At 71.4% G+C, this 56,027-nt stretch carries 52 protein-coding genes and 2 pseudogenes; 31 read left to right on the forward strand and 23 right to left on the reverse strand.

The window, feature by feature from the left end:
- A pseudogene (locus ACWIE7_RS04415) lies at positions 1 to 494 on the reverse strand (M1 family peptidase); the annotation flags it as partial.
- A 57-nt stretch (positions 495 to 551) separates the two neighbouring features.
- A complete protein-coding gene (locus ACWIE7_RS04420) occupies positions 552 to 4,400 on the reverse strand; it encodes a Pls/PosA family non-ribosomal peptide synthetase (RefSeq protein WP_454068660.1) in 3,849 nt (1,282 codons plus the stop codon).
- A 111-nt stretch (positions 4,401 to 4,511) separates the two neighbouring features.
- Between ACWIE7_RS04420 and ACWIE7_RS04425 the strand changes: the two genes are divergently transcribed.
- The 3 genes from ACWIE7_RS04425 to ACWIE7_RS04435 all read left to right on the forward strand — a co-directional run bounded on the left by ACWIE7_RS04425 (position 4,512) and on the right by ACWIE7_RS04435 (position 6,600).
- Entirely contained in the window at positions 4,512 to 5,303 is a 792-nt protein-coding gene (locus ACWIE7_RS04425) for an SDR family oxidoreductase (protein WP_454068661.1), read from the forward strand.
- A 179-nt stretch (positions 5,304 to 5,482) separates the two neighbouring features.
- Positions 5,483 to 5,689 (forward strand): PspC domain-containing protein, encoded by a 207-nt coding sequence (locus tag ACWIE7_RS04430; protein ID WP_230929895.1) that lies wholly within the window; start codon positions 5,483 to 5,485, stop codon positions 5,687 to 5,689.
- Positions 5,690 to 5,739: 50 nt separating this feature from the next.
- Complete coding sequence (locus tag ACWIE7_RS04435) at positions 5,740 to 6,600, forward strand: crotonase/enoyl-CoA hydratase family protein (RefSeq protein WP_454068662.1); 861 nt, start codon at positions 5,740 to 5,742, stop codon at positions 6,598 to 6,600.
- A gap of 452 nt (positions 6,601 to 7,052) precedes the next feature.
- Here ACWIE7_RS04435 and ACWIE7_RS04440 read toward each other — a convergent pair whose 3' ends face one another.
- The 3 genes from ACWIE7_RS04440 to ACWIE7_RS04450 all read right to left on the reverse strand — a co-directional run bounded on the left by ACWIE7_RS04440 (position 7,053) and on the right by ACWIE7_RS04450 (position 10,782).
- Positions 7,053 to 9,452 (reverse strand): MMPL family transporter, encoded by a 2,400-nt coding sequence (locus ACWIE7_RS04440; protein WP_454068663.1) that lies wholly within the window; start codon positions 9,450 to 9,452, stop codon positions 7,053 to 7,055.
- A gap of 15 nt (positions 9,453 to 9,467) precedes the next feature.
- Positions 9,468 to 10,103: a TetR/AcrR family transcriptional regulator gene (locus ACWIE7_RS04445; protein ID WP_454056964.1), complete on the reverse strand. Its 636-nt coding sequence runs from the start codon at positions 10,101 to 10,103 to the stop codon at positions 9,468 to 9,470.
- 166 nt (positions 10,104 to 10,269) lie between these two features.
- Entirely contained in the window at positions 10,270 to 10,782 is a 513-nt protein-coding gene (locus ACWIE7_RS04450; RefSeq protein ID WP_454056965.1) for an inorganic diphosphatase, read from the reverse strand.
- A gap of 188 nt (positions 10,783 to 10,970) precedes the next feature.
- Here ACWIE7_RS04450 and dacB point away from each other — a divergent pair, with 188 nt between their 5' ends.
- The 6 genes from dacB to ACWIE7_RS04480 all read left to right on the forward strand — a co-directional run bounded on the left by dacB (position 10,971) and on the right by ACWIE7_RS04480 (position 17,102).
- Positions 10,971 to 12,362: a D-alanyl-D-alanine carboxypeptidase/D-alanyl-D-alanine endopeptidase gene (gene dacB / locus ACWIE7_RS04455; RefSeq protein WP_454068664.1), complete on the forward strand. Its 1,392-nt coding sequence runs from the start codon at positions 10,971 to 10,973 to the stop codon at positions 12,360 to 12,362.
- Between the two features lie 88 nt (positions 12,363 to 12,450).
- Positions 12,451 to 13,467 carry a tRNA lysidine(34) synthetase TilS gene (tilS, locus tag ACWIE7_RS04460; RefSeq protein ID WP_454068716.1) on the forward strand — a complete coding sequence of 339 codons (1,017 nt, stop codon included), beginning with the start codon at positions 12,451 to 12,453 and terminating at the stop codon, positions 13,465 to 13,467.
- The gene (hpt, locus tag ACWIE7_RS04465) at positions 13,468 to 14,025 is read left to right on the forward strand and encodes a hypoxanthine phosphoribosyltransferase (protein WP_452099700.1); all 558 of its coding nucleotides are present in this window, start codon (positions 13,468 to 13,470) and stop codon (positions 14,023 to 14,025) included.
- A gap of 290 nt (positions 14,026 to 14,315) precedes the next feature.
- The gene (locus tag ACWIE7_RS04470) at positions 14,316 to 15,851 is read left to right on the forward strand and encodes an acyl-CoA synthetase (protein WP_454068665.1); all 1,536 of its coding nucleotides are present in this window, start codon (positions 14,316 to 14,318) and stop codon (positions 15,849 to 15,851) included.
- A gap of 56 nt (positions 15,852 to 15,907) precedes the next feature.
- On the forward strand, positions 15,908 to 16,819 hold the full coding sequence (locus ACWIE7_RS04475; protein WP_452099697.1) for a sigma-70 family RNA polymerase sigma factor: 912 nt from the start codon (positions 15,908 to 15,910) through the stop codon (positions 16,817 to 16,819).
- A gap of 55 nt (positions 16,820 to 16,874) precedes the next feature.
- Entirely contained in the window at positions 16,875 to 17,102 is a 228-nt protein-coding gene (locus ACWIE7_RS04480) for a hypothetical protein (RefSeq protein WP_454056967.1), read from the forward strand.
- A gap of 35 nt (positions 17,103 to 17,137) precedes the next feature.
- Here ACWIE7_RS04480 and ACWIE7_RS04485 read toward each other — a convergent pair whose 3' ends face one another.
- Positions 17,138 to 18,484, reverse strand: a complete 1,347-nt coding sequence (locus ACWIE7_RS04485) for an amidase (protein WP_452099694.1) — start codon at positions 18,482 to 18,484, stop codon at positions 17,138 to 17,140.
- 183 nt (positions 18,485 to 18,667) lie between these two features.
- Between ACWIE7_RS04485 and ftsH the strand changes: the two genes are divergently transcribed.
- The 12 genes from ftsH (at position 18,668) to ACWIE7_RS04545 (ending at position 29,851) form a co-directional block, all read left to right on the forward strand.
- Positions 18,668 to 21,262, forward strand: a complete 2,595-nt coding sequence (ftsH, locus tag ACWIE7_RS04490) for an ATP-dependent zinc metalloprotease FtsH (protein ID WP_454068666.1) — start codon at positions 18,668 to 18,670, stop codon at positions 21,260 to 21,262.
- Positions 21,263 to 21,298: 36 nt separating this feature from the next.
- A complete protein-coding gene (gene folE, locus ACWIE7_RS04495) occupies positions 21,299 to 21,922 on the forward strand; it encodes a GTP cyclohydrolase I FolE (protein WP_452099692.1) in 624 nt (207 codons plus the stop codon).
- Between the two features lie 41 nt (positions 21,923 to 21,963).
- Entirely contained in the window at positions 21,964 to 22,785 is an 822-nt protein-coding gene (gene folP / locus ACWIE7_RS04500) for a dihydropteroate synthase (protein ID WP_452099691.1), read from the forward strand.
- Complete coding sequence (gene folB / locus ACWIE7_RS04505) at positions 22,785 to 23,180, forward strand: dihydroneopterin aldolase (protein ID WP_452099690.1); 396 nt, start codon at positions 22,785 to 22,787, stop codon at positions 23,178 to 23,180. The genes folP and folB overlap by 1 nt, the downstream gene beginning before the upstream one ends.
- Positions 23,177 to 23,701: a 2-amino-4-hydroxy-6-hydroxymethyldihydropteridine diphosphokinase gene (gene folK / locus ACWIE7_RS04510; RefSeq protein WP_452099688.1), complete on the forward strand. Its 525-nt coding sequence runs from the start codon at positions 23,177 to 23,179 to the stop codon at positions 23,699 to 23,701. Before folB ends, folK begins: the two co-directional genes overlap by 4 nt.
- Position 23,702: 1 nt before the next feature.
- Entirely contained in the window at positions 23,703 to 24,179 is a 477-nt protein-coding gene (locus ACWIE7_RS04515) for a DUF3180 domain-containing protein (RefSeq protein WP_452099687.1), read from the forward strand.
- 167 nt (positions 24,180 to 24,346) lie between these two features.
- The gene (locus ACWIE7_RS04520) at positions 24,347 to 25,591 is read left to right on the forward strand and encodes a DUF6779 domain-containing protein (RefSeq protein WP_454068667.1); all 1,245 of its coding nucleotides are present in this window, start codon (positions 24,347 to 24,349) and stop codon (positions 25,589 to 25,591) included.
- A 246-nt stretch (positions 25,592 to 25,837) separates the two neighbouring features.
- On the forward strand, positions 25,838 to 26,791 hold the full coding sequence (locus ACWIE7_RS04525; protein ID WP_452099715.1) for a Rossmann-like and DUF2520 domain-containing protein: 954 nt from the start codon (positions 25,838 to 25,840) through the stop codon (positions 26,789 to 26,791).
- The gene (gene panC, locus ACWIE7_RS04530) at positions 26,788 to 27,798 is read left to right on the forward strand and encodes a pantoate--beta-alanine ligase (RefSeq protein WP_452099684.1); all 1,011 of its coding nucleotides are present in this window, start codon (positions 26,788 to 26,790) and stop codon (positions 27,796 to 27,798) included. Before ACWIE7_RS04525 ends, panC begins: the two co-directional genes overlap by 4 nt.
- A gap of 3 nt (positions 27,799 to 27,801) precedes the next feature.
- Positions 27,802 to 28,227, forward strand: a complete 426-nt coding sequence (panD, locus tag ACWIE7_RS04535; RefSeq protein ID WP_230929913.1) for an aspartate 1-decarboxylase — start codon at positions 27,802 to 27,804, stop codon at positions 28,225 to 28,227.
- Positions 28,228 to 28,242: 15 nt separating this feature from the next.
- Positions 28,243 to 29,013, forward strand: a complete 771-nt coding sequence (locus ACWIE7_RS04540) for a type III pantothenate kinase (protein WP_452099682.1) — start codon at positions 28,243 to 28,245, stop codon at positions 29,011 to 29,013.
- Positions 29,014 to 29,062: 49 nt separating this feature from the next.
- A complete protein-coding gene (locus ACWIE7_RS04545; protein WP_452099681.1) occupies positions 29,063 to 29,851 on the forward strand; it encodes a TMEM175 family protein in 789 nt (262 codons plus the stop codon).
- Here the strand turns inward: ACWIE7_RS04545 and ygiD are convergent.
- Positions 29,833 to 30,624, reverse strand: a complete 792-nt coding sequence (gene ygiD / locus ACWIE7_RS04550; protein ID WP_454068668.1) for a 4,5-DOPA-extradiol-dioxygenase — start codon at positions 30,622 to 30,624, stop codon at positions 29,833 to 29,835. The two genes, ACWIE7_RS04545 and ygiD, sit on opposite strands and share 19 nt — an antisense overlap.
- 220 nt (positions 30,625 to 30,844) lie before the next feature.
- Between ygiD and ACWIE7_RS04555 the strand changes: the two genes are divergently transcribed.
- The 3 genes from ACWIE7_RS04555 (at position 30,845) to ACWIE7_RS04565 (ending at position 33,521) form a co-directional block, all read left to right on the forward strand.
- Positions 30,845 to 31,255, forward strand: a complete 411-nt coding sequence (locus ACWIE7_RS04555) for a rhodanese-like domain-containing protein (RefSeq protein WP_452099679.1) — start codon at positions 30,845 to 30,847, stop codon at positions 31,253 to 31,255.
- A gap of 66 nt (positions 31,256 to 31,321) precedes the next feature.
- Positions 31,322 to 32,953: a lysine--tRNA ligase gene (gene lysS / locus ACWIE7_RS04560; RefSeq protein ID WP_454068669.1), complete on the forward strand. Its 1,632-nt coding sequence runs from the start codon at positions 31,322 to 31,324 to the stop codon at positions 32,951 to 32,953.
- A gap of 1 nt (position 32,954) precedes the next feature.
- On the forward strand, positions 32,955 to 33,521 hold the full coding sequence (locus ACWIE7_RS04565) for a DUF6518 family protein (RefSeq protein WP_454068717.1): 567 nt from the start codon (positions 32,955 to 32,957) through the stop codon (positions 33,519 to 33,521).
- A 13-nt stretch (positions 33,522 to 33,534) separates the two neighbouring features.
- Here the strand turns inward: ACWIE7_RS04565 and ACWIE7_RS04570 are convergent, their stop codons facing one another.
- Positions 33,535 to 34,323 carry a L,D-transpeptidase gene (locus ACWIE7_RS04570; protein WP_452099675.1) on the reverse strand — a complete coding sequence of 263 codons (789 nt, stop codon included), beginning with the start codon at positions 34,321 to 34,323 and terminating at the stop codon, positions 33,535 to 33,537.
- A gap of 62 nt (positions 34,324 to 34,385) precedes the next feature.
- Positions 34,386 to 35,015, reverse strand: a complete 630-nt coding sequence (locus ACWIE7_RS04575; protein ID WP_452099674.1) for a DUF1801 domain-containing protein — start codon at positions 35,013 to 35,015, stop codon at positions 34,386 to 34,388.
- A gap of 115 nt (positions 35,016 to 35,130) precedes the next feature.
- Between ACWIE7_RS04575 and ACWIE7_RS04580 the strand changes: the two genes are divergently transcribed.
- Positions 35,131 to 35,757: a L,D-transpeptidase gene (locus ACWIE7_RS04580; protein ID WP_454068670.1), complete on the forward strand. Its 627-nt coding sequence runs from the start codon at positions 35,131 to 35,133 to the stop codon at positions 35,755 to 35,757.
- Between the two features lie 22 nt (positions 35,758 to 35,779).
- Here ACWIE7_RS04580 and ACWIE7_RS04585 read toward each other — a convergent pair whose 3' ends face one another.
- From ACWIE7_RS04585 to ACWIE7_RS04600, 4 genes are all read right to left on the reverse strand, one after another.
- Positions 35,780 to 36,337, reverse strand: a complete 558-nt coding sequence (locus ACWIE7_RS04585) for a hypothetical protein (RefSeq protein WP_230929922.1) — start codon at positions 36,335 to 36,337, stop codon at positions 35,780 to 35,782.
- A 122-nt stretch (positions 36,338 to 36,459) separates the two neighbouring features.
- On the reverse strand, positions 36,460 to 39,024 hold the full coding sequence (gene hrpB / locus ACWIE7_RS04590) for an ATP-dependent helicase HrpB (protein WP_454056978.1): 2,565 nt from the start codon (positions 39,022 to 39,024) through the stop codon (positions 36,460 to 36,462).
- A complete protein-coding gene (locus ACWIE7_RS04595; RefSeq protein WP_452099671.1) occupies positions 39,021 to 39,293 on the reverse strand; it encodes a hypothetical protein in 273 nt (90 codons plus the stop codon). The genes hrpB and ACWIE7_RS04595 overlap by 4 nt, the downstream gene beginning before the upstream one ends.
- Positions 39,290 to 40,708 carry a glycosyltransferase gene (locus tag ACWIE7_RS04600; protein ID WP_454056979.1) on the reverse strand — a complete coding sequence of 473 codons (1,419 nt, stop codon included), beginning with the start codon at positions 40,706 to 40,708 and terminating at the stop codon, positions 39,290 to 39,292. The genes ACWIE7_RS04595 and ACWIE7_RS04600 overlap by 4 nt, the downstream gene beginning before the upstream one ends.
- A gap of 261 nt (positions 40,709 to 40,969) precedes the next feature.
- Here ACWIE7_RS04600 and ACWIE7_RS04605 point away from each other — a divergent pair, with 261 nt between their 5' ends.
- Together ACWIE7_RS04605 and ACWIE7_RS04610 are read left to right on the forward strand one after the other, a co-directional pair.
- Positions 40,970 to 43,627 carry an ATP-dependent Clp protease ATP-binding subunit gene (locus tag ACWIE7_RS04605; RefSeq protein WP_454068671.1) on the forward strand — a complete coding sequence of 886 codons (2,658 nt, stop codon included), beginning with the start codon at positions 40,970 to 40,972 and terminating at the stop codon, positions 43,625 to 43,627.
- A gap of 356 nt (positions 43,628 to 43,983) precedes the next feature.
- A complete protein-coding gene (locus tag ACWIE7_RS04610) occupies positions 43,984 to 44,739 on the forward strand; it encodes a hypothetical protein (protein WP_454068672.1) in 756 nt (251 codons plus the stop codon).
- Here ACWIE7_RS04610 and ACWIE7_RS04615 read toward each other — a convergent pair.
- Positions 44,736 to 45,260 (reverse strand): flavin reductase family protein, encoded by a 525-nt coding sequence (locus tag ACWIE7_RS04615; protein ID WP_454056981.1) that lies wholly within the window; start codon positions 45,258 to 45,260, stop codon positions 44,736 to 44,738. The two genes, ACWIE7_RS04610 and ACWIE7_RS04615, sit on opposite strands and share 4 nt — an antisense overlap.
- Before the next feature lie 114 nt (positions 45,261 to 45,374).
- Complete coding sequence (locus ACWIE7_RS04620; protein WP_454056982.1) at positions 45,375 to 46,550, reverse strand: ROK family transcriptional regulator; 1,176 nt, start codon at positions 46,548 to 46,550, stop codon at positions 45,375 to 45,377.
- 56 nt (positions 46,551 to 46,606) lie between these two features.
- Here ACWIE7_RS04620 and ACWIE7_RS04625 point away from each other — a divergent pair.
- Together ACWIE7_RS04625 and ACWIE7_RS04630 are read left to right on the forward strand one after the other, a co-directional pair.
- Positions 46,607 to 46,807, forward strand: a pseudogene (locus ACWIE7_RS04625) (ABC transporter ATP-binding protein); the annotation flags it as partial.
- Complete coding sequence (locus ACWIE7_RS04630; protein WP_454056983.1) at positions 46,804 to 47,850, forward strand: ABC transporter substrate-binding protein; 1,047 nt, start codon at positions 46,804 to 46,806, stop codon at positions 47,848 to 47,850. The pseudogene ACWIE7_RS04625 and the gene ACWIE7_RS04630, both read left to right, overlap by 4 nt.
- Before the next feature lie 52 nt (positions 47,851 to 47,902).
- Here ACWIE7_RS04630 and ACWIE7_RS04635 read toward each other — a convergent pair whose 3' ends face one another.
- The 6 genes from ACWIE7_RS04635 to ACWIE7_RS04660 form a co-directional block, all read right to left on the reverse strand.
- Positions 47,903 to 48,295 (reverse strand): DedA family protein, encoded by a 393-nt coding sequence (locus ACWIE7_RS04635; RefSeq protein ID WP_454056984.1) that lies wholly within the window; start codon positions 48,293 to 48,295, stop codon positions 47,903 to 47,905.
- Between the two features lie 40 nt (positions 48,296 to 48,335).
- Entirely contained in the window at positions 48,336 to 48,644 is a 309-nt protein-coding gene (locus ACWIE7_RS04640) for an antibiotic biosynthesis monooxygenase family protein (RefSeq protein ID WP_344988797.1), read from the reverse strand.
- 92 nt (positions 48,645 to 48,736) lie between these two features.
- On the reverse strand, positions 48,737 to 49,594 hold the full coding sequence (locus tag ACWIE7_RS04645; RefSeq protein ID WP_454056985.1) for a mycofactocin-coupled SDR family oxidoreductase: 858 nt from the start codon (positions 49,592 to 49,594) through the stop codon (positions 48,737 to 48,739).
- A 40-nt stretch (positions 49,595 to 49,634) separates the two neighbouring features.
- On the reverse strand, positions 49,635 to 50,084 hold the full coding sequence (locus tag ACWIE7_RS04650; protein ID WP_454056986.1) for a nuclear transport factor 2 family protein: 450 nt from the start codon (positions 50,082 to 50,084) through the stop codon (positions 49,635 to 49,637).
- Between the two features lie 42 nt (positions 50,085 to 50,126).
- On the reverse strand, positions 50,127 to 51,734 hold the full coding sequence (locus ACWIE7_RS04655) for an ABC transporter substrate-binding protein (protein ID WP_454056987.1): 1,608 nt from the start codon (positions 51,732 to 51,734) through the stop codon (positions 50,127 to 50,129).
- Between the two features lie 187 nt (positions 51,735 to 51,921).
- On the reverse strand, positions 51,922 to 52,806 hold the full coding sequence (locus tag ACWIE7_RS04660) for an A/G-specific adenine glycosylase (RefSeq protein ID WP_454068673.1): 885 nt from the start codon (positions 52,804 to 52,806) through the stop codon (positions 51,922 to 51,924).
- A 38-nt stretch (positions 52,807 to 52,844) separates the two neighbouring features.
- Here ACWIE7_RS04660 and ACWIE7_RS04665 point away from each other — a divergent pair, with 38 nt between their 5' ends.
- Positions 52,845 to 53,498: a carbonic anhydrase gene (locus ACWIE7_RS04665; RefSeq protein WP_452099655.1), complete on the forward strand. Its 654-nt coding sequence runs from the start codon at positions 52,845 to 52,847 to the stop codon at positions 53,496 to 53,498.
- A gap of 56 nt (positions 53,499 to 53,554) precedes the next feature.
- The gene (locus ACWIE7_RS04670) at positions 53,555 to 54,223 is read left to right on the forward strand and encodes a hypothetical protein (RefSeq protein ID WP_454068674.1); all 669 of its coding nucleotides are present in this window, start codon (positions 53,555 to 53,557) and stop codon (positions 54,221 to 54,223) included.
- A 33-nt stretch (positions 54,224 to 54,256) separates the two neighbouring features.
- Here the strand turns inward: ACWIE7_RS04670 and disA are convergent, their stop codons facing one another.
- Together disA and ACWIE7_RS04680 are read right to left on the reverse strand one after the other, a co-directional pair.
- Positions 54,257 to 55,372 (reverse strand): DNA integrity scanning diadenylate cyclase DisA, encoded by a 1,116-nt coding sequence (gene disA / locus ACWIE7_RS04675; protein ID WP_452099712.1) that lies wholly within the window; start codon positions 55,370 to 55,372, stop codon positions 54,257 to 54,259.
- Positions 55,373 to 55,382: 10 nt separating this feature from the next.
- A complete protein-coding gene (locus tag ACWIE7_RS04680) occupies positions 55,383 to 55,955 on the reverse strand; it encodes a hypothetical protein (RefSeq protein ID WP_454068675.1) in 573 nt (190 codons plus the stop codon).
- Positions 55,956 to 56,027 lie beyond the last annotated feature (72 nt).

Below are 56,027 nucleotides of genomic sequence, written 5' to 3' on the forward strand. Positions count from 1 at the left end.
GGGTGGTCGTCGCAGGGGAACCAGCTGGCGGCCCCGTTGGGCTGGTTGGCCACCAGGACACCGTCGGTCAGTTCCTCCCAGCCGACCTCGCCCCAGGCGCCGCGGATGGGGCGCGGATTGCCGGCGTAGCGGATGGTCAGCGTGAACGCCGATCCCACCGCGAGCGGCTCGGAAGGGGTGACGGCGAGCTTGCCGCGGGGCCGGCTGTAGCGGGCGACCCGACCGCGGTCGAGCGTCACCTTGGAGACGTTCAGGTGCGGCGACAGGTCGAGGAGGAGGGAATCGAGGGGTTCGGTGGCGGTGGCGGTGATGACCGCCTCGCCGCGCAGGTTGTTGGAGCTCATCTTGTATGTGAGGTCCAGTTCATAGCGGGTCACCCTGTACCCGTGGTTGCCGGCGGACGGTAGGTAGGGGTCGACCGGGTCCGCCCGCGACGGGTTGCGGGGTGCCGCGATCTTGGCGACGAGGTCCTTCTTGACTGCCCTGAGTTCCATGACCTGCGCGAGTCTAGTGGACCCCGTGGCCGGGTCCCCGTCGCCGTTTCTGAGCCCTCAGCCCCGCCACGGTGAGATGGGGTTTCCCTGCCAGCGGGTGCCTGCTGGGATGCGGTCGCCGCGCATCACCAGCGAGGCCGGGCCCACGGTGGAGCCGGCCCCGATGGAGGAGGCGGGCAGGGTCACGCAGTGGGCGCCGAGGGTGGCGCCGGCCTCCAGGTCGACGGTGTCGATCTGCATGATCCGGTCGTGGAACAGGTGGGTCTGGACGACGCAGCCGCGGTTGACGGTGGCGCCGTCGCCGAGGGTGATCAGGTCGGCCTCGGGAAGCCAGTACGACTCACACCAGACGCCACGACCGAGGCGCGAGCCGAGGAGACGCAGCATCGCGCCCAGCACCGGCGTGCCGGAGGCGGGGCGCGCCATCCACGGTGCGGCGAGAAGCTCGACGAAGGAATCGGCGACCTCGTTGCGCCAGACGAACGACGACCACAACGGTTGCTCACCGGCGCGGATACGGCCCACGAACAGCCATTTGGCCAACACCGCGAGCAGCATCGCGACCAGGCCCGCGTAGGCGAGCACGAGCCCGGAGGACACCGCGGCCACGGCGAAGCCCCACTGCTGGTGGGCGGCCTGCATCAGGACGAGGACACTGCACAGCAGCAGGAACGACATCCAGACGGGGATCAGGCGCAGCGTCTCCCACGCCCCGCGGGCGGCCTTGAGGCGGCGCGGTGGCTGGTAGGTGCGGGCGTCGTCGGTGTCGGTGACGGCACGGGGCAGCTTCTGCGGGGGCGATCCCAGCCACGACGTGCCCTTCTTCGCCTTCTGCGGGGCGGATGAGAGTACGGCGACCAGGCCGCGGGCGGGCACCTTGCGGCCGGCGGAGGCGATGCCGGAGTTACCCAGGAACGCCCGTTTGCCGACCTGCGCGTGCTCGAGGCGCATCCAGCCGGACCCGAGCTCGTAGGGGGCGACCATGGTGTCGTCGGCGAGGAACGCCCCGTCACGCACCGTGGTCAGTGACGGGATGAGCAACACCGTGGACGCCTCGACGTCCTTGCCGATCTTCGCGCCCAGCATCCGCAACCAGATCGGGGTGAGCATGGATGCGTACAGCGGGTACAGCCAGTTGCGGGCGGCGTCCATGATCCGCTCGCTGCACCAGGCCTGCCACGCGGTGCGTGAATGCACAGGGTGGAAGCCCGGCCCCAGCCGGATCGACAGGAGACGGATCGTCACGAGCGTGAACGCGGTGAGGACCGCGAACGCGAGCAGCGCTCCGGGGATCGACCAGAGCGTCGTCTGCAGCGCCAGCCGGGCGAGGCCCTCGGCGTCGCGTGCTCCCCACGCCACCAGGGCCAACCCGGCGGTCAGCGCGACGAGCGGCATCCCGCCCAGCACCAGTGCGGAGACCTGGTAGATCAGGCTCCACCCACGACTGTGCGGGGCGGGCTCGGACGGCCAGCTGGAGCCGCGCTTGCCGCGCTTGAGGGCGGGGGATCCGGCGTAGCGTTTGCCGGCCTTGACGGCGCCGACCACGGCGGACCCGATCTCCACGTGGGCACCGCGGCCGATCGTCGCGCCCGGCAGCAGGGTCGAACGGGCGCCCACCACGGCGTTCTCGCCGATCTCGATCGCGCCGATGTGCACCACGTCGCCGTCGACCCAGTGACCGGCGAGATCGACCTCGGGCTCGATCGAGGCGCCGTCGCCCACGGTGAGCAGGCCCGTGACCGGCGGCAGGGTGTGCATGTCGACGCCGCGGCCGATCGTCGCACCGAGCAGGCGGGCGAAGGTGGTCAGCCAGCCGGCGCCGGCGAGCGAGGCCGCGCCCGAGGCCTCCACGAGCCGCTCGGCCGCCCACAGTCGGATGTGTACCGAGCCGCCGCGCGGGTGCGCCCCCGGTCGGACCCCGGCCATGAGCACCCGGCACAGGCCGGCGGTCACGACCATCCGGCCGACGGGCAACAGCAGGAGCACAGCCATGACCGCCAGCACCCACCACGACACGGGGCGCGCCCAGCTCGCGCCGAGTTCCGCTCCGATGTTGTTCGCCACGCCGAGCCAGGTCAGCCACTGCAGGCCGGTCACGGTGAGCAGTGGGATGGTTGCGAGGACCTGCACGAGCTGCGCCCCACGGCCGACCGGCCGGACGTCGCGGGGCTCGACCTCGGCCTCCGGTTCGAGGCAGTCGAGGAACTCGGCGAAGTCGCCCAGTCGCGAGCGGTCGTAGATGTCACCGACGGTGACGGCCGGGAAGCGCTCACGGACCTTCACCACCACGTGCGCTGCGGCCAGCGAGCCGCCCCCGAGGGCGAAGAAGTCCTCGTCGACGCCGGAGACGTCGGCCCCCAGGGCGGACGACCACAGCTCGGCGACCCACGCCTCGGTGCCGTCGAGCTCCGATTCGGCGGCGGAGGTCGCCGCCAGCGGCCAGGGCAGGGCAACGCGATCGACCTTGCCGGAGGTGCGGGTCGGCAGTTCGTCGACCAGGGTCAGTCGCGGCACCACGCCGGCCGGCAGGTGCTCGCGCAGGATGCCGGCGGCCTCGGCCAGATCGAAACCCGCCGGGTCCCGGGCCACGAGGTAGGCCACGAGCACGGGCTGGCCGGCGTCGGTCTTCTTCACCGCCGCGGCGCCGGCGCTCACCCCGGGAAGCGCCGAGACGGCGGTATCCACCTCGCCCAACTCCAGTCGACGCCCGCCGATCTTCACCTGGTCGTCGACCCGCCCGTTGAAGTACAGGCCGTCCTCCTCGAGCCGGACCACGTCACCCGAGCGGTAGGCGCGCTCCCAGCCCAGGGTCTCCATGGGCGCGTACTTCTCGGCGTCCTTCTCGGGGTCGAGGTAGCGTGCGAGCCCCACTCCGCCGATCACCAGTTCGCCGGACTCGCCGAAGCCCACCGGGTGGCCGTCGTCGTCGACTACGGCCAGGTCCCAGCCGTCCAGCGGCAGGCCGATCGACACCTCGCCGAGCCCGTCCAGCGGCGCGGCGCACGCCACGACGGTGGCCTCGGTGGGGCCGTAGGTGTTCCACACCTCGCGTCCGTCACCGGACAGTCGCGCCGCCAACTCGGGCGGGCAGGCCTCGCCGCCGAGGATGACCATGCGGATGTCGGCGAGCATCGAGTTCGGCCACATCGACGCGAGCGTCGGGACGGTGGAGATGACGGTGATGCCGCGGTCGCGGAGCCACGGGCCCAGGTCGAGACCGGATTTGACGATCGACCGCGGCGCGGGCACCAGACAGGCGCCGTGCGCCCAGGCCAGCCACATCTCCTCGCACGAGGCGTCGAACGCCACGGACAGCCCGGCCAGGACGCGGTCCCCGGGCCCCAGCGGGGCGTCCTGCAGGAAGATCCGGGACTCGGCGTCGACGAACGCGGCCGCGCTGCGGTGCGTCACGGCCACGCCCTTGGGCAGGCCTGTGGTGCCGGAGGTGAAGATGATCCAGCAGTCGTCGTCCCCTGTCGGCGCCCGGCGCAGTGAGGTGTCGACGCGGCGACCCGGGTCGGTGACGACCATGCCCTCGGCCCGGTAGATGGCCGCCACCTGCGCCTGGCCGAACACGAGCTCGGCACGCTCCGGCGGATCCTCCACGTCCACGGGCACGTACGCGGCTCCGGCGGCGAGTGTCGACAGGACCGCCAGATACAGCTCGGCGGTGCCGGACGGCATGTGGATGCCGACCCGGTCCCCGGCCCCCACGCCCTGCTCGTGCATCCACCGCGCGGAGGCGTGGATCTGCTCCCACACCTGCCCGTAGCTCAGGATCCGGTCGCCGTCGTCGAGGCACGGCGCGTCGGGATGCCGCTCGGCGGCGGCACCGAGGACGTCGAGCAGCGTCCGGGGATCCGGGGCATGTGAGCTGCGGAGATACTGTTCGGGGATCGATCGCACCGGTGGATGGTATCCCGGGTAAGTGAACGCCGAGAGTCCACCGACACCCGTGGAGGGGAGGCCGTTGAATCCGCACCGAACCGTCCCCTATGCGGCCGCCCGGCTGGTTTGATGGCCTGCATGACAGGGCTATTCGCGGACAAGGTCATCGTGATCATCGGCGCCGGTCCCGGCTTCGGCCGGACGCTGGCGCTCGAGGCCGCGCGCGAGGGCGCGACGGTCGTTGTGGCGGCGCGGACGCAGGAGCGTCTGGACCAGCTGGCCGACGAGATCACGCAGGTGGGTGGCCGGGCGATCGCGGCCGCGGTCGACGCCACCGATCCGGACTCGGTGCGCGCCCTGCGAGAGACGGTCGAGCAGCACACCGACGCGGTGCACGGCCTGGTCAACAGCGCCTTCGCGGTGCCCAGCATGAAGCCGCTGGCGGAGACCGAGCACGATCAGATCACCCGCGGCATCGACCTGTCCGTGATGGGCGCCCTGCGCGCCACGCAGGAGTTCACCCCGCTCCTCGAGGCCGGGGACGGCTCCGTGGTGATGATGGCCTCGGCCGTCATCCACCACTCCCGCGAGCGCTACGCGGGCTACAAGATCGCCAAGACCGCGCTGGTCGCGCTGGGTCACTCGCTGGCCACGGAACTCGGCCCGCGCGGCATCCGCGTCAACACGGTCGCGCCGGGCTACATCTACGGCGACACCCTCAAGGCCTATTTCGAGCACCTGGCCGGCAAGTACGGTGGCTCGGTCGAGGACGTCTACCAGCACACGGCCGCCAAGATGGACCTGCGCCGCCTGCCGACCGAGCGCGAGATCGTGGACCCGGTCCTGTTCCTGCTCTCCGACCGGGCCTCGGCGGTCACCGGCCAGACCCTCACCGTCGACTGCGGCGAGTTCCACACCTGACGAACTCCGGGCCGGGAACCGGGCGACCCCGAGCCGGGATCAGGGTCGGAAATCCGGGTTCGTCCCCGATGTGGTGCGGGCGCGACGGGAGGACAGTGGGAGTCACCGGGGGAGAGATCCCCGGCCCACCATCCCCACGAGGACGACGACGACACCGCCGTCCACAAGGAGTTCCAGTCATGACCAGCTTTCCCACCTCCCAGCCGAAGCGTCTGGCCCGGTCCGAGGACCGTTGGATCGGCGGTGTGGCCGGCGGCCTGGCGAACTACTTCGGGCTCGATCCGGCACTGGTCCGCGTCCTGTTCGTGGCATCGCTGCTGCTTCCCGGGCCGCAGGTGCTCATTTACGTGATCCTCTGGTTCGTCATGCCGAATTCCGGAGCCTGATCCGGTACTGCCGGGGGCCGGGGCGGCAGGGGCATGGCAGTCTCTAGGCCATGAGCGATTCCGACACCACCACCCCCGGCGAGTACGCCTCGGTCCGCATCGAAAAGGGGACCCGGCACCCGCACGTCGCCCAGATCACCCTGATCGGCCCGGGACGCAACAACGGCATGGGCCCGGACTTCTGGGCCGAGATGCCCCGCGTGATGGCCGAGCTCGACGCGGACCCCGAGATCCGCGCCGCCGTCATCGCGGGCGACGGCCGGAACTTCTCCTACGGCCTCGACCTCATGGCGATGATGCCGCAGTTCATGGAGTTCCTGCCCCGGGACAAGGCCCCGGACGCCTCGCGCAACGAGCGGATCCTCGACTTCGTGGAGACGATGCGTCAGGCCATCGACTCGGTGGCCGCGGCCCGGACGCCGACCATCGCGGCGGTCCAGGGTCGCTGCATCGGCGGCGCGATGGACCTCATCTCGGCGTGCGATGTGCGGCACGGCTCGGCGGACTCGTCGTACTCGGTTCGCGAGGTCAAGGTCGGCATCGTCGCCGACATGGGTTCGCTCGGCCGCCTGCCCTACATCATCGGTTCGGGCCTGACCCGTGAGCTGGCGTTGACCGGCCGCGATATCGACGCCGAGACCGCGCTGCGATACGGACTCATCACCAACCTGGCGGACGACGCCGCGGGCGTGCTGGACTCGGCCCACGCGACCGCCGCCGAGATCGCGGACAACCCGCCGCTGGTCGTGCGCGGCACCCGTGAGGTGTTGAACCGCGCGACCGAGGGCCCGATCCGCGAGTCCAACCGCTACGTCGCCACCTGGAATGCGGGCTTCCTGGCCTCCGCGGACATGATGGAGGCCGTCAGCGCCGCGCTCGAGAAGCGCGACGCCACCTACACCGGCCGCTGAGCCGCCCGCCCCGTCCGCACGCCGCGCACCCGCCCACCCGCCGCCCGCCCGGGCATCGAAAAGAGCGTTTCGCACACTGCCTCTCGGGCGGGATGTGCGGAACGCTCTTCTCGTGTGCGCCCAGAGCCCGAACTTCGTCGAGTGGTCGCAGATGTCGTGTTTCCGAAGCGGGCACCTCGGAGTATGTGATCGGGTGTGACCCCTCGACGGTGAGTCGGTCGACGGAGCCGCGCTCGAGAAGCGCGACGCCAGCTACACCGGCCGCTGAGCTGCCCGCCCCGTCCGCACGCCGCGCACCCGCCCGCCCCCGCCGCCCGCCCGGGCATCGAAAAGAGCGTTCCGCACACGTTTCCCGAGGGCGGGATGTGCGGAACGCTCTTCTCGTTCGTGGAGGGGGGCCGGTGTGAGCCGGGTCCGGCCGCGGCGGGCGGGGCCCACCCCGGCCGGCGCGGTCAGCCGACGCTGACCTTCTCCCGCTCGTCCGCGGCGGCCCCGGCGGCCCCCGGCGCCGCGACGGCGAGGTTCTCGCCCTCGATGTCCACCTTCGGCAGGATCTTCTCCAGCCAGCCGGGCAGCCACCACGCCTTGTCGCCGATGAGGTACATCAGCGACGGCATGATCACCATGCGCACCACGAAGGCGTCGAAGAACACGGCCGCGGCGAGCGCGAAGCCCATGGTCTTGATGAAGGCCATGTCCATGAGGATGAACCCGCCGAACACGCTGATCATGATCACCGCGGCGGCACTGACCACGCGGGCGCCGTACTTGTAGCCGTGCACCACGGCGTCGCTGGCGGATTCGCCGTGGGTGTACGACTCGCGCATCCGGGAGACCAGGAACACCTGGTAGTCCATGGCCAGACCGAAGACCAGGCCGATGAGGATGATCGGCAGGAAGCTGATGATCGGGGTGCCCTCGACCAGCCCGAGCCAGCCCCACTGGAAGATCGCGACGGTCGCGCCGAGCGTGGCCAGCACGGACAGCAGGAAGCCCAGCGCGGCGGTCAACGGCACGACGATCGAGCGGAACACCCCCATGAGCAGCAGGAATGCCAGGGTCACGACGATCGCGAGGTACGGGATGAGCGCGTCGAACAGCCGCTCGGACACGTCCGCCTGGATGGCGGTGATGCCGGTGATGCCGTAGTTCGCTCCCGTCTCGGCCGTGTAGGCGTCGGCGTGGTCGCGCATGGCGTGGAGGAGGTTCTCGGTGGCCTCGTCGGTGGGGCCGGTCGAGGGGGTCACCAGGAGCTGCGCGGTGTCGGCGCTCAGCGGGTCGGCGGGGTCGCCGTTGGTCATGACGACCTGGGCGTTGACCACACCCTCCATGTCGCGGAAGTCGGCGGCGGCCGTCTGGAACGCGGGCATCCGCTCCTCGGCGGGGATGTCGGTGGCGTCGACGATCGCGAGCAGCGGCGCGTTGGCGCCGGGGCCGAAGCCGCGCTCGAGGAGGTCGGAGGCGTCACGGGCCGGGGTGCCCTGCTCCATGGTGGTGTCCGACGGCAGGGCCAGACGCATCGAGCCGACCGGGATGGCGAGCAGCGCGAGGATCACCACGCCACCGGCCAGGCCGATCCACGGCTTGCCGCGCATGGCCTTGGCGAAGCGCTCACCGGTGGTGTTGACGCCCTCGTCCTCCGGATCCGGCGCGGTGATCCTCGGCAGGCGTCCGGCGAAGACCTTGCCCTGGAGCGCGCCGAACAGCGCGGGCAGGAGGGTCAGGGCGATCAGGACGGAGACGACGACGGCGCCGGCAGCGGCCAGGGCCATCACGGACAGGAAGGGGATGCCCACCACCGTGAGGGCGACGAGCGCGATGAACACGGTGAGTCCGGCGAACACGACCGCGGAGCCAGCGGTGCCGACCGCGCGGCCGGCGGCGTGTGCCCGGTCGTCGGTGAGTCGGATCTCGTGCTTGTACCGGCTGGCGATGAACAGGGAGTAGTCGATCGCCACGGCCAGGCCGAGCATGGTGGCCAGGATCGGCGTCATGTCGTTGACCTCGACCGTGCCCGACAGGGCGTGGACCGAGAGCACGGCGATTCCGACGCCGACGATCGCGGTGACGATGGGCAGGCCGGCGGCGACGATCGAGCCGAAGGTGATGGCCAGGACGATGAGGGCGACGACGATGCCGATGATCTCGGAGGTGAACCCGATGGCGCCCATGTCCTGGGCGGCGGGGCCGTTGTAGGCGACCTCGAGGCCGAGCGCTTCACCGGCGTCGGTGACGTCGGCCAGCGACTGGCGCTGCTCGTCGGTCATGTCGACGGCGCTGGGGGTGATCTCGGTGTCGAAGCCGGCCTGGACCTTGTAGACGGACTCGTCCGCGGACAGGGGCGAAACCGTGGCGGCGTCCGTCTCGGCCTGCGCCGGGTCGCCACCGGCGGCGGTGGTCTGCTCGATCAGGCCCGCGGACTGCGCCTGCACGGCGGTGAGCCATGGCTGGTCGCCGGGCGCGCCGGCCTCGAGCGCCCCGGAGGGCAGGCCCAGGGTGCCGACGGCCTCGGGTGCGGCGAGCCCCGGGATGTCGCGGATGGAGTCGAGGACCTCCGCGACCTTCTCCTGGTTCTCCGGGGTGGTCAGCGGGCTCGAGTCCGCCGTCGCGATGACCATGGTGAAGGTCGGCGCCGTCTGCGGGTCCTCGCCGGAGTCGCTGGCGAAGCGTTCGGTGAGCAGCGTCTGCGCCCGCTCGGACGGGATGCCGGGGATGGTGAACGAGCTGGATGCGGGGGCGGAGAACGCCGCCGCGAGCCCGCCGACCACGGCGAGGAGGCCGATCCAGGAGGCCAGGACGATGTACCAGCGCCGGTACGAGGCCCGCCCGATGCGGTAGAGGAAGGAAGCCATGTGTTCTGGTTTCTCCTAGTCGGTGTGGTGTGGGTCGGTGGGGACTGCGACGAGTAGGGGCAGCGCCGAGAACACCTCGTCGAGAAGGTCGTCCTGGGTGCGTCCGGCGAAGTCGGGGGAGGCGTGCATCCGGATCACCGTGACGGCCAGCGTGAAGGTGATCTCGGCGACGACGTGCGGGACAGCCGAGACGGCGGGGTCCAGACCGAGCCGCCGGGCCACCTCCTCGACGCCGGTGACCAGCACCTCGGGATGGTTGTCCTGCAGGTGTCTGCGCAGGTCCGGGTTGGATTCGACCGCATCGATAAGCACGCTGAGAACCGCCACATCGGCGCGATACCTGTCCAGCATCTCGCGCCACGCATCGCGGAGGGCGTCCGCGCAGCTCACCTCGTCGGGCTGGGCCCGGAGCTCGGCGTGGTACTCCCCGACCAGGTTCGCCGCCAGGTTCGCCAGCGCCGCGGCCTTGCCGGGGAAGTAGTTGTGGAACGTCCGCACCGAGACGCCTGCGGCCTGCGCGATCGCCTCGACGGTCGTGGCCTCGTATCCCCTGGTGCTGACGAGGTTGAGGGCGGCGGCGGACAGTGCGGAACGCGTCTGTGCCTTCTTCGCTTCACGCAGCCCGCGGGGCTTGAGACAGTCGGGGGTCACCCGGCCCACCGTACGGATCCTGCATGGCCATGCAAAGTTGCAGGCGGCTGAAAGTTACGTGATTATCATCACCGTGATCGAGGGCACGCCGTCGCGCCCACGACCCGCCGGATACGGGTCAGGCCCGGCACCACGTGGGTGCCGGGCCTGACGAGAGGCGCCTGGATCAGCCGCGGAAGGGCTCGGACTTCTCCTCGGGGTGCTTCTTGAAGTTCTCGACGCCCTCCACGACGAGCTTCTCGCCCCAGGCCTTGTCCTTCCACTCGCCGGGCGTGACGTGCTTGCCGGGCTCGAGGTCCTTGTAATGGAGGAAGAAGTGCTCGATGGCCTTGAGTTCGAAATCCGGCACGTCGTCGACGTCCTGGATGTGCTCCCAGCGCGGGTCCAGCGCGGGGACGCAGAGCAGCTTGTCGTCGCCACCGGCCTCGTCCGACATGGTGTAGACGGCCACCACGCGGGAGTTGACGATCACGCCGGGGAAGACGGACTCGTCGAGCAGCACCAGGGCGTCGCACGGGTCACCGTCGTCGGCGAGGGTCTCGTCGATGTAGCCGTAGTCGGCCGGGTATCCCATCGAGGTGAACAGGAAGCGATCGAGGTAGATCTTCCCGGTCTCGTGGTGGATCTCGTACTTGTTGCGCGAGCCCTTGGGGATCTCGATGGTCACTTCGACGGTCACTGTCGTACCTCGCTGAATCGGCGTTCGTTACCTTCCGGGACCGGCGCCCGGGGAATCCGGGGTGATTCTAGTAGGCGGCCCGGCGCCGGGGGTGGTCGGCGTCACGAGGGCCGCTAGCGTAGGTGGTTGCAGACGACGCCGCGGTCGACGGCGTCGCTGACGGAAACAATTCGTCCTGGGGGTGGTCCGTGACCGAGCGGGGTGTGTGGCGCGGGCGCTCGACCGCGTGGCGGATCGGTGTATCCGTGCTGGTTCTGGCGGTTCTCGTGGCCACCGTGGTGGTCGCGGCACTGTTGACGGACGTCGACGACGGCGACGCCGCGGCCCACGAACCGGCGGCCTCTGCCGCCGGACCGTCCCCGGGCCTGCTCCCGGCGGGCGACTCGGCCCCGATGCCCGATCCGGCGGTGCTCGCCCGGGTGCTGGCCCCGTTGGCGGACTCCCCGGCCGTGGGCGACCTCACGGGCAGTGTCGTCGACGACGTGACCGGGCAGGTGCTGTGGGAGCGCGACCCGGACGCGCCCAGGGTCCCGGCCTCCACGACCAAGCTGCTCACCGCCCTGGCCGCCCTCACGCAGCTGCCCGCCGACGCGCGCGTGGACACCGTGCTGGCGAGCGGGACCGAGCCGGGCACGCTCGTGGTGATCCCCGGCGGCGACCCGACGATGTCCCGGGGCGCCGAAGCGGGCCCGCTGTTCCCGGGTTCGGCCACGGTCACCCAGGCCGCGGACATCGTGCGGGCCTCGGATCTCGCTCCCGCCCGCATCATCGTGGCGCCCGGGCCGTACACCGGGCCCGCGCTGGGGCCGGGCTGGTCGCCGGGCGAGATCGCGGCCGGCAACCTGGCCCCGATCGAGCCGTGGATGCTCGACGGCGGTCGTATGGACCCGGCCGACGACTACTCGCCGCGCTACGCGCAACCTGCGCTCGCGGCGGGCCGGATTCTGGCTCGGCAGCTGGGGGTGGATCCGGAGACGGTGCGGGTGTCCGCGGAGCCGGTCGAGACCACCGGGGAGATCGGGCGCGTCTCGTCGGCCGAGCTGGTCGAGCGGGTGCGCTCGATGCTCGTCCACTCGGACAACGTGCTGGCCGAGGCGGTCTGCCGCGAGGTGGCGCTGGCCCGCAACCCGGACAAGCCGGCCGACTTCGCCGCCGGGACCTCCGCCGTGATCGACACCCTGGCCGAGCACGGCCTGGACATGACGGGCGTGAAGCTGGACGACTGCTCCGGCATGAGCTCCGGCAACCGCATCCCGGCGGCCGTGCTGACGGACGTGCTGCGTACCGCCTCGAGCCCGGACGCGACCCGCGAGATGCGCGACCTGCTCGACGCCCTGCCGGTGGCCGCGGGCTCGGGCACCCTGGCCGACCGATTCTCCGGCCCCTCGGGCGCGGGCGCCGGCTGGGTCCGCGCCAAGACGGGCACCCTCAGCGGCACCAGCGCGCTGGCCGGCACGGTCACCGACGTCGACGGCCGCTCGATGAGCTTCGCGCTGCTGTCCTCGGGCACCGACCCCGCCGACGCGCGCCCGATGCTGGACCGGATCGCCGCGGAGCTACGGAACTGTGGCTGCCGCTGACGGACGCCGGACCGACGCCGCGCGGGCCGACGCTTCAAGGGCCGACGCGGCGCGGACCGGTGCTGCCTGGACCGGCGCCGCCTGGACCGTGCGCGCGGCCGTACGGGCGTTCCACCGCGACCACCCCGAGATCGGCGACGCGGTGTGTGTGGGCCTGTCCGGCGGCGCCGACTCGCTGGCCCTGCTCGCCGCCGCCGTCGCCGAGTTCGACGAGGTCATGGCTCTGATCGTCGACCACGGTCTGCAGCCGGGATCGGCGCAGGTCGCCCGCGATGCAGCCGACACCGCGCGGGTGATCGGGGCCGGGGTGGAGGTGCTCGTCGTCGTCGTCGACCCCGACGGCTCCGGCCCCGAGGCCGCCGCCCGCGCCGCCCGCTACTCCGCGCTCGACGCCGCGCGCGACGGCCGCGCCGTCCTGCTGGCCCACACGCTCGACGACCAGGCGGAGACCGTCCTGCTCGGCCTCGGGCGGGGCTCCGGCGCGCGCTCGCTGCGCGGCATGGCCGCCTGGGACGCGCCGTGGGCCCGCCCGCTGCTCGGCGTGCGCGCCGCCGACACCCGCGCCGCCTGCCGCGACCTCGGCCTGACCTGGTGGGACGACCCGCACAACACCGACCCCTCGTACACGCGCGTCCGCCTGCGCCACGAGGTCCTCCCGCTGCTCGAGGACGTGCTGTCCGGCGGCGCCGCGGAGGGACTGGCGCGCACCGCCGAGCTGTTGGGGGTCGACGACGACGAGCTCGACCGCCTCGCCGCCGCCGTACCCGTCGACCCGGACGGTGGACTGGACGTCAGCCGGCTCGAGCGGTTGCCGGCCGCGGTGCTGACCCGGGTGATCCGGCGCTGGCTGATCGCCGGGGGAGTGGGGTCGCCGACGTACGCGCACGTGACGGGCGTGGCGGCGCTGGTGACCGACTGGCGCGGGCAGGGCGGCGTGGCCGTCGGCGGGGCTGACGCGCGCGGGCGTGACGGTGTGGACATCCACGGCGGTGCGGCCGGCCGTGGCAGTGGCTCCGGCGAGAGTCGGGTGACCAGGTTGGTCGCCCGGCGTCGGCATGGAAAGGTGGTCCTGGAGATCGACCGGGCGAGCGGAGCGGGGAGCTAGATGACGATGGACAAGTACGCGGACGAGATCGAATCCGTCCTGCTGAGCGAGGAAGCCATCCAGGCGCGGATCGCCGAGATGGCCGCCGCGGTCGGGGAGAAGTACGCGGACGTCGAGAAGGAGGTCGTGCTGATCGCCGTGCTCAAGGGCGCCGCGATCTTCGTCTCGGACTTCGCCCGCGCGCTGCCGATCCCGTCCGAGATGGAGTTCATGGCCGTCAGCTCGTACGGTTCGTCGACCAGCTCCTCCGGTGTGGTGCGGATCCTCAAGGACCTCGATCGCGACATCGCCGACCGCGACGTGATCATCGTCGAGGACATCATCGATTCCGGCCTGACCCTCTCGTGGCTCATGCGCAACCTCCGGACCCGGAACCCGCGCTCGATCGAGATAGTCACCCTGCTGCGCAAGCCCGACGCGGTGAAGGCCGACCTGGACATCCTGGAGATCGGTTTCGACATTCCCAACGAGTTCGTCGTGGGCTACGGCCTCGACTTCGCCGAGCGGTACCGCGATCTGCCGTACATCGGCCGGCTGCACCCGCGCATGTACTCCTGAGGCGCGGGCCGGCCGCCCCCGCCCGGCCCGCCTGCCCGCCGGTTGCAAGACATCCGCGGCCAGTTGCAAGACATCAAGTGCGGAAAACCGGCCCTGAAGCGCACCTGGTGTCTTGCAGATTGAAGTCCGTGTCTTGCAACCGGGCACCTGCCGCCTGGGCCCGGGACTGACGCTGCGCTCGTGGCTCCACTGGGCATCCCGCTGCGGCTGAGCACAGCGCTTCTCGCTTCTACTTGGACCACGGTCCGAAAACGGTGATCCGGATCACATGCCGGATATATGCTGGCGACATGTTCCCCGGAGCCTTCGCCGCCACCACTGCCGACAAGCCCGCCGTGATCCGCCCCGCGACGGGCGAGCAGATCACCTATGGGCAGCTCGAGGCCCGATCGGCCCAGCTCGCCCACCTGCTGGTCGACGACTGGGGCCTGCGGCCCGGGGACACGATCGCGGTGGTCTCGGACAACACGCTCGAGATGGTGGAGATCTACTGGGGTGCGTTGCGGTCCGGGCTCTACATCGCGGCCATCAACCACCACCTCACGCCGGATGAGTCGTCCTACATCATCGGCGACTGCGGGGCACGGGCGCTGTTCGTCTCCGCCCAGGTGGCCGACCACGTGGACCTGTCCGCGGATGCGAATCCGATCCTTGAGCACCGGGTGGTGTTCGGGGGCGCACTGGAAGGCTTCGAGGACTACCGCACGCTGCTCGAGGGCAGGTCCACCGAGGCGCCCGCCGACCAGCCCCGCGGTCACGACTTCCTCTACTCCTCCGGCACCACCGGCCGACCCAAGGGCGTGCGCGTCGACCCGCCGGAGGGGCAGATCGACGAGGTGCCGGACTACTACACGCCGATCTTCAGCTTCCTCTACGCCTTCGACGCGGACAGTGTCTACCTGTGCCCGGCGCCGCTCTACCACGCCGCACCGCTGCGCTTCTGCGGCGTCGTCAACTCGGTCGGCGGCACCGTGATCCTCATGGACCGCTTCGACGCCGAGGACGCGCTGCGGCTCATCGAGGAGTACCGGGTCACGCATTCGCAGTGGGTGCCCACGATGTTCGTGCGGATGCTCAAGCTGCCCGAGGAGGTGCGCTCCCGCCACGACCTGTCGAGCCTGACGCACGCCATCCACGCCGCCGCACCGTGCCCGCCCGAGGTCAAGCGGCGCATGATCGAGTGGTGGGGCCCGGTGATCCACGAGTACTACTCGGCCACCGAGGGGATGGGCATCACGTTCATCAACTCCGAGGAGGCGCTCGAGCGGCCGGGGTCGGTGGGTAAGGACGGGCTCAAGGGGATCGCCCATATCTGCGACGACGACGGCAACGATCTCCCGACCGGCGAGATCGGCACCATCTACTGGCAGAACGACGAGAACTCCTTCTCGTACCACGGCGACGAGGAGAAGACGGCGTCCGTCCGGCACCCGGACCACTCCACCTGGGCGACGTTCGGCGACGTGGGCTACCTCGACGAGGACCGCTTCCTCTACCTGACCGACCGCAAGGCGTTCACCATCATCTCGGGCGGCGTGAACATCTACCCGCAGGAGATCGAGAACGCGCTCGTCCTGCACCCGGCGGTGGACGACGTCGCGGTGATCGGCCTGCCCGACGAGGAGATGGGTGAGCGGGTCCACGCGGTGGTGGTCGCGGCCGAGGGGCAGGAGCCCGGCCCGGCGCTGGCCGAGGAGATCCTCGGCGCGCTGCGCGGCACGATCTCCGATTTCAAGCTGCCCCGCGGCCTGGACTTCGTCGACGAACTGCCGCGCACGCCCACGGGCAAGCTGGTCAAGCGGCGGATCGTGCAGCAGTACGCGTAGAACGTGATGCGCTGATCGCCGTCCCAGCACCCGGTCGGTCTTCTAGGATCACCGGGGTGGACCGGGATCGGGTACTGGAGTTCTTCACCGCCGACCGGCCGCGGCTGGTCCGGCTCGCGGCCCGGATCCTCGCCGATCCCGCCGAGGCCGAGGACATCGTCCAGCAGGCGTGGCTCCGGCTCGATCGTGCCGACACCTCGGCCATCGATTCGCCGGGCGCGTGGCTGACCACCGTCGTCACGAGGCTCTGCCTGGACCGGCTCAAGGCCCGGGTCCCGATGCCGGTCGCGGACGACACCGGCGACGGCCGCGCCGCCGTCTCGTCGGTCGACCCGGTCGACGACGTGGTGCTCGTCGACTCCGTGGGTGCCGCGTTGCATGTCGTGGTGGATCGTCTGTCCCCGACGGAGCGGGTGGCGTTCGTGCTCCACGATTCGTTCGGGGTCGAGTTCGCCGCGATCGCCGAGATCCTCGACTGCACCCCGGCGGCCGCCCGCAAGCTGGCCTCCCGGGCGCGCGCCCGGGTCGGCGGGGGACGGGGCCCGGGCGCCGACACGACGGACGGGACGGAGGGGTCGGCGGACGCCGCGGTGGTCGACGCCTTCCTCGCCGCCGCGCGCCACGGCGAGTTCGCCCGGCTGGTGAGCCTGCTCGCGCCGGACGTCGTGGTGGTCGGCGACCCCGTCGCGGTGGGGATCGGCACCCCGGAGCGCATCGAGGGTCGGGACGCCGTCGCGGAGTTCTTCAACGGGGCCGCCGCGGCGGCGCTGCCGGTGCACGTCGACGATCGCCCCGGTGCCGCGTGGTTCGACCGCGGCGCCGCCCGGGTGGCGTTCGACTTCCTGGTCGCGGACGGGGTCGTGCGCCGGATCGATTTCCGGGCCGAGGAGCGCGTCCTGCAGGGAGTGCGTCGACGTCGACGCGCCGGCCCGGTCACATCCGGGGCGCCGGAGTCGTCAGAGGAATAGGGCGCGCGGACGGTCCGCGGCCACGACCCGAGAGGGATGATTCATCGTGAAGACCATGACCTGCACGGACCTGGGCGGACCCTGCGACCTCGCCCACCACGGCGAGACGGCCGACGACGTGATCAACGCCCAGGACGCCCACCTCAGGGAACGCGTCAAGGCCGGCGACGAGGCCCACGTGGCCGCGCGCAAGGAGATGAAGGGGCGCTGGCTGCGGCCCCGCCAGTCGCTGGGTTGGTACAACGGCGTCAAGGCGCGCTTCGCCGAGCTGCCGGAGGACTGAACCGCGCCGGTCGATGCCCGCGTCCCCGTGTGGTGCTAGCGGGTGTCGACGGTGTCGTCGTCGTTCCGCTCGATCACGGCGGCCAACGCCAACAGTGTCGCCTCCGACCCGGGGCGGCCCATCAATTGCACGGACGTGGGTAGGCGCCGCCCGAGCGGGGTGTGGGTGACACCGCACGGCACGGTGGCGGCGGGCCAGCCGAGCACGTTGGCCAGCGGCGTGAACGGCGAGAACTGCATCGACGCCCACATGGAGCGCCCCCACGACCGGCGATGCCAGTCGGTGGCCTCGGGCGGGACGTTCGCGAGCGCCGGGGTGAGCCACACGTCCACGCCGGCCGTCTCCATGACGGCGACGATGTCGGCGCGTAACACTTCGGCCGCGCGGTTCCAGCGGGTGTCACCGTCCCCGGCCCCGCCGCGCCGGAACACGGTGCGCCCGAGCAGTGCGTGGTGGCGGGTGCGGCGCTCCATCGCGGACAGCGGCAGGTTCTCCTCCTCGGCGGCGCGGGCCACCGCGGAGGTCCACCGCGCGAGGTAGAGGAACGGGTCGCGCGGGGCGGGGAGGGGGGTGTCGACGACGACGAGGCCGTCCCCACGCAGACGGTCGGCGGCCTCCCGGGCCGCGCGCTTCCACGGCTCGTGGACGCGGACCAGATCGCGGCCGAGGCGGATCGGGCTGTCGGTGGACACGCCGATCCGGGTCCCGTCGGGCACCTCGTCGACGTCTGCCAGCTCGGGCAGGGAGGCCATCAGCGACAGCGCGAGCGCGACATCCGCGACGGTCCTGGCCAGGGGGCCCGACTCGGCGAGGTACCCCCAGTTGTCCCGCCCGAGCCGGGTGGGCACGACGCCGCGCCCGGGCTTGATCGTGGCGAGCCCGCAGGCCGCGGCGGGGATCCGCAGGGAACCCATGCCGTCGTCACCCACCGCGAGCGGCACCATCCCGGAGGCGACCGCGGCGGCCGATCCGCCCGAGGAGCCGCCGGGGGTCAGGGACACGTCCAGCGGGTTGCGGGTGATGCCGTGCGCGTCCGAGTCGGTCATCCCCCACGTGCACAGTTGGGGGGCCGCGGTGATCCCCACGGGGACGGCGCCGGCGGCCACCAGCGGCGCGACGACCGGGTTCTCGAGCGTGACGGTGCTCTTGATGGCCAGCGGGACCCCGGCCAGGGGCAGGCCCGCGCGCTCCTCCACGGGCCCGGCGTCGACGGCGGCGCCGGCCGAGCGGCCGTCCGCGCGCAGCAGGGTGGTGAAGGCGTGCAGGGCCGGGTCGAGATCGTCGATCCGGTCGAACGCGGCGTCGAGGGTGTCCAGGGCGCCGCGCGCGCCCGTACGCACGGCCTCGGCGGTCTCGATGGCGGAGAGGGGATCGGTGGTCACGGCCCTGATCGTACGACGACGAGGTGGGCGGCCGTCCGGGCTCGCCCGTCACCGCTGTCCGCCCTGGGCGATCACCCCGGTCGGCTGTCGGTGTTCGCGGGTAGCCTGGGGCGATACCGACTTCGTCGGTCGCATCATCGGGTCCGCCGTCCGGTCGGGCCGTTCTTCCCACATGAGGGCCGAATGGATCGAAAGAGCAATACCGTCTTCCGCAACGTGGCGATCGCCGGCGTCATCATCCTGTTGATCGTCGGGTTCTCGTTCTTCGCCAACGACGAACGCGGTTACACCGAGGTCGACACCTCGGTGGCGCTGGCGCAGGTGGATGCGGACAACGTCAAGGAAGCGCTGATCGAGGACCGGGAGCAGCAGCTGCGCCTCGAGCTCTCCTCGCCGATCACCCCGGCCGAGGGTGAGGACGAGACTGACAAGATCCTCGCCAAGTACCCGGAGCGGGCGGCCGATCAGATCTTCGACCGGGTGGCCGCGGCCGGCCCGGAGACGTACAACACGACGGTCACGCAGCAGAGCTTCCTCATGCAGATGGCCTCGTTCCTGCTGCCGATGCTCATCCTGTTCGGTCTGCTCTTCTACTTCATGACCCGCATGCAGGGCGGCGAGGGCGGCCTGTTCGGGGTGGGCAAGTCGCGCGCGGTGGAGTTCAACAAGGACATGCCCCAGACCACGTTCGCCGACGTGGCGGGCGAAGACGAGGCGGTCGAGGAACTCAACGAGATCAAGGACTTCCTCCAGAACCCGGCCCGCTACGAGCGGCTGGGCGCCAAGATCCCGCGTGGCGTGCTGCTCTACGGCCCGCCGGGCACCGGCAAGACGCTGCTGGCCCGCGCCGTCGCCGGTGAGGCCGGGGTGCCGTTCTACTCGATCTCCGGGTCGGACTTCGTCGAGATGTTCGTCGGTGTGGGCGCCTCGCGCGTCCGCGATCTGTTCGAGAAGGCCAAGCAGAACTCGCCGTGCATCGTGTTCGTGGACGAGATCGACGCGGTGGGTCGTCACCGCGGCTCCGGCATGGGCGGCGGTCACGACGAGCGTGAGCAGACCCTCAACCAGCTCCTGGTGGAGATGGACGGCTTCGACGACCGCTCGACGGTCATCCTCATCGCCGCCACCAACCGCCCGGACGTGCTCGATCCCGCGCTGCTGCGGCCGGGCCGTTTCGACCGTCAGGTCCCGGTCACCAACCCGGACCTCCGCGGCCGTGAGTCGATCCTCGCCGTGCACTCGGTCGGCAAGCCGCTGGCCGCGGACGTGGACATGGAGGCGCTCGCACGCCGGACGATCGGCATGTCGGGTGCGGACCTGGCCAACGTGCTCAACGAGGGCGCGCTGCTCGCGGCCCGCATGGGGCATGACGAGATCTCGATCGACGTCCTCGAGGAGGCCACCGACCGCGTGGTGGGCGGCCCGCGCCGCAAGCACCGCGTGATCAGTGAGCACGACAAGAAGGTCACCGCCTACCACGAGTCCGGGCACGCCCTGGCCGCGTGGGCGATGGAGGACCTGGAGCCCGTCCACAAGGTCACCATCCTGGCCCGCGGGCGCACCGGCGGTCACGCACTCGTGGTCCCGGAGGACGACAAGAGCTTGATGACCCGGGCGGACATGATCGCGCGCATCGTCATGGCGATGGGAGGGCGTGCGGCCGAGGAGTACATCTTCGGTGAGCCCACCTCCGGCGCCAGCTCGGATATCGAGCAGGCCACCCAGATCGCCCGGACGATGGTCGCCGAGCTGGGCATGAGCGCCAAGCTCGGTGCGGTCAAGTACGGCGGCGAGGGCGGGGACCCGTTCCTCGGCCGCGGTGGCGGCTCGAGCGTGGAGTACTCACCCGAGATCGCCAAGGTGATCGACGACGAGGTGCGTCGGATCATCGACGCCGCCCACACCGAGGCGTGGCAGGTCCTGGAGGCCAACCGCGAGATCCTCGACGCGGTGGCCGGCGAACTCCTGGAGAAGGAGACGCTGCGGCAGGACGACCTGGTGCGGCTGTTCGCCGACGTCGTCAAGCGGCCGCGCATCACCGAGTTCGACGACTTCGGTGGGCGCATCCCCTCCACCCACCCGCCCATCAAGACCCCGGGTGAGCTGGCCAAGGAGCGCGGCGAGCCGTGGCCCCCGCCGATCACCGATCCCTTCGCGATGCCCGTGCTGCCGCCCTCGCGTGCAGGCCAGAACGAGGCGGGCCCGGAGAACGGCCGCGAGACGGTCAACGGCACCGGCCCGGGTCGACCTGACACGGACCGGCCCGACACGGACCGGCCCGGCTCCGACCGGCCCGGCGCGAACGGACCCGGCTCGGCGCAGCCCGGCCCCGACCGGCCCGGCCCGTGGCAGGCACCGGGAGGCGGTCCCCGTGAGTTCGCCGGCTCCAAACAGCCGACCACCGCGATCCCGGCCTACGGCACGCCGCCGCCTCCCGGTTGGTCGGCGCCCGGCTGGCCCCCGAGTTCGTCGGGCCGGTACGGCGAGCAGGGCCCGAGCGGTGCGGAGACCACCCGTCTCCCGGCGATGCCCCGTGACGAGGCCCCGGCCGCCCCGCCGGCTCCCCGTCCCGCCGAGCCGGCTTCCGCTCCCGAGTCCGCATACCCGGTTCCCGAGCGTGATCGGGAACGCCCGGCCCCGGAGCAGACCCGGGCGCCGGACCCGGAGCCGTTCCCGGATACTGATTCGGGCCGCGGCACCGAGCCCACCAATCGGGGCTCACACCGCCGCGAGGACAAGGCTCCCGGGTGGCGTGCGCCGTGGGAACGTGACGACTGACCTCCGAGAGGTCGGATTCGTGCGAGAAGAGGATTGATGACGAGCACTGACCAGATGCCTTCCGTCGAACTGCGGTCGGTCACCACGGGTCGCGGGTTCGACGCCGAGCGCGCCGAAGCCGCTGTCCGTGAGTTGTTGATCGCGGTGGGGGAGGACCCGGACCGCGAGGGGCTGCGCGACACCCCGGCCCGGGTCGCGCGCGCCTACCGTGAGGTCTTCTCCGGGATGTTCACCGACCCGGCGGATGTGCTGGCCAAGACCTTCGACGAGGACCACCGTGAACTGGTGCTCGTGCGGGACATACCCATCTATTCGACGTGCGAGCACCACCTGGTGCCGTTCCACGGGGTGGCCCACATCGGCTACATCCCCGGCAAGTCCGGTGCGGTCACGGGACTGAGCAAGCTGGCCCGCCTGGCGGACCTGTACGCCAAGCGCCCCCAGGTCCAGGAGCGGCTGACCAGCCAGGTCGCCGACGCGCTGGTCGACCGGCTCGACCCGGCGGGCGTGCTCGTGGTGATCGAGTGCGAGCACCTGTGCATGTCCATGCGGGGTATCCGGAAGGCGGGTTCGGTCACCACCACCTCGGCGGTCCGGGGCATCATGCGGACCAACGCCTCGACCAGGGCGGAGGCAATGGGCCTCCTGCGCGGGACGTGAGCTCGGCGCCTCCGCTTCCTCGCCCCGGCCGCTGTGCGGTCATGGGCGTCCTCAACGTCACCGCGGACTCGTTCTCCGACGGTGGACGTCACCTCGCGTACGCCGATGCCGTGGCGCATGCCCGCCGGATGGTCGCCGATGGCGCCGATCTCATCGACGTCGGTGGTGAATCCACCCGTCCGGGCTCCATTCGCGTCGACGAGGCCGACGAGCAGCGGCGGGTGCTCCCGCTGGTCCGCGAGCTCCGGTCCGAGGGGGTCGCCGTCTCGGTCGACACGATGCGCGCCCGGGTCGCCCGGAGCGCACTGGCGGACGGCGCGACGATCATCAACGACGTCTCAGGCGGCCTCGCCGACCCGGACATGCTGCGCGTCGTGGCCGATCACGGGGCGCCCGTGATCCTCATGCACTGGGTCTCACCCGACGACTACCGGGCCGGGGCCGGCGGCCGGGTCGACTACGGCGGCGACGTCGTGGGCTCGGTCCGTGACCACCTGGCCCGACGGGCTGACGCCGCGATCGCCGCAGGAATCGACGCCTCCGACATCGTGCTGGACCCGGGTCTGGGGTTCGCCAAGAACTCCGACGACAACTGGGCGCTGCTGTGCGGCCTGGACCAGCTGATCGACCTGGGCTTCCCGGTCCTGGTCGCGGCCTCACGGAAGCGGTTCATCGGGTCGCTGCTGCACGGAGGGGACGGCGTGCCGCGGGAGGTCTCTGGCCGCGACGCGGCGACCGCGGCGATCACGGCGATCTCCGCCGCGGCCGGCGCATGGGGGGTGCGCGTGCACGACGTGGCACCCAGTGCGGATGCCGTGCGAGTCGCCTCCGCGTGGACAGCAGGAAAGGCGGGAACCAGCTGATGGCTGACCGGATCGAACTGACGGGGCTCCGGGTCCGCGGCAACCACGGGGTCTTCGAACACGAGAAGCGGGACGGCCAGGACTTCCTGGTGGACCTGGTGCTGTGGACCGACTTCACGGCGGCCGCCGCCTCCGACGACCTCGCCGACACGGTCGACTACGGCGCTCTGGCGCAGTTCGCGCACGACGTCGTGTCCGGCCCGGCCTGCGACCTCATCGAGACGGTGGCCTCACGCATCGCGGACGGGATCATGGACATGGCCCCGACGGCCCACGCCGTGGAGGTCACCCTCCACAAGCCGCAGGCGCCGATCCCCGCCGAGTTCGCCGACGTGGCGGTGGTCGCCCGGCGTTCCCGCAAGGACGGCCGCGACCGGGTGGCGGTCCCGCGATGAGCTGCCGCGCGGTGCTGTCGATCGGCGGCAACCAGGGCGACGCCCTGGCCCTGCTCAGATCGGTGGCCGAGGCGGCCGCCGCCGACGGGATCCTGCGCGCGGCGTCGTCGGTCTACGCCACCCCGCCGTGGGGCGGCGTCGAGCAGGACGACTTCCTCAACGCGGTCCTCATCGTGGAGCACCCCGGCTCGCCCGCCGATGTCCTCGAGTGGGGCTTCGAGCGCGAGCGTGCGGCCGGCCGCACCCGGGACGTGCGCTGGGGCCCGCGCACCCTGGACGTCGACGTGATCGCGGCGGACGTGGACGGCAGCCCCGTGGCCTCGGACGATCCGACCCTCACGCTCCCGCATCCCCGCGCCGTCGAGCGGGCGTTCGTCCTGGTCCCGTGGCTCGAGGCGGAGCCCGGGGCGACACTCGCCGGATCCCTCCTCCGGGACCTGCTCCGCGCCCTCGACCCCGCGGACGTCAGCGCGGTTCGCCGCCTGGATGACTCGCTGTCCCCGGACGGGTGGGCGGGCTGAGATGACCAGGATCTCGACGCTCACGCTCGCGTTGGTCGCACTCGTGGCCGCGGTCGCCGCGTACGTGCTCACCGGGACGTTCCTCGGTTCGTTCCCCCCGATCGGTTTCGGCTGGGTGACGTTGATCGTGGTCGCGGCGGTCGACATCCTGTTGGCCCTGCGGATCCGGGGCGCGATCTCGGACAATTCGGTCGGCCAGGACCGCAGCCAGATGCACCCGCTGACAATCGCGCGCAGCGCGGCGCTCGGCCAGGCCTCCGCGGTCCTCGGCGCGGCCGCGGCCGGTGTGGGAGCCGGCCTGACCCTGTTCTTCCTGCTCCGGCTCGGGGAGCTCGCCGTGGCGGGCGAGGAGTGGCCGGCGGCCGTGGCGGTCCTGATCTCCGGCGCGGTCCTGGTCGGGGCGGGACTGTTCCTGGAGGCCTCGTGCCAGACCCCGCCTGACGACGACGACAACGCCGGCCTCGCCCAGCCGACCTGACACATCCCGCCGGCCTCGCCCAGCCGACCCGGCTCCTCCGGCGGGCCTCGCCGCCGCGGCTCCCGGGCCCCCGCTATACCCGATCGCCCGGCCTGCCGGGGGAGAGTTCGGACCAACACACCTCGGTTACCTGTGTGACCAATGATTCTGGCGCTATCATGCGGGACATGAGTTCCGACGGCTCGACTGACAAGCCCAGGCCGGCTCGCCCCGGCCGCGGCGACGACCGCGGTCTGGCCAGCATCGCCCTGGGCGTGCTGCTGATCCTCGCGGTGGTGGCCACCGTGGTGATGGTGTTCACCGACAACCCGGTCTGGATGCGTGTCGGCACGCTGGCCGCGCTGTGGGCCGCCTTCATCGGCGCGTTCCTCGTCGCCCGGTACCGCCGTCAGGCGGCTGCCGAGGCCGCCCGCGTCCGCGACCTCCACACCGTCTACGAGCTCCAACTCGAGCGGGAGATCTCGGCCCGCCGCGAGCACGAGCTGGTCGTGGAGAAGGAGCTGCGCGACTCGGTCCGTACCGAGACCTCCGAATCCGTCCTCGGCCTCCGCCAGGAGATTGCGGCGCTACGTGAGCAGCTCAGCGCGATGGGCGTGTCCCTGCCCGAGGACCGGTTCGCCGTCGGTGGCCACGCGCCCGCCGGCCAGCTCGGTGCCGGCTCGCTGCCGTCCGTGCCGTCCGAGCGGGTCGAGCCCCGTCGCCGTGCGGCCGAGTCGGACGGCCAGCCGTGGAGTTCGACGTCGCGTCCGTATTCCGCGGCGACGGGCACATCGTCGTCTTCCTCGTCGTCTTCTTCGGTTCCGGTCAGCGGCTTCGGCGCTGCGGCGTCGCCGACTTCGCCGGGTGTATCGCCGAGCTCCTCGCCGAGCACCTCGGATGCCGCGGCCGAGTCGTCCGGCGTGCCGGCGGCGGGCGTGGGCCCGGACGCCACCCCGAGCACCGAGCGCACCGAGAAGTTCTCTCCTGTCCAGGGGCGCCGCGCCCGCTCCGAGGCTCCGGAGTCCTCGCCGCGTCGGCCGGCGGTCCGGCCCGTGAGCGAGACGTCGCGGTCGTCGTGGCGTTCGGCGGAGACCGTGGCCCCGAGCCGCGAGTCGACTCCAGCGCCGCGGACGCAGACCCCGCCCGCCGCGGAACGTGCCGAGTCGGCCCAGACCGCCGCGCCCGCGACTCCGCCCGCCACACCTGCCACTCCGTCGGCCCAGACTCCGGAGCGTGCCGAGTCGGCTCCGGCCCCGGAGGGCCCCAGGGCCACGCCGTCGCAGGACGAGCAGACCGCGCCCGCGAGCCGCCACGGTTCCGGCTCCGGGCTCTCGGTCGCCGAACTCATGGCGCGGCTGGGTGGGGGGGACTCCGCACAGGGTGAGGACGACGCGTCGGCCGGTGGGCGCCGTCGTCGTCGCGCTGAGGACTGATCCTCGGCTGATGCGCGGCTAATTGCTCGCTTATGCCCGGCCGGCCCCCGGCCGAGATGCGAAAACCTGGCGAGGCCATGCGCCGCCAGTGTGAAGCCCCGGCGGCGCCAGCTTGAAAACGGTGCGTGTGAGGTGCACCACTGAATGGTGTCCAGTGCCCCCTGCGCGACTACTCTCGCCAGCGAGATGTCCGGGACCCGCCGCTGCGTGGGCCTGGAACGGATCGAGCAATGGAGCACTAGAGCGATGTCCGACTTCGGCGTCACCGGAACACCCCCAGCCCGCCTGTCCATCGGCCTCATCTCCGCAGGTCGCGTGGGCACTGCCGTCGGCGCCGCCCTCGAGCGTCGCGGCCATGTCGTCTCCACCGTCGTCGCACGGTCGGGGCGTTCGCGGGAACTCGCGGCCCGCCGCCTTCCCGAGGCCGTCGTCGCCGACCCCGCGACAGTCGCCGAGCACGGCGAACTCCTCATCCTCGCGGTCCCCGATTCCGCGCTGCCCGGTGTGGTGGCCGAACTCGCCGAGGCCGGCGCGTTCCGCCCGGGTCACATCGTCGTGCACGTCACCGGAGCGGTGGGCGCCGACGTCCTGCGCCCGGCCGCCGAGGCGGGCGCCGTGGTGGTGGCCGCGCACCCGGCCATGACCTTCACCGGCGGCGAGGCCGACGTCGACCGCATGGAGGGCTGCTCGTGGGCCCTGACCTCCCCGGATGAGGTCGGCCTGGTCGTGGGGCAGATGCTGGTCATGGAGACGGGCGGCCTGCCGGTCACCGTCGCCGAATCGAACCGGGCGCTCTACCACGCGGCGCTCGCGCACGGCGCCAATCACCTGGTCAGCCTCGTGGGCGACGCAGCCGAGGCGCTCGCCGCATCGTTCTCCGTCCTGCCGGGCGGCGGGGTCGAGGGCGATCCCGACGGGATGCTCGGCCAGGATTCCCAGGCGCTGGCGCGCCGGACGCTCGAGCCGCTACTGCGCGCCGCTCTCGACAACGTGCTGGCCTCCGGCGACGCAGCCCTGACCGGCCCCGTGATGCGCGGTGACGCCGTGACCGTCTCCCGGCACCTCGACGCGCTCGAGGACGTGGACTCCGGCATCGCCGCCGGCTACCGCGCCCTCGCTCTGCGCACCGCCGACCGGTGTGGCGCGGGCCGCGACGTCACCGACCTTCTCGCCCCCGATCTGACGGAGCAGTTCCGATGACCACCACCTTCCCGGTCCGTACCGCGGTCCCCGGACGCGCGAACACCGGCTACAGCCGGGGCGAGCTGACGATCCACCACGAGCCGGATTCGATCCGCGCGGTCACCGAGTCCCTGCGCAAGGTCGGCAAGCAGATCACGTTCGTGCCCACGATGGGTGCGCTGCACGAGGGGCACCTGGCGCTGGTGGAGGCCGCCCGCCGTACGCCCGGCTCGGTCGTGGTGGTGTCGATCTTCGTCAACCCGCTCCAGTTCGGGCCCGGTGAGGATCTCGACGCCTACCCGCGCACCCTCGACGAGGACGTCGCCCGCCTGGCCGAGGCCGGGGTCGAGCTGGTCTTCGCGCCCAGCGCGGCCACCATGTACCCGGACGGGCCGCGCACCACCGTGCTGCCGGGCGCGACGGGCGACATCCTCGACGGCGCCGCCCGCCCCGGCCACTTCGCGGGCATGCTCACCGTGGTGGCGAAGCTGCTGCACATCGTCGCCCCGCACCAGGCGTTCTTCGGGGAGAAGGACTACCAGCAGCTGGTGCTGATCCGGCAGATGGTGGCGGACCTGAACATGGACGTCCGCGTGGTGGGCGTGCCCACCGTCCGTGAGCCCGACGGCCTGGCCATGAGTTCGCGCAACCGCTACCTGTCGGACGACGAGCGCGAGCTGGCCACCACCATCAACGCCGCGCTCGTCGCGGGCACATTCGCCGCCAAGGGCGGGCGCCGGGCGGTCGTCGACGCCGCCGCGGCGGTCCTGGCCGAGCGTCCACAGATCTCGATCGACTACCTCGAACTCCGCGCCGGCGATCTCGGCGATCCGCCCGAGGAGGGGCCCGGCCGGCTCCTCGTGGCCGCCCGCATCGGATCCACCCGCCTCATCGACAACGTCGGGGTGGCCATCGGCACGGGTTTCCTCGCCGCCGCCGAGGCCACCGTCGCCGCCCAGCAGGCCGACATGGCCCACGACCTCGCCGCGGACATCGATCCCGCCGCGGACTCCCAGGAAGGCTGACCCATGCAGCGCACCATGCTCCACTCCAAGATCCACCGGGCCACGGTGACCCAGGCGGATCTGCACTACGTCGGTTCCTGCACCATCGACGCCGACCTCATGGACGCCGCCGACCTGCTCGAGGGCCAGCAGATCGACATCGTCGACATCGACAACGGCGCCCGCCTGACCACCTACGCCATCACCGGCGAGCGCGGTTCCGGCGTGATCAGCATCAACGGCGCCGCCGCCCACCTGGTGCACCCGGGCGACCTGGTGATCATCATCGCCTACGCGCAGATGGACGACGCCGAGGCGCGGGCCTACAAGCCCCGCGTCGTGTTTGTCGACGACGACAACCGCATGCTCACCGAGGGCACCGACCCGGCGGATGTTCCCGAGGGCTCGGGCCTGAAGAACCCGCGCGTGCCGGAGCCCGCGGCCGTCTAGGCGCGGGACGAATCCATGCTTCTCACCGTCGACGTCGGCAACACGCACATCCGGCTCGGGGTCTTCCCCGTCGACGGCGGCTCGCTCGAACGCACATGGAGTATGCGGACCTCGCCGTCGGTGACCTCCGACGAGCTCGCCCTGACGATCCGTGGGCTGCTGGGGGAGTGCGCGCAGCGGCTCAGCGGCATCGCCGCGATGTCCGTGGTGCCGTCGGTGACCGGGGAACTGCGCCGGATGGCCGCCGACTACTGGCCGGGCCTGCGGTCCGTCGTGGTGGCGCCCGGGGTGAAGACCGGGGTGCCGCTGCTCGTCGACAATCCGCGTGAGGTGGGCTCGGACCGGGTCGTCAACGCGTTGGCCGCCCACACCCTGTTCGAGGGGCCCGTCGTCGTCGTCGACGTCGACACGGCGACCACCGTCGACGCCATCTCCGCGCGCGGCGAGTTGCTCGGCGGGGCGATCGCGCCCGGCATCGACATCTCCGTGGACGCACTGGCCGAGCGCGCTGCGGCCCTCCGCAAGATCGAGGTCGTGCGGCCGCGCGGCGCGTTGGGCAAGAACACCGTGGCGGCGCTGCAGGCCGGCATCGTGATCGGCTTCGCCGGACAGATCGACGCCCTGGTCGACCGGCTCCGCGCCGACGTCGCCGAGCTCTCCGACGCCTCCGTGGTGCTCACGGGAATGCGCGCCGACGTGGTGTCCGAGGAGTCCCGGACCGTCACGGACGTCGAGCCGGAGCTCGCGCTCGAGGGTCTGCGGTTGGTGTACGAGCGCAACTGCTGACCTGCGGGATGTCCTGCGCCCGGCGGTGGCCGTCGGGCATGCTTGGTGGATGAGCGGTGCGAACGCCGGACGGTCGGGCGGGCCCGGCCGCGGTGGGAGCGACGACTCCGCCGACGACGATGACGCGTACGACGACACGACCAGCGACGTGCTCCGCCGTGACTCGTCGGAGTTCGATCGCGGGCTGTCCTTCTTCGACGCCATCTACGGGTTCGCCGTCACGCTGCTGATCGCGAACGTGGACCTGCCGGAGCCGCAGGAGTGGCAGAACCTGCCGTCGCTGGCGGATTCCGGGCTGGGGCAGCAGCTGTTCGGGGTGGTGCTGAGCTTCGTGGTGATCTGCGTGCTTTGGCGCGTCAACGTGCGGCTGATCAAGCACATGCGGGGGCTCGACGGTCCGATGATGGTCGCCAATCTCGTGGCGACCGGCCTGGTGATCCTCGTGCCGTTCACGACCGATGCCCTCAGTAATCCCGCGACGGCGGACCTGGCGTTGCCGACGGTGCTGTACGCGGTGAACATCGCGGGCGTGTCGCTGGCGCAGTCGGCCGTCTACCAGCTGGGCCGGCGGGGTGGTCTGGAGCGGAGCCCGACGTCGGCCCGGCAGAACCGGGCCGCCCTGGGCGATGCCCTGGTGACCCCGGCGGTGTTCCTGGTCTCGGTGCCGATCGCGTTGACGCTCGGGGCGTTCGCGGCGCAGCTGACCTGGCTGTCGCTGGTGGTGCTGCTGCCGGTGGCCGGCCACCTGTCCTCCCGGGCGGCCGCCCGCGCCCGCGTGGCCGGGCCGGGGGCGGGTCGGGTGAAACCGGACGCCGGGGGTCAGGCAGCCGAGCGGTAGCTGGTCATGGAGACCGAGCCCCAGGCGTAGCCCTTGCTGAAGGCCTCGAGCTTCTCGCCGGAGCCTGCCGCCATGCCGGCGGTGTAGAGCAGCGGCAGGTAGTGGTCGGCGGTGGGGATCGACATGCCGGCGTCGGGGTGCTCGGTCAGGGCGAGGGCGTCCTCGGGACGCTCGGTGAGCACCTTCTGGACGTGGTCGTCGAAGCGGTGGGCCCAGTCGGTGCCCGTGTCGCCGCGCGAGGGGTCGACGGCCCGCAGGTTGTGCACGACGTTGCCGCTGGCCAGGACGAGCACGCCCGAGTCTCGCAGTGCGGAGAGCTTGGTGCCCAGGTCGAAGTGGTAGCTCGCCGGCTTGGACGCGTCGACGGACAACTGGGCCACGGGCACGTCGGCGTCGGGAAAGACGTGGGCGAGAACGGACCAGGTGCCGTGGTCCAGCCCCCACGAGTCGCGGTCGGCCCCCACCCAGGTCGGCTTGACGACCTCGGCCACTTCGGCCGCCAACTCGGGCGCGCCGGCGGCGGGGTACTCGAACTCGTTGAGTTCCCGGGGGAAGCCGTAGAAGTCGTGGATCGTGCGCGGCGAGGACATGGCGGTCACGGCGGTGGCGTTGATGTACCAGTGCGCGGACACGGCCAGGACGGCGCGGGGGCGCTCGGGCAGGGAGTCGCCGAGGGCGGCCCACTCGCGGGTCCAGGCGTTGTCCTCGAGTGCGTTGAGGGGGACGCCGTGTCCGATGAAGGCTGCGGGCTGGCGGGCGTACGAGGCGGTCATCACTTCTCCTTGGATCGCTATGTATATGATGCATCAACTAAATTCGAAATGCCAGCCCTTGGTCGACGGGCCTTGAAGTGGGTAGACCGGTCTGTCTATTATTGCGGTCATGAACGCGCGACGAATGCCCTCGGCCGGTCCGGCGGCATCGACGCGCGCGTGTCCCGGCCCGGCAACGCCCCGATCGACCACCAGAGCTGCAATCCACCGGGAGAACCACATGACCGCCGCCTTCACCACCACGACCCTCTCGACCACCGTCACCGCCGCGGACTACGCGGTGGCCGTCCGGGCCGGCGCCCTCGTGGTGGACATCCGCTCCCGTGCGCAGCGTGAGCGGCAGGGGGTGCTGGCCGGGGCCATTGCCGTGGAGGCCCGCCCGGTGGTGGACCTGCTCGATCCGTCCTCGGCCGCGCCGCTGGCCGCCGTCGCCGACGGCCGCCGGGTGGTGCTGGTGAGTGACGACGGACTGGACGCGGAACTGTTCGCCCTCGAGCTGGCGTCCCGCGGGGTCCGCGGTGTCCGTGCCGTCGACGGCGGCCACGAGGCGCTGCGGTCCGCCCGCGCACTCGGGCTGCTCACCGACGCGGACCACCTGATCCGCGAGCGGTCCGCGATCTCCGCGCACTGACGTCGCGGCTGAAGCCCCGGCCACGGGTTCGGTCCCGCCGCACAGGGAGGACTATCCTCGGGAATCGTGACTGACTCGACTTCCTCCGCTCCCGGGGCCGTCCAGGACGAGCCCGCCGACGACACCCCCGAGCAGCTGCGCATCCGCCGCGACAAGCGACAGCGCCTGCTCGAGTCCGGAGTGGAGGCGTACCCGGTCGACGTCCCCCGTACCCACGGGCTGGCCGAGATCACCTCGGACCCGCGCTTCGCCGCACTCGAGCCGGGAGAGGAGACCGACGTCGTGGTCTCCGTGACCGGCCGCGTGCTCTTCGTGCGCAATACCGGCAAGCTCTGCTTCGTGCGCCTGCAGGACGGAATCGACCCGGCCGCGGACCTGTCCGCCCCGGCGGTCGACGGTGAGGCGGACGGGTTCACCCCGCAGCTGCAGGCCATGCTCTCGCTGGCCAACGTCGGCCAGGAGCGGCTCGACGCCTGGAAGCAGGACGTGGACCTCGGTGACTTCGTCTCGGTGACGGGGCGGGTCGTGCGCTCCAAGCGTGGCGAGCTGTCGGTCATGGCCGATTCGTGGGTGCTCGCCGCCAAGTCGCTGCGCCCGTTGCCTGTCGCGCACAAGGAGATGAGCGAGGACACCCGCATCCGCCAGCGCTACACCGACCTCATCATGCGTGAGCAGGCCCGGCGGAACGCCCTGCTGCGCATCAAGGTCGTGCGGGCACTGCGCCACGCGCTCGAGCGCCGGGACTTCCTCGAGGTCGAGACGCCCATGCTGCAGACCCTGCACGGCGGCGCGGCGGCCCGGCCGTTCGTCACCCACTCCAACGCGCTGGACCTGGACCTGTACCTGCGCATCGCCCCGGAGCTCTACCTCAAGCGCTGCGTCGTGGGCGGCATCGAGCGGGTCTTCGAGATCAACCGCAACTTCCGCAACGAGGGTGTCGACTCCTCGCACAGCCCCGAGTTCGCGATGCTCGAGACCTATCAAGCGTACGGCGACTACGACACGGCCGCCACGATGATCCGCGAGGTCATCCAGGAGGTGGCCACCGAGGTGTTCGGGTCGACCACGGTCACGCTCGTGGACGGCACCATCTATGACCTGGGTGGGCAGTGGCGCGAGGTGAAGATGTACCCGTCGCTCAACGAGGCACTGCAGCGCAAGCACCCGGAACTGGCTACCGCGGGCGTCGAGACGGTGACCGTCGATTCCGGCGTCGCCGAGCTGACCGCACTGGCCGGCAAGATCGGACTCGAGGTCCCCTCGGGCAAGGGCTGGCTGCACGGCAAGCTCGTCGAGGAGCTGTGGGAGCACCTGTGCGCCGACCAGCTGGACGGCCCGGTGTTCGTCCGCGACTTCCCGGTGGAGACCTCGCCGCTGACCCGCGACCACCGCACGGACCGCGGCGTCACCGAGAAGTGGGACCTGTACGTCCGCGGCTTCGAACTCGCGACCGCCTACTCCGAGCTCGTCGACCCGGTCATCCAGCGCCAGCGCTTCGAGGACCAGGCCAGGCTGGCCGCGGCCGGTGACGACGAGGCGATGGTCCTCGACGAGGACTTCCTCGCCGCGATGGAGCAGGGCATGCCGCCGTCGGCCGGCCTGGGCATGGGCATCGACCGCCTGCTCATGGCGCTGACCGGTCTCGGGATCCGCGAGACGATCCTGTTCCCGATGGTCAAGCCGCTTCCGCGCGACTGACCTGACAGTCGCCCGGGTGACAGCACGCGCGCTGGTTCTCGGGCTGGTTTCCGGTGTGTTGCTCACCGTGACCCATCGATTGCTGCCCGATCAGTGGGCGGTCCTGGCCGGGACGAGCGCGCTCTGGGGCGTGGTCTCCCTCGTCGCCGGCCGTCGGCTCGGTGAGCGAACCGTCCACGGGGCGGCCGCGGGTCTGACCGCGATGGTCGGCGTGCTGATTCCCTGGCTCGCGATCCATGCGGCCTCCACGCCCCCGGCCGAACTCGCGCTGTGGATGATCGTGGGCCCGGTCGCCGGAGCGATCTGCGGCGCGGCCGGTGCGATGTCCCGGATGCCCGGTCGGAGAGGAGCGCTCGCGGCCGGGGTGGTGCCAGGGATCGTCGGAGGCGAGGCGGTCTACGGTCTGCTGCTGATCGGTGGGCCTGCCTGGGGGCTCGAGTCGGTCCTGGCCGCAGGGCTCCTGGTGGTGGTGTCCCGTCGGGGCGGCCGGTTGTGCGCGTTCGGGTCGGCGGCGGTCCTGGTCGCCCTGGCCGCCGCGGCGTGCTTGGTCTACGACTCGATCCTGTGAGGAAGGGGACGCCTCAGAATGCGACGACCTCGTCCCCGACCTTCAGGTGCTCGAAGAAGTGGGCGGCGGCGTGGTGCCCCAGGTGGATGCAGCCGTGTGACGGCTCGTCGAGTCGGCCCTCATGGAACGCGATGCCGCTGACCGTGAAGTACGTCGAGAACGGCATCGGGGAGTCGAACGGGATGCTGTGGTCGTGACGGACGTGCCGCAGGACGTGGTGCGAGCCGCGGACCGTCTCGTGGCCGGGCCGGCCCGTGGTGATGGGAACCGGGCCGTAGGTGACGCGGCCGCCGTCGACCATCCACGCCTGTTTGCCGTCGACATCGATGCAGGCCCGGGCGGTCGGCGGGCACTGCGGCGGGGCGATCGCCGGCTCGGTCTCCGGGGAGCTCGCGACGGGGGCGCCCGGGCCGTAGCCGAGCATCGTCTCCCGGGTCATCCGCTCTGCCTCCGCCGGGTCGGCGGGCGACTGCGAGAGCACGTCACGCGCGATGAGATCGACGTTCGTGAGGTGCTCGGGCTGCTCCTGCTCGAGGAGGACCTGCCGGGCCACCGAGCGGATCAGCAGGGGATCCACGGAGACGGGCTGCGGGGACTCCTCGAGGACGGCAGGGGCGGCGGAGCCCGCCGCAGAGGCAGGGGATGCGGCGGTGGTCGCTGCGGCCGAGGCGACCGCGGTGGTGTCGTCGGGATCCGTGTTCCCTGCCCCCACTGCGGCCCCGGCGACGGCCGCCCCGACGACCGTCGCGGCGCCGAGCGCGGCGAGGTGGTTGCGGCGGACGGGCCGGTGCTCGGAAGGCATGTGGCCACCCTATCGCTGACGCGTCCACGCGTGGCCCCGCGCGGAGCCGCGCCGGCCCCGGGTCATTCCACTCCGCCGCGAGCCCACCCGGCCGCGATCATCTCCCGCAGCACCAGCTCGTCGATGCGTGCGAGCCGCGTGAGGTAGAGGCACCCCTTGCCGGTTCTGTGCGGGCCCAACCGTCCGAGGACAGCCGGGTCGTCGGGCAGGATCCCGTACAACGAGAGCGCCGATGCCCGGGGACTGAACCCCACCCGGAAGGAGTCACCCTCGCGACCGGAGTCGTAGACGTAGTGGTGGTGCCCGTACCCGACCATCGACGGGCCCCACAGGACGGGTTCCTCGCCGGTCTCCTCGCCGAACAACTCCAGCAGCCGCAGCCCGTCCTCGACACGCCGGGCGGTCGGCAGACCCTCGATCCAGGCGCGCGGGGAGCCGCCCGACGCCGCGAGCGTGGTGTTGTCGTTGCGGCCGGTGGGGCGTGGCCTCGCGACCGGGTCGGTGAACGCCAGCCCGGCACCGGTGAGCGCGTCGCGGAGCACCCCCAACTGGGCCGGGCCGAGCCCGTGGAGGGCCAGCACCTCCCCTTCGGCCCGGCCGTCGAGTTGCCGGAGGTCGGTGATCCCGGCCGCGGCGAGAGCCCGAGCCGCGGGGGCGGACAGGCGGGGCAGGGGTAGTGGCGTGTCGGACATGGGGAGACGCTAGCCCACCATCGGCCGGCCGGCTCGGCCCTGAGGGCGTGCTGAGATCGGACTGTGACTCCGCGATGCGCGGCCGGGTGATCCGCGCCGGGCATAATCAGCGCACATGACACGCTTCGTCCCGCGCGCGGCGCTCGCGGTCGCCGCCGCCGTCGCACTGGCGGTATCCGCGGCTCCCGCCGCCTCCGCCCAGCTGCCGCTGCCGGTCCCACCGGAGATCGAACAGGCGATCACGCAGGCGCAAGCCGGCTCGGCGCAGGCCGACTACGATGCGCGCACCTCGATCGGCGGGGCCCTGGAATCCGCCGGGATCACCCCGCCGCCGGGATTCGTCCCGCCGCCGCCCGCGGCACCCACGCCGTCGGCCCCGCCGGACGAGACCCCGCAGAGCCCGTGTCCGCGCACGGCCGACGCATGTGTGGATCTGGGCGGCGAACGCACGTGGCTGCAGGCCGACGGTCGGCTGAGCTACGGGCCGGTACGGATGTCCCACGGAAAGGCCGGCTGGGAGACGCCGACCGGCACCTACCAGGTCACCCGCAAGGTTCGCCACGAGGTGAGCCGCCTGTTCGACAACGCGCCGATGCCGTACTCCGTCTACTTCGTGGGCGGGATCGCCTTCCACGAGGGCGACCCGGCGATCGACTCCCACGGCTGCATCCGCATGGACCTGCCGGCGGCGGCCACCTACTTCGAGCACCTCGAGGTGGGCGACACCGTGGTGGTGTTCTGACGGCCCCGCGCCCGGGCCACTGTCACCGATCGTGATGGTGGGGGCGGGCCGACTCCACGTCCGGAAAGATGTACTCGGCCGACCGCGCGGCCCATGCGGACCCGCCGGTTACCAGCAGGAACCCGAGTGCTGCGACGAACGGCCCGTAGGACATGGCCGCGCCGGAGGGCAGCCCGGACAGCAACGGCTCGCCCGCGCCAGTGGACGACACCAGCGTCCACATGAACGCCAGGTGGGCGAGCAGGATGATGCCGCCGACCAGCGCCCCGGCCATCGCGAACGCACCGAGTCGGGTGGCCGCGGTGACGGCCACGAGGAACAGCAGCACCACCAGGCCCAGGAAGAGGACGGGTGCCACGCTGCGCACGTCGATGATCTCGGTGATGCCCAGCGCGGTGATCTGTGAGCCGCCGCCGGTGGTCAGCCACGGGAGGTAGAGGCTGAGCAGCGCCAGCGCGAGCCCGACCGCCGCGGCCAGCGCGCCGATCCGGTTGGTGACGTGGGGGACGATCCGCGTCCGCGCCGGAGCTCTGGTGGGAAGCGCCGCGCGATGGGGTGCGGGGTGCGTGTATGCGGTCATCGTGATCACCCTTCCGGCAGAATTCGCCTGCAGTGGTATGCCTCACATCCTACGACCGATTCCGGCCCGAATCTACCGCTGGGTCTCCCGTTATGGTATTGGGACCGCCTCGGCGGGGGCGGTCAGCGCTTCCGGTTGGTGTGCCGTGTCGGTTCGGCGGTCATCGGATCCTCGGGCCACGGGTGCTTCGGGTACCGCCCGCGCATCTCCGCCCGCACCCCGGGATAGGCCTCGCGCCAGAAGAAACCCAGATCGCGGGTCACCGCGAGGGGGCGCCCGGCGGGGGAGAGGAGGTGCACCGTGACGGGGACGCGGCCGCCGCAGATCCGCGGGGAGGTGGTCCAGCCGAAGCATTCTTGCAGCTTGGCGGCCAGGACGGGGGCGTCGTCCGACCCGGGCTCGGGATAGTCCACGCGGTACGACGACGACGAGGGCACCTGCAGCCGCTCCGGCACCAGCTCGTCGAACGACCCGGCCTCCGGCCAGGGCAACAGTCGCTTCAGCGCCGGGCCGAGGGCCCGGCCCGCGATCGTCGAGCCCTGCGCGAGGGCGGCGATCTCCGGCCCGAGCCATTCGTCCAGACGCTCGGCGAGGCCGGCCGCGGACACGTCGGGCCAGGGCTCACCGAGTTCCCGGCGGGCCAGCGCGAGGCGACGCCACAGGGCGAGGGCGTCGTCGTCGGGGCCCAGGGCCGGGAACCCGCCGGCCCGGACCGCGGCCGAGACCGCCTCGACGGCCGCCGCGTGTGAGGGCCGCACAGGTGTAGAGGAGAGTTCGATCGCGCCGAGACGCCGGACACGGCGGCCGGTCAGTGAACGGCCGGCGAAGTGGGCGGTCTCGTCGTCGTCGACAAGAGGGGACGCGGCGTCGAGCGCGTCGTCCCGACTGATCGCGGCGGCCCCGCGGATCACCGCCCCGGCCTCTCCCGCAGCGCGCCCGGCGGCGCGGCCGACCTCCGCCACGGCCAGCCATTCCCGGCCGACCAGCGCCGAGCCGGGCGGCAACACCGCGCCGGTCCCGGAGGCGAAGGTGTACTGGTCACGTCGGCGGCGTGCGACCCGGTCCGGGTGAGCGAGCGCGATCACCAGCCCCGTCGCGTCCTCCCGTCCGTCGCGCCCGCCCGCGGGGCTGCCCGCGGCGCGACCCTCGCGCGCGATCCGCTCCATCCGGCGCGCCTGCTGCTGCCAGGCCCGCGCGTCCGGCGCCCGACCCGACCGCAACGCCCGCAGGTCCGCGGCCAGGTCACCGCCCGGGGAACGCCGGTCCGAGGCCAGCAGCGCCACCACCTCGGCGGCGGCCCGCGGGCCGACCAGTGACGCCCCGTCGAGCAGGGCCCGGGCGTGACGCGGATCGGCCGGCACCCGTGCCAGGTCCCGGCCCCGGTCGGTGGCCCGGCCGTCGGCATCGAGTGCGCCGAGGCCGCGCAGCACCGACTCCGCGCGGGCCAGCTCCCCGACCGGCGGGGCGTCCGGCAGGGCCAGCCCCGCGCCGCGCGGCGCACCCCAACACGCCACGTCGAGGGTGAAGGTCGTGAGATCGGACGTGGCGATGGCCGGGGAGCGATGCGACGGCAGGTGCGTGTATTCCTGCTCGCTCAGGCACCGCACCGCCAGGCCCGGGCCCAGGCGTGCGGCGCGGCCGGCGCGCTGGACGCACGAATCCCGCGACGCCGACACGGTCACCAGGCCGGTCATATCGCGGGCGGTGTCGCGGCGCGGCTCGCGGCTCAGACAGGCGTCCACCACCACCTGCACGCCCGGGACCGTCAGCGAGGACTCGGCGAGATCCGTGGAGACGACCACGCGCGGACGCGACCCGCCGCCGGTGCGGCCCGAGCCCGACACCGCGCGGTCCTGCGCCGCCGGGTCGAGCCCGCCGTGCAGCGGAAGGATCTCGGCGGCCTCACCGAGCCGGGCGGACAGCAGGCGCACCACCCGCTCGATCTCGCGCACCCCCGGCAGGAACACCAGGGAGTCGTGGCCGCTCGCGCGAACCTCGTCGGCGGTCACCGTCGCGACGTGCTCGAGGAACCCGTCGGTCACCCCGCGCGCGTCGAGCCTGGGCGCGGACGGCGGTGCGTAGCGGACCTCCAGGGGGTGCAGGACGGCCGGGACGTCGACGACCGGGGCGGGGGTGTGCCCGTCACCGGTGCTCCCGCCGAGCAGGCGGGCGAAGCGGTCCGCCTCGACCGTCGCGGACATCGCCACCACCGGCAGGTCTTCGCGCAGCTGGCGCAACTCGCACAGCAGGGCGAAGGCGAGGTCGGACTCCACATCGCGTTCATGGACCTCATCGAGCACCACCGCGCCCACGCCCGGCAGGTCGGGATCGGAGATCAGTCGGCGTACCAGCACGCCCGGTGTCACGAACTCCACCCGCGTGTCACGGCCGACCGTCGAGTCCCCGCGAACCGAATAGCCCACCGGCCCGCCGGGCTCCGTACCGGTCAGGCGTGCCAGGCGGCGGGCCGCGGACCGGGCGGCCACGCGGCGGGGCTGCGTCACCACCACCCTGCCGGCCACGCCGTCGGCCACCGCGACGGCCGGCGGCACCAGCGTCGTCTTGCCCGTACCCGGGGGCGCCTGGACGACCGCGGTGCCGGTCGCGGCGAGGGCCTCGCGTAGCGCCGGTAGGGCGTCGGCGAACGGCAGCCCGCTGCCGATCCGCTCCGGGTCGAACCGGCTCACCCGGGCTCCGGGCGGTTCTCGCGCTGCGTCGGGCCCGGCTCGGGGGCGTCCGGATAGATGCTGCGGGTCTCCGCGCGCGTGTAGCGGCGCGGGAACAGGTCGTACGGATGGACCTTGGGCAACGTCTTGGCCACCGCGAGCGTCACGTACATGACGGTGTTGATCGCCACGAACGCCGCGAGCACCGCGAACCACTCGGAGGCCAGCACCGACTCGGGCAGCAGGATCCCCGCGTGGATCGTCTCGATCTGCATCGTGTGTGTCGTCATGTCCCCTCCACCCTGGTCGTCCCGTCCTCGCCGACCACCACGTGGCCCCAGTTGGCCTGGCGGGCCAGGAGGATGTCGAACACGCCCTTGAGGAAGACGATGTTGAGGAACGTCGCGTACGCCAGCTCCGGGATCAGCACCACCGCGACGAGCTTGGCCCGCAGGTCCGCCTTCCACACCCCGACCAGCCGTTCGAGCATGAACAGCAGGCCGAGCCCGCCCCAGAAGGGATACCAGACCCACTCGTCGAGGGCGAGCGCGGTGATGGTGATGAGCAGCAGGTAGCTCAACAGCGCGATCGCCCCGTACCCGATCCCGAGCTGCTGGAACCAGTACCGGGTGGTCTGCGGCGTGATCCCGTAGGCGCCGAGGTTCTCCAGCGCGCCGCGCTGCCAACGCAGTCGCTGGTGCCACAGCGCCCGCCAGGTGGGCATGACCTCGGTGACCACCGTGCACTCCGGAGGGGACACCATGAGTCCGCCGAGGGATTTGAGGGCCAGCGTCAGCTCGTTGTCCTCCGTCAGCGCCGCCGTGTCGTAGACGTCCCCGTGCCTGCCCGGGATCCGGGTGCCGCGCGAGTCGGCCACCGTCCGCAGCGCGCGCGAGCGGAACACCGAGGCGGTGCCGGTGAGGACGAACACCCGGCCCCGGCGTCGGCGGATGTCGCGGCTGTAGCGGGTGTACTCGTTGCGCTGGTACTGCCCGAGGAGTCCGGCACCGTCCTCCCCGTAGAACAGGCCGCCGACGGACATGAGGGCGCGGTCGTCGGTGAAGCGTCGGCGGGCGGAGGTCAGGTAGCCCTGGTCGAGCACCGTGTCGGCGTCCATGACCATCACGCAGTCGTTCTCGCCCAGGTCCGGCAGGAGGACCGCGAGCGCCTGGTTGAGCGCGCCGCCCTTCTTGTGGGCGTTGTCGACGGAGGCGAACACCTCCACGCCCGCCGCGCGCGCCAGGTCGGGTGTCGAGTCGGTGCAGTTGTCGGCCACCACGATGATCCGCTCCGGCGGGTCGATCTGGTCCTGCAGCGAGGTGATGGTCGCGGAGATCCGATCCTCCTCGTTGTGCGCCGGGATGAGGACCGTGATGGTGACCGGCCCGTGGAACACGCCGCGGGTCTCGGCCATGACGACCTTGGGGGCGAGCGGGATCCCCTGCTCGTCGAGGGAGCGTCGGTAGCGGTTGGCGACGGTGGTCTCCACCGACGTCGCCACGGCGACGAAGATCAGGGCGACGACGAACGCCGCGACGATCACCGCCACCGGTGGGGCGTACGCATCGTAGAGGAACCGCAGGTTTCCCAGCCGGCCCTCCCGGGCCTGCTGGACGCGGTTGTCGGACAGCGTGAGCGCCAGCCAGAGCATGAGACCGGCCATGGCGGCCAATCCGACGACGGCCACTCCGACCGTCCGTCCCATGGTGAAGGACGGTTTCTCCAACGCTGGTTCCTCCTCGGTGTGGTGTGCGGGTCGCCGGGGACCCGGACTCGTCGCGGGGCGCAACCGCCGCGGCGTCAGGCAACAGTGTTCCGGCGTTCGCTGACGGCGTACACGATTCGGCAATGATTACCCCACCTGCGGCGTTGAACACACATGACAGGTCGACTGCCACTCCTGTGGCTCCGGTCGACGGACCGGGCCACTAGAGTGGTGCAAACCCGAGGAATGTGAGGTAGCACGATGTTCGAACGGTTTACCGACCGCGCGCGTCGCGTCGTCGTCCTGGCCCAGGAAGAGGCCAGGATGCTCAACCACAACTACATCGGTACCGAGCACATTCTGCTCGGGCTCATCCATGAGGGCGAGGGTGTAGCGGCCAAGGCCCTCGAGTCCCTCGGGATCTCGCTGGAGGCCGTGCGTAGCCAGGTCGAGGAGATCATCGGTCAGGGCCAGCAGGCGCCCAGCGGGCACATCCCGTTCACGCCGCGTGCCAAGAAGGTGCTCGAGCTGAGCCTGCGGGAGGCCCTGCAGCTCGGCCACAACTACATCGGTACCGAGCACATCCTGCTCGGCCTCATCCGCGAGGGCGAGGGCGTGGCCGCCCAGGTGCTGGTCAAGCTCGGCGCCGACCTCACGCGGGTGCGCCAGCAGGTCATCCAGCTGCTCTCCGGTTACCAGGGCAAGGAGGCCGAGGCCACCGGCGCTCCGGCTGGAACCGGTGGACGTGAGTCCGGTACGCCGTCGTCGTCGACGGTCCTGGACCAGTTCGGCCGCAACCTCACCCAGGCCGCCATGGAGGGCAAGCTCGACCCGGTCGTCGGTCGCGCCAAGGAGGTGGAGCGCATCATGCAGGTGCTCTCCCGGCGCACCAAGAACAACCCGGTCCTCATCGGCGAGCCCGGTGTGGGTAAGACCGCCGTGGTCGAGGGCCTGGCCCAGGCGATCGTCAACAACGAGGTCCCCGAGACCCTCAAGGACAAGCAGCTCTACTCGCTGGACCTGGGTTCGCTCGTAGCCGGCTCCCGCTACCGCGGCGACTTCGAGGAGCGCCTGAAGAAGGTGCTCAAGGAGATCAACCAGCGCGGCGACATCATCCTGTTCATCGACGAGATCCACACGCTCGTCGGGGCGGGCGCCGCCGAGGGCGCGATCGACGCCGCGTCGATCCTCAAGCCCAAGCTGGCCCGCGGTGAGCTGCAGACCATCGGTGCCACCACGCTGGACGAGTACCGCAAGCACATCGAGAAGGACGCGGCGCTCGAGCGTCGTTTCCAGCCCGTGCAGGTGCCCGAGCCGAGCGTCGAGCTGTCCATCGAGATCCTCAAGGGTCTGCGGGACCGCTACGAGGCGCACCACCGGGTCACCATCACGGACGCCGCACTGGCCGCGTCCGCTCAGCTGGCGGACCGGTACATCAACGACCGCTTCCTGCCGGACAAGGCGATCGACCTCATCGACGAGGCCGGTGCCCGTATGCGCATCAAGCGGATGACGGCGCCGCCGGACCTCCGCGACTTCGACGAGAAGATCGCGGAGGCCCGCCGCGAGAAGGAGTCCGCGATCGACGCGCAGGACTTCGAGAAGGCCGCCGGCCTGCGGGACACGGAGAAGAAGCTCATCGCCGAGCGCTCCGAGCGTGAGAAGCAGTGGCGTGCGGGCGACATGGACGTGGCCGCCGTGGTGGACGAGGAGCAGATCGCCGAGGTCCTGGGTAACTGGACCGGCATCCCCGTCTTCAAGCTCACCGAGGAGGAGACCACCCGTCTGCTCCGCATGGAGGACGAGCTGCACAAGCGGATCATCGGCCAGGAGGACGCCATCAAGGCGGTCTCGCGGGCCATCCGCCGTACGCGCGCCGGGCTCAAGGATCCCAAGCGCCCGTCGGGTTCGTTCATCTTCGCCGGCCCCTCGGGTGTCGGTAAGACGGAGCTGTCCAAGGCGCTGGCGAACTTCCTGTTCGGTGAGGATGACGCGCTCATCCAGATCGACATGGGCGAGTTCCACGACCGCTTCACGGCCTCTCGGCTCTTCGGCGCGCCCCCCGGGTACGTCGGCTACGAGGAAGGTGGCCAGCTCACCGAGAAGGTGCGGCGCAAGCCGTTCTCGGTGGTCCTGTTCGACGAGATCGAGAAGGCCCACTCGGAGATCTACAACACCCTCCTCCAGGTGCTGGAGGACGGCCGTCTCACCGACGGTCAGGGTCGCATGGTGGACTTCAAGAACACCGTGCTGATCTTCACCTCGAACCTGGGCACCAAGGACATCTCCAAGGCCGTGGGCATGGGCTTCTCCGGTATCGGGGAGCAGGATGCCGAGGGTCAGTACGAGCGGATGAAGCAGAAGGTCAACGACGAGCTGAAGAAGCACTTCCGCCCGGAGTTCCTCAACCGCATCGACGAGATCGTGGTGTTCCACCAGCTCACGCAGGACCAGATCGTCCAGATGGTCGAGCTCATGATCGGCCGCGTCCGTTCGGCCCTCAAGGCCAAGGACATGGACATCGAGGTCACCAACCGTGCGGAGCGGCTCCTGGCCAAGCGCGGATTCGACCCGGTGCTGGGCGCGCGTCCGCTGCGTCGCACGATCCAGCGCGAGATCGAGGACACGCTGTCGGAGAAGATCCTCTTCGGCGAGGTCGCTGCCGGCGATCTGGTGACCGTGGACGTCGAGGGCTGGGACGGCGAGTCCGAGCGCACCGAGGATGCCAAGTTCACGTTTACTGGCTCCCCGCGCCCGGACGCGCCCGAGGACCGCGAGGGCGACGAGGTCACCGCCAGCGTCGCCCCCACGGGTGAGGCCGGGCCGGGCGACTCCTTGCCGCCGAGCTCGGGTGGCTTCGGTGGCGGCGCCCCGGGCGGCCCCGCCGGCAGCGGCGGGGCGGCTCCCGCCACGAGCTGACCGCTCCCGAGATAGTCGCAACGGACGACCCCCGCCCTCACCGGCGGGGGTCGTCCCCATTTCGGCGTCGCTCCCGGAACGCCACATCCGACTCGCGCCGCCAGTCAGCCTCCAGCCCCGCCTGCCCGCCGCCCCGATCCCGGCCCCCTCCGCCCCCGCCGGCCGCCGCTGCCCGTCGAGTGGTCGAAGATCCCGAAAGTCGGCGATGCCCACCTGGGAAAACGTGATTGGGATCGACCACGCGGCGAATTGTGAGCGGCTGGCCAGCGTTGTGTGAGGCACCTATGGCCTCGCTGGAGGACCTATCCTCGGCGAGGCTCGCGAGCGGACGAGCGGCGACGACGGGGGAGTTACGGATGACGTACGGGGGCGGGCCATCGCAGGCGCCGGGGCACGGGCACGCGCCGGCGCGCGGGCAGGCGCCGGGGCACGGGCAGGCGCCGGGCGAGGGACGGCGCTCCGGGGCGTGGACAGCCCCCGGCCAGGAGAACGAGAACTCGAACGCGATCTGGTGGATCCTGGGGATCGTCTGCGCTGTCGGGTTGATCATCGTGGCGGCGGGGGCCATCGCGCTCGCCGGCGTGGTGGAGCAATTCATGAAGTCAGGACTGGGGCCGAACTCGGCGCCGGCGACGTCGTCGTCCTTCACCCCTGCAGCCCGCCCGACGTCGTCCGCACCCGCCGCGCGTCCCCACTCCGCGGAGGGTCCTGCCAGCCCGTCGATTCGGGTATCACCCCGCTTTTCGCAGGTTCAGCCGGCGGCGGAGATGCCACGGGAAGATGCTGCGGAGTTGGGTGTGGAGGTGGACATCCAGACGTCCGAGCTGCGGTACGTGGTGATGGACATGTTCGACGAGCCGATCTACAACTGCATCTTCTCGGCCGACTTCCAGAACCTCACGGACCAGCCGCTGGTGGTGACGGTGGCGTTCCGCACGACCGGCGATCCTCAGATGGAATGGGCGGGTGGTTCACCCAAGAGGCTCGAACCGAACGATTCCACGAAGCTGGCGCTGGGCTGGGACGGCCTGAGCCCGGCGGAGGTGGGACTGAGCGAGAATGAGTGCACCGGCGGGGTCGAGCTCACCGAGTTGGTGGTGGCGCCCGGCTAGTGGGCGGAGCTCGATACCGAACGGAAGCCGCCGTCGAGGATCACCAGGGGATCGGCGGGCTCGTCGTCGAACCAGGCGTCGAGCAGACGCGCGATCACCAGGACGTGATCGCCAGCGGGCACGAGACGGTCCAGGACCACGCGGAGTCGGACCCGCCCGCCGTGGAGCAGTGGCTCGCCGGTCTCGGCGCGGGTCCACAGCGCCGTGTCGGCGAACCGCAGATGCGACGGCCCGGCAAAGCGGAGCGCCAGGTGCTCGTCCCCTTCGCCGAGCAGATGCACGACGGCGGTGCGGGCCTCGAGAACGGCCGCCAGGCTCGACGAGGATACTCCCACGTTGAAACTGATCAGGGCGGGCTCGGCAGACAGGCTCGAGGGGGACGACGCGGTGAAGCCGACGGGACCGTCCGAACCGTCCAGGGTGACGATGGTGACGCCGGCGGGATGCGTCCTCATCGCGCGCCGGTGGACCTCCCGGGAGACGGGCGGGACGGTAGTGGACAACGACTGGTGTTCAGGCATGTCGGAAGTCTGCGGCCCGCCCGCTACGGATGTCGAGACTTCCGTTCGCGGTGATGCAAAGTGCGGCGGCGGAAGCAGGCCGCCACGGCGGTGAAGGCGCGGCCGGGCCGGGCCCTACGACGCAGAGAGCGCCCGGGCCGCGAGCACTGCCGTGGGGTCCGCGGAGATCGCGTCGAGTGCGACCGCCATCGCGGCGAACTGCTGGATGCGGCCTCCTGCCGTCGAGACCCGCAGATCCGGCGCCCCGCCCACGAGACGGGTCTCCCGGGTCGCCTTGATCAGCGCCGACAGGTACCGCCGATGGTCGGTGAAGGCCTGACCGCACAGGACGACGGCATCGGGCCGGGTGATGGAGGACAACAGGCCCACCAGCCGGCCCAGGACCGTGGCGCGCTCGACGAGGATCGCTTCCGCCACCGCGTCCCGGCGGGCGCGCACGGCGAGTTCGGCCACCGATCCCACCTCTATTCCGTGGCGACCCGCAGCCCGGACCAGCCCGGAGTCGCCGACCACGTCCAGCAGGCCGCCGCCGCGGTCGTCGAGCAGCTCGGTGGCTCCGACGGGCAGGTGCGTCAGATCGGGGGAGCCCGCCCGCGGCTGGTGGACGACGCCATCGATCACGAGCGCGGAACCCAGGCTCTCGCGTGCATAGACCACCAGCGTGGTGCCCTCGTGGGTCTCGTGCCCCACCAGCAGCTCGGTCGCGGCCATGGCCTCGACGTGCGGCGCCACCGAGAACGGCACCCCGATCCGGTCGGCGAACAGGTCGGTGACGGGCACGTCCTTCCATCCGAGCAGGTCGTGGTCGATCCGGCCCGCCCCGGTGATCCGGGCGGCGGTGGCGATCCCACCCCGGACCAGCCGGCGGTCGCGGTAACCGTCCAGAAGTCGGAACGCGACCGCGGTCAGATCGTCGGCGATCCGCGCCGGTTCACGGCCGGGCGTGCCGATCGCGTACTCGGACAGGATGCGGCACGCGAGGTCGCACACCGCCACCACGCTGCGATGTAAGCCGATGTGCACGGCGACGGTCACCGGACCGGACGGGTCGATCTCCACCGGGATGCTCGGGCGTCCGACCGATCCGTCGTGCATGAGTTCGGGACGCTCTTGGATGACACCCGCGGCCATCAGCGCGGAGGTCGCGCGTCCGACGGTCGCCACGGACAGCCCGGTCGTCGCTGCGATCTCGGGCCGGGAGACGGGCCCCCGGAACCGGATCGCCCGCATGACCCGCGCCGAGCTGATGTCGGAGAGGCGCAGGTCGGCCACGGGGGACTGGGTGGGCATGGCGGTGACAGTAACACAGACAATAGACAGATCGGTCTGGTGCAGTTAAGGGTTTCGGACTTGGGATCCTGCTGGTCACGCACGACATCGACGAGGCGATCGCGCTGGCCGACAGCGTGCTCGTGCTGGACCACGGCGCCGTTGCGCACACCGAGACCATCGACCGGCCCCGCGAGGGCGGGCAGGTCGGTCACCACCGACGATCACTTCTCGACGCCCTGGGCGTCGACGACTCAGACGAGGACTATTCGATATGACCACCACCGTTTCCGATATCCGCAGGCGACACTCGATACTGATCGCACTCCTCGCCCTGGTGGTGGTCGTGATGATCGCCGGTGCGGGGTGCGCCAGTCGGGAATCGCAGGCCCAGGCGCCCGTCCCGGACAGGGTGGACCCGGCGGAGCTGTCCGACCTCGTGCTGCGGGTGGGGGACCAGAAGGGTGGCACAGAGGCGCTACTGACCGCGTCAGGGCAGCTCGACGACCTGCCGTACCGGGTGGAGTTCTCCACCTTCACCTCCGGACCGCCGCAGATCGAGGCGCTCAACGCCGGGCAGATCGACGTGGCCGTGACAGGCAACACCTCGCCCGTGTTCGGGGCCGCGGCCGGGGCGCGCGCGTCCGTCGTGTCCGCCTACGCCAACGACGGGGAGGGCGACCAGATCCTCGTCCCGGCCGACTCGGACGTGCAGTCCGTGGCGGACCTGGTCGGCCGGAAGGTGTTGGTAGCCAAGGGCACCTCCGCCCACGGCCACCTGCTGCTGCAGCTCCGTAAGGCCGGGGTCGACCCGGACGACGTGGAGCTGGTGTATCTCCAGCCCGCCGAAGCGGGGTCGGCGTTCTCCCGCGGCGACGCTGACGCGTGGGCCATCTGGGACCCGTACACTGCCATCACCCAGACCACCTCCGATGCCCGCACCCTCACCGCCGCGGCCGGGACGACCAACGGGTTCGGGTTCGGCGTGGCGTCTGACGAGGCCCTGGCGGACCCGCGCCGGCAGACCGCGATCGCCGACCTGCTGGTCCGGATCGCCGAGGCGGGGAAGTGGGCGGCAGAGGACCCGACCGGGTGGGCGGACTACTACGGAGCGGCGGTGGGCATCTCACCGGAGGCCGCCGAGCTCTCGCAGGGCCGTAGCAGCCGGGTGCCGGTCGCGCTGGCGGACACGATCGCCAGCGAACAGGAATTCGCCGACGTGTTCACCGAGGACGGTCAGATCGATGCTGTCGACGTGAATGCACTGGCGGACGAGCGGTTCGCTGACGACCTGGCGCCCGTGGTGGGCCCGCTGCCCTGAACTGAGCCGGGCTGCCCCGAGTTGTGCTCGCCTCGGGCCCGAGCTGGCCAGGTCAGGCGGCGATCCGGTCCCAGAGGGTCGCGATCGCCGCCCAGCCGACCATGCCGACGGTGGAGTAGAGCAGCGCCCAGAGCACGCACCCCACGGTCACGGCCGGCAGGTAGCGGCGTAGCGGCATGACGGTGAAGCCGGCGCTGAAGTTGATCGCCGTCTGGATGCCGACCGTCAGGAACGACAGTGGCACCGCGACCACGCCGTAGCGGGCGGAGAGCCGCTGGGCGCGCTTCATGGTCGGCCCGTCGAGGCGACGGGCGAGCCTGTCGCTGAGCCGACCCCCGCTCAGCGCGCCCCGGCCCAACCAATAGGTGGCGTTGGCCCGCAACATCACGATCAAGAACAGGGTACCGAAGGCCAGGGCGAACGGCAGTTCGGCGATCCGGTCCATGGGCGGGCAGCGATGCGGGGTGCGGTCAGGTCGGGTCTGGTCAGCCGGCGGGCTTGACGTCCATTACGACGTCGAACTCCAGCAGGTTCGCGCCCTCTGCGACCGGCTTGCCGTGCTGACCTGCGTGGGCCGCGCGGGCGTCGCCGTCGCGCCACGCCTCGAACGAAGCGTCGTCCTCCCAGGTCGTCACCACGAAGTAGCGGGTCTCCCCGCCGGTCGGGCGCAGCAGCTGGAACCCGAGGAAGCCCGGGGAGTTCTCGACGGTGTGCGCGCGCTCGGAGAACCGGCGCTCGAGCTCGGCGCCGGCCTGCGGCGGGACGTTGAGGGCATTGATCTTCACGACGGCCATGTAGGACAGCCTACGCTTACCGGCCGACGAGGCGGGTCGCTGACCTGACTCGGGGCGAAGCCCACGGGCGCCGGACTCGCGGGAGACCGGTCCTACCCGAACTTCGACGAGCCCCCGAGGTCGATCGCGATCTCCGCGCCCGTGATCCCCGCTCCCGCGGGACTGCACAGATGGACGACCATCGCCGAGATCTCCGTCGGTTCGACCCACGGCCGGGGCAGCACGTTGAGCGCGCCGAACCCTGCGGCCGCGCCGTCGAGATCGCTGGCCTCGCCCCCGGACATCAGCGAGATCATCGCGGAGTTGTCGATCATCGGGGTGCGCACGTTGCCGGGATGGATCGAGTTGACGCGGATCCCCATGGGGCCGACCTCGCCCGACAGTGATTTGGCCAGACCCCGAACCGCCCACTTGGACGCCATGTAGCTGGTGGTGTTGGCGGCTCCGGTCAGTCCGACCATCGAGCTGATAATGACGATGGAGCCGCCGCGGCCCGTGTCCAGGATGTGGGGAACCGCGACCTTCGTGGTGATCCAGGTGCCCTTGAAATTGGTGTCGACCGTGGCGTCCCACTCCGCCTCACTGCGCTCCCAGGACCGGGTGACAGGGGCGGACACCCCCGCATTGCACACGGCGAAATCGAGTCCTCCGAGCGCGGCCACGCCGGTGTCGACGGCCGCCGCCATTGCCACCAGATCCCGGACGTCAGCGACAGCCGTATGGCACCGGCGCCCGGACGCTCGCACCGCCTCGGCGGTGGCATCGAGGTCCTCGGGTCGGGCCAACGGGTACTCGATGGTGGGGATGTCGGAGCAGATGTCCGTGGCGATGATGTCACAGCCGGCCGCGGCGAGCGCCTCGCAGTGTGCCCTGCCCTGGCCACGCGCGGCGCCGGTCACCAGGGCGACCCTTCCGGTCAGCGGCGCTCCGATAGTCGGGTCGTTAGTCATCCGTTGCTGTTACCTTTCGTGGGTTCCGGGGATCGGGGTGCTACGTCGAGCGCATGTGCTTCGACAGGTCACCGAACCCGTCGGGGAGCACTCGGCGTTCAGCGAACCTCCAGTCGCCGCTGTGGGAGGAGAAGGAGTCCGCGTATCGCCCCTGGAAGATGATGGTGGGCTGGGCCCGGGAGATCGATTGGTAGACGATCACGTACGACTGCGCGGTTGCCGACGTGCCCTGCTCGTCGAAGTCAATGCAGATGTTGCCCATGACGTGGCGCGTACCCGTCGAGCCGTCGTCGTACAGGATGATGTTCGAGTGCAGGAACTCCGCTACCGCGTCACGTCCTGTGAAGGCGAGAGCTGGCCCGGGTCGCCACACCCCGTCTGCGAACAGGTCCGCGGTCTCGTCGAGTCGTCCGGAGTCGAGTGTCGTGCAGTACGCGTAGATCAGGCGGGTGATGGCCTCCCTGGCCTCGATCCGCTCCACGGCATCCATGTCAGTCCTCTCGGTGCGCCGGGTTGAACAAGGCCGGGTGACTCACTCTTCGATGAAGGCGCCGTCGAAGAGCATGGTGGAGGAAATCGTGGGCTGGACGCCCCTGACCTCCTCGGAAATGAGTACGTATTCCTCGGCGTTGCCGACGACGGTGAACGGCATGACCCGGTTGTGGACTTCCTGCAGGCGCGCGAAGCCCTCCTTCTGCGCTTGCAGGTCGGTCGCGGCCATGAGTTCGGTGACCGTCGCGACGAGTTCCGGGTCATCGATGCCGGTGAGGTTGGTGGCGCCGCCGGGGGTCAGGGCGCTGTAGAAGGTGGAGGCCGGATCGGCGTCGGACGTATCCAGGCCGCCGATGACGATCTCGTAGTCGCCCGTGAACTGTCGCGCGGTGACCTGGGACACCGGTGCGTTCTCGATGGACACGTCAAACCCGGCGGCGTCGAGCAGCGCCTTCGTGACCACTCCTGCCTCGACATTCTCGGGACCGTCGGAGATCAGAAGGGTCAGTGAGCCGTTCCAGTCCGGATTGTCGGCCTTGATCTCCTCGACGAGCGCCGTGGCCGCGGCGTTGTCGTATTCCGGTCCGTCATGGCCGTCGTAGAAGCGCGAGGACTCGGCCAGCAGGGCGGAGGTCGGCTGCCCGGTGCCGGCGCGGAGCCGTTGATCCATGAGGTCTCGGTCGAGAGCGTGGGCCACGGCCCGGCGGGCCCGTTCGTCGGTGAGGATGCCGTCGTAGCCGGCCGCGCCGGAGTTCATGTTGATGACGGACCCGGCGCTGATTATCGTGTGGAATCCCTGTAGGCCGGAGTCCTGTGCGTCGGAGATGAACTTGGATCCACGCAGGAACCCGGCCTGGATCTCCCCGGTCCGGAAGGCGTCGAGGGTGCCCTGGGACCCGGGGATCCGGATGAAGCGCAGGCTGGGGCAGACGACGCCGCCGTGGTAGTCCGGGTTGGGCTCGAGCACGACCTCTTGGTCGGGGGTGTAGCTGGCGAGCGTGAACGCGCCGGCCCCGATCGGGTTGCGCGCCCACTCCTCGGCATCGGACGCCTCGAAGGCGGCCTTGGGGATGACCTCGCCGACGGTCCCGGCCAGGACCGACGGGAACCCTGCCCACGGCTGGGTCAGGGTGAATTCGACGGTATGCGGGTCCACGACCCGGGCCCGCTCGACCTGCATGGCCTGCGTCATGGCCATCGAGGTCGTCGCCGGGTCCTTGTGGAGTTCGACAGTGAAGGCGACGTCCTCGGCGGTGAGCGGGTCACCGTTGGAGAAGTTGACGCCCTCGGGCAGCACGAGGGTCCAGACCGAGTTGTCTTCGTTGGGTTCGAGCGACTCGGCGAGTTTGGGCTCGAACTCCTCGGCCTCCGGGTTCCAGCGCATCAGTCGGTCGTAGATCGCAGCCGACTCGGCGCCGCCGCGGACACCGGACTGGCCCTGGCCGGGCATGAACGTGGGCAGCATGACGTACTCGCCCATGGTGATGGTGCCGCCGACGTTCTCCTCGGTGCACCGGTCTGACTGCGCGGGGGTCAGCGAATCGTCTCCGCCGGCGGCGGTGGACGATCCGCCGCCCCCGCCACCGCAGGCCGCCAGGGTGATCGTGGCAGTGGATAGCGCGAGGATCGCACGTGTCGTCCGGGTCATGGGTCCTCCTAGGGGGCGGGGCCGGGACCGGCTTGGCTGTTTAAGTCGGTCCCTTAAAGCGGTGCTCTGTGATGAGTATCACGACTAGGGGCGCCGCTGACAACAGAATTAAGAAATTGCCTCAGTCGGCGCATTAAACCGCCTCGCCCCGCGGGTTGCGTATCGGACCGAGTGGTCGGCCCGTAGTTCAGGTCGGCAGTGAGTAGCGGCCCTCGACCTGCACCACGAGCCCGTCGTCGACAAGCGAGGCCAACGCCCGCGCACGTTGCACGTCGTCCGGCCACACCAGGTCGAGCCGCGCGGCGGTCGCGGTGCCGTCGCCGTCGCGCAGTACGTCGAGCAGCATGCCGCGGACCTGACGGTCGGTCCCGGCGTACGTCTGGGCCTTCCGCCTGGGCCCGTCCCAGGCGGGCTTCCCGGCGGCCACCCACGCGCACGAGGAGGCGAGCGGGCAGGCGTCGCAGTCGGGGGAGCGGGCGGTGCACACGAGGGCGCCCAGTTCCATGACCGCGACGGAGAAGGCCACGGCGTCCTCACGCCGCGCAGGCAACAACGACTCGACGGCGGCGAGGTCGCGACGGTTCGACGGCGGGCCCGCCTCGGCGAGCCCGTTGACGGCGCGCGCCACGACGCGCCGCACGTTGGTGTCCACCACGGGGACGGCCTGGCCGTGCGCGAAGCAGGCGACGGCGCGCGCCGTGTAGTCGCCGACGCCCGGCAGGGAGAGCAGGTCGTCGACGTCGGTGGGAACCTCGCCCCCGAATGTGTCGACGACGACGACAGCGCACTCCCGCAGTCGCAACGCACGGCGCGGATAGCCGAGTTTGCCCCACATGCGGATCACGTCCGCGGGGGCGGCGGCGGCGAGTTCGGCCGGGCCCGGCCACCGCGCCAGCCAGTCGCGCCAGACCGGCTCCACCCGGGCGACGGGCGTCTGTTGACTCATCACCTCACACAGCAGGATCTCCCAGGCGCTCACGCCGTCCTCGCGCCACGGCAGGGCGCGGCCGGCGCCGGAGAACCAGGAGATCAGGGCAGGGGTGTCGATGTCGTGGGCTGCGGTGGAGGTCACTGAGGGTCCTTCAGGGAAGCGAGTGCACAATATGAGCCATGCCTCATACCAACCCGATCAGCGCCTGGGCCTCGCTCCGCGACGGCAATCATCGATTCGTCAACGGCGAGATGCGTCATCCCAGCCAGAATACCCAGCGGCGTGAGGACCTGGTCGCCGCGCAGCAACCCAAGGCCGTGTTGTTCGGCTGTTCGGACTCGCGGGTGGCGGCAGAGATCATCTTCGACCAGGGGCTGGGCGATATGTTCGTCATCCGCACGGCGGGCCACATCATCGACACCGCGGTCCTGGGGTCGATCGAGTACGCCGTGCACCTGCTGGAGACGCCGCTGATCGTGGTGCTGGGGCACGACAGCTGCGGCGGCGTGGCCGCGGCGGTCGAGGCGCTCAAGACCGGCGAGATCCCGCCCGGGTTCCTGCGGGACGTGGTCGAGAAGGTCTCCCCGTCGATCCTCAACGGCCGTCGCGAGGGCCTCACGACGACCGACGACCTCGAGGCGCGGCACATTCTGGAGACCGGTGAGCTGCTGGAGCAGCGGTCCAAGATCATCTCGGAGCGGGTGGCCGCCGGCAAGCTCGCGATCGTGGGCGTGACGTATAAGCTCAACGACGGGCGAGCGTATCTGCGCAGCGTGATCGGCGACGTCGAGGACGTCCCGCACGGTCCCGGCGAGGAGATGGTCGCGGTCTGAGGGACACGCCGCGCCGCAGGTCGGGTGGGCGCGGGCTCGGATCTAGAGTTGGGCTCGTGCAAGAACCTCAGGGCCCCCTACCGCGCGAAGTCTATGTCCGCCGTCGTGTCGCGGCGGTCGTCGTCGCGGTCGTCGTCGTCCTGGCGGTGGTGGTGGCGCTCTTCCTGGCCTCCCGCGACACCGGGACGGACACCCAGGCGACGGCCGACGGCGGGGACCCGGATACGTCGGAGGCCGCAGAGACCACCGAGACCTCGACCACCGAGCCCACCGAGAGCGACAAGCCCGACGACGACGGCGGCGCGTCCCGCGGTCGTTGCGCTGACGAGGACCTGCGCCTGGACGTGTGGCCCGCCGGGCCGAACGTGCCGGTCGGCGAGGAGGTCCGCTTTTTCGTCAACGTCCTCAACACGTCCGAGACGACGTGCGACCGCGACCTGTCCGAGGCGCCGCTCTCGTTCGAGGTCTATCGGCTCGACGACAACACCAAGGTCTGGTCCAGCATCGACTGCACGACGCCCCGCGACGAGGACGAGGTCGAACTGCGCCCGAACGAGCCGGAGCCGCGCCAGATCGACTGGTCGGGCCGCCGTTCCGCCGAGGGCGCCTGTGCCGAGTCCGACCGCACGCCGGTCGAGGTGGGTTCCTACCAGGTGTACGCGCTGGTCGGGAACGTCTTCAGCCCGGCCGCGACGTTCAACGTGGTCGACGCGCCCGAGGCCTGACGTCTGAGGCCTGACGCTCGCGTCTGACGTCGGTCAGCCGGTGACGAGGCCGGTGAGCCGCTGCCGGACGTGCCGCGCCCACAGGGAGCCGACGCCCTCGACATCGGCGAAGTCCGCCTGCTCGGCCGCCAGCAGCGCCGTCACCGAGCCGAACCGCTCCACGAGTGCCGCGATCTGCACCGGCCGCAGCCGGGGGATATGGGCGAGCATCCGGTAGCCGCGCGCCGAGACCTGGTCGTCCAGGTCCTCGGGCTCGGCCGGTAGCCCGAGGCAGCGCGCGACGGGGCCGGGTAGCAGCAGATCCGCGTCGGAGAGCACGGTGAGCCGCTCCAGGCCCGTCTCGACCTGCTCGGCAGTGGGCAGGGCCGGGGAATCCGCATCGGCGGGATCCATGCCGGTCTGGTCCACCACCAGGTAGTCGGCGACGAGGCCCCAGAGCTCATCCGGGGTGTCCGAGAGCAGCTCCTCGAGCTGCAGTGTGGTCTGACGCCCGTACTCGCCCATCTCGACGGTCAGCTCGGCGAGCTCGGTCCCCAGTCGCTCCAGGCGAAGCAGGCGCTGGGCCATGGTGATCACGTCACGCACGGCCGCGTACCCGCCGATCTCCGCGCGATCGAGTCGGGCCCGGGCGCGGGCGGTGCGGGCGCCGTGACGCTCCATCGTGGCGACGGTCTGGTCGGCGCGGGCGAGCAGCACGACGGGATCGGCCAACACGCGGGCCTGCCCTGCGGCGTACACGGTCACCGTGGTCATGGATGCCGACACGGCGACCGCGGGGACACCGGTGTGCCGGGCGGTCCGCTCCGCGGCGCGGTGACGCGTGCCCGTCTCCACGGCGGGCAGTGAGGGATCGGGCACCAGATGGACATTGGCGCGGGTGATCCTCGTGCCGTCCGTGGACAGGACCACGGCGCCGTCCATCTTGCTCAGCTCGCGCAGGCGGGCCGGGGTGAACGGGACGTCGAGATCGACCCCGCCGTCACAGATGGACTGGACCGCGGGATCGTCCCCGAGTACGACGAGGCCGCCGGTTCCGCTACGCCGGATCCGGTCGAGCGCGTCGCGCAGCGGCGTGCCCGGGGCGAGGCGGCGGAGAACGCCGCGGACCTCGGCGTCGACGGGCGAGCCGTCAGCCGAGCGGGCGGACAGGGCGGACGTCTCAGTGCCCCTCGGACGGGGCGGCGGTCTCGGCCGGGCGGGTGTACTCGCCGATCTCGACGGGCTCGGCCATCACGGCCGCGTCCAGCTCGATCCGCTCGCCGTTGCTGAAGGAGACGGTGGCGGGGACCGAGGTGCCGATGTGTAGCTCCTCGCCTCCGGGCAGCACCGCCGTGGCGTGCTCGAGGCAGACGTCGGCGGCTGGCGGCATGGGGGCGGCGTCCGGGCTGGCGTCGAAGACGATCGAGCAGCCACGCTCCATCGGTCGGGTGTCGCCGAGCTGTACCGGCATGCCGTCGACCTCGGCCGACTCGATGCCGATCGGGTCCTCCATGCCGTAGCCGGTGTACGAGGCCGCGAAGCCGACACGGGCCTCGCCGCCGTCCTGCGGGATGAGCACCTGGAAGTCGTTCACGGACAGATCGCCGGCCGAGCCACGGCCGCCGTCGACCGCGGCGACCTGGTTGGCGGTCTGCGACACCTGGCCGGATCCGCAGGCCGACGCCCCGAGGGCGGCGCCCACGGCCAGGACTACGAGCGCGGTGCGGCGCAGGCCGGTGTTCGGTGAAGTCACGTCAGGCTCCTCGGGGAATGGTCGTCTCTCAGGCCGGTCTCATCGTAGTCCACGGCCCCGCGCCATCGGTGC

The organism is Dietzia sp. NPDC055343 (assembly GCF_053645265.1).

Coding starts and splice junctions, on each gene's coding strand:
- ACWIE7_RS04555 (WP_452099679.1), top strand. CDS start 30,845: ATGACCGCCGCCTTCACCACCACGACCCTCTCGACCACCGTCACCGCC.
- panD (WP_230929913.1), top strand. CDS start 27,802: ATGCAGCGCACCATGCTCCACTCCAAGATCCACCGGGCCACGGTGACC.
- folB (WP_452099690.1), top strand. CDS start 22,785: ATGGCTGACCGGATCGAACTGACGGGGCTCCGGGTCCGCGGCAACCAC.
- ACWIE7_RS04585 (WP_230929922.1), bottom strand. CDS start 36,337: ATGACCGCATACACGCACCCCGCACCCCATCGCGCGGCGCTTCCCACC.
- ACWIE7_RS04595 (WP_452099671.1), bottom strand. CDS start 39,293: ATGACGACACACACGATGCAGATCGAGACGATCCACGCGGGGATCCTG.
- ACWIE7_RS04635 (WP_454056984.1), bottom strand. CDS start 48,295: ATGGACCGGATCGCCGAACTGCCGTTCGCCCTGGCCTTCGGTACCCTG.
- ACWIE7_RS04655 (WP_454056987.1), bottom strand. CDS start 51,734: ATGACCCGGACGACACGTGCGATCCTCGCGCTATCCACTGCCACGATC.
- ACWIE7_RS04665 (WP_452099655.1), top strand. CDS start 52,845: ATGCCTCATACCAACCCGATCAGCGCCTGGGCCTCGCTCCGCGACGGC.
- ACWIE7_RS04575 (WP_452099674.1), bottom strand. CDS start 35,015: ATGTCCGACACGCCACTACCCCTGCCCCGCCTGTCCGCCCCCGCGGCT.
- ACWIE7_RS04435 (WP_454068662.1), top strand. CDS start 5,740: ATGAGCGATTCCGACACCACCACCCCCGGCGAGTACGCCTCGGTCCGC.
- ACWIE7_RS04480 (WP_454056967.1), top strand. CDS start 16,875: ATGACCTGCACGGACCTGGGCGGACCCTGCGACCTCGCCCACCACGGC.
- folP (WP_452099691.1), top strand. CDS start 21,964: ATGGGCGTCCTCAACGTCACCGCGGACTCGTTCTCCGACGGTGGACGT.
- ACWIE7_RS04650 (WP_454056986.1), bottom strand. CDS start 50,084: ATGGATGCCGTGGAGCGGATCGAGGCCAGGGAGGCCATCACCCGCCTG.
- ACWIE7_RS04430 (WP_230929895.1), top strand. CDS start 5,483: ATGACCAGCTTTCCCACCTCCCAGCCGAAGCGTCTGGCCCGGTCCGAG.
- ACWIE7_RS04630 (WP_454056983.1), top strand. CDS start 46,804: ATGACCACCACCGTTTCCGATATCCGCAGGCGACACTCGATACTGATC.
- ACWIE7_RS04520 (WP_454068667.1), top strand. CDS start 24,347: ATGAGTTCCGACGGCTCGACTGACAAGCCCAGGCCGGCTCGCCCCGGC.
- ACWIE7_RS04605 (WP_454068671.1), top strand. CDS start 40,970: ATGTTCGAACGGTTTACCGACCGCGCGCGTCGCGTCGTCGTCCTGGCC.
- folE (WP_452099692.1), top strand. CDS start 21,299: ATGACGAGCACTGACCAGATGCCTTCCGTCGAACTGCGGTCGGTCACC.
- ACWIE7_RS04645 (WP_454056985.1), bottom strand. CDS start 49,594: ATGACTAACGACCCGACTATCGGAGCGCCGCTGACCGGAAGGGTCGCC.
- ACWIE7_RS04610 (WP_454068672.1), top strand. CDS start 43,984: ATGACGTACGGGGGCGGGCCATCGCAGGCGCCGGGGCACGGGCACGCG.
- ACWIE7_RS04570 (WP_452099675.1), bottom strand. CDS start 34,323: ATGCCTTCCGAGCACCGGCCCGTCCGCCGCAACCACCTCGCCGCGCTC.
- ACWIE7_RS04515 (WP_452099687.1), top strand. CDS start 23,703: ATGACCAGGATCTCGACGCTCACGCTCGCGTTGGTCGCACTCGTGGCC.
- panC (WP_452099684.1), top strand. CDS start 26,788: ATGACCACCACCTTCCCGGTCCGTACCGCGGTCCCCGGACGCGCGAAC.
- ygiD (WP_454068668.1), bottom strand. CDS start 30,624: ATGACCGCCTCGTACGCCCGCCAGCCCGCAGCCTTCATCGGACACGGC.
- ACWIE7_RS04525 (WP_452099715.1), top strand. CDS start 25,838: ATGTCCGACTTCGGCGTCACCGGAACACCCCCAGCCCGCCTGTCCATC.
- ACWIE7_RS04425 (WP_454068661.1), top strand. CDS start 4,512: ATGGCCTGCATGACAGGGCTATTCGCGGACAAGGTCATCGTGATCATC.
- ACWIE7_RS04470 (WP_454068665.1), top strand. CDS start 14,316: ATGTTCCCCGGAGCCTTCGCCGCCACCACTGCCGACAAGCCCGCCGTG.
- ACWIE7_RS04440 (WP_454068663.1), bottom strand. CDS start 9,452: ATGGCTTCCTTCCTCTACCGCATCGGGCGGGCCTCGTACCGGCGCTGG.
- ftsH (WP_454068666.1), top strand. CDS start 18,668: ATGGATCGAAAGAGCAATACCGTCTTCCGCAACGTGGCGATCGCCGGC.
- ACWIE7_RS04640 (WP_344988797.1), bottom strand. CDS start 48,644: ATGGCCGTCGTGAAGATCAATGCCCTCAACGTCCCGCCGCAGGCCGGC.
- ACWIE7_RS04580 (WP_454068670.1), top strand. CDS start 35,131: ATGACACGCTTCGTCCCGCGCGCGGCGCTCGCGGTCGCCGCCGCCGTC.
- ACWIE7_RS04620 (WP_454056982.1), bottom strand. CDS start 46,550: ATGCCCACCCAGTCCCCCGTGGCCGACCTGCGCCTCTCCGACATCAGC.
- ACWIE7_RS04540 (WP_452099682.1), top strand. CDS start 28,243: ATGCTTCTCACCGTCGACGTCGGCAACACGCACATCCGGCTCGGGGTC.
- ACWIE7_RS04600 (WP_454056979.1), bottom strand. CDS start 40,708: ATGGGACGGACGGTCGGAGTGGCCGTCGTCGGATTGGCCGCCATGGCC.
- ACWIE7_RS04615 (WP_454056981.1), bottom strand. CDS start 45,260: ATGCCTGAACACCAGTCGTTGTCCACTACCGTCCCGCCCGTCTCCCGG.
- folK (WP_452099688.1), top strand. CDS start 23,177: ATGAGCTGCCGCGCGGTGCTGTCGATCGGCGGCAACCAGGGCGACGCC.
- ACWIE7_RS04545 (WP_452099681.1), top strand. CDS start 29,063: ATGAGCGGTGCGAACGCCGGACGGTCGGGCGGGCCCGGCCGCGGTGGG.
- hpt (WP_452099700.1), top strand. CDS start 13,468: ATGACGATGGACAAGTACGCGGACGAGATCGAATCCGTCCTGCTGAGC.